We start from the raw sequence: 57,485 nt of genomic DNA on the forward strand, positions 1-57,485 counted from the left end.
GCTATCTCTTAATTCTTTTTCGAGTTCCGCTATTTTAAGCTCCAGCTCATGCGCCTGCTGCTTGTACTCGACTAACTGCGCCTGTTTGGCTTGGTTATCATTTCCGGCATTTCCGGCTGAACAGGAAGCCAAAACGACCACCGCCAACACAGCGGCAAGCTGATGAATTAATTTTCTGTTTCTAACTATTCGGTTCATCGTGTTCATTGTTTAAAGTTTTCCAATCGCTTTGTCCAGGGTAATTTTTGAATTCAACAGCTGAATGACCGAGGCCACCCACGCCCCTTGTGCCTGAATGTATTGCGTTTCGGTTTGCGAAAGCTCCACGCTGCTGCTGATTCCATTGTTGTATTTGATGGTCGTTTTGTTGTAAATCTTTCGTGCCAGTTGCTTGTTGTCCACATCATTTCTGAATTGATCCACCGCACTTTCTACATCGGCCACGGCAGTCAGGTAATCCTTCTGCAGTGTCTGTTCTGCCAGCTTCTGCTCATTCTCCGCCTGTTGGTAGGCAAATTGCATTTGTTTCACCTTGGCCATCTGCTGCCCGGAAGTAAAAATGGGCACCGAGATATTCATGCCAATCATGGATGACCGAAACCAAGGCACGCTGCTTTTAAACAGGTTGCCGCTGTTTCCGTAGGCGATCTTCGACCAGCTATAGAATCCGTTGATCTTGGGCAGATAAGCCGACCGGGCCAGCTTAAATTCCTTCATCGACAGCTGGCGCTGGGTATCCAGCAGCCGGAAATCGATGTGCGATGTGTAATCAAATCCACCAATCTCTTCCTTTTGTCTGAGCAAGGGATTAATGAACCCGTCCAGCGAGTCGGTCAATCCAATGCGCGACTCCACATCAACTCCCATGGTGTATTTCAGCACCATACGCGCCACCCGGATTTCGCGTTCGGCTTTCAGAATTTCGTTTTCCGCTTTCTGAACTAATAAGCGCATCTGATCCACATCCTGTTCTTCCGAAAAACCATTATCATACATGGCACGAGTGTCGCTTTCCAGTTTTTGCGAATTCGCCAGATTCTCCTTCATCACCTGAAGGTTCTCTTCGGCTGCCAGCACCATGAAATACGATTGCGCCACAGCATGCTTAATTTCGATTTCTGTTTTCTCCTTGGTTTGAGTAGCCATCTGGAGGTAAATTTTTGCCGAACCAATTCCAACAATGTACGACCCATCAAAAATTAGCTGGTCAACAGTAAACCCGTAATCTGAATTGAATTTCTGGGCAAAAGAAATTGGGTAAGTCCCATCAGCTGGTGTATCGTCAGGAATTCCCAGTTCATCCCAAAAATCTTTGGGAATAATCGCCACCGGCAAGGGCGATTTTGCCGCGTCGATGTTCTTGGTGTAATTGGCGCTCCCCGAAATCTGTGGCAAACCCATGGCAATGGTCTCCCACACTTTTTTACGGGCAGCCATCACGTCAAGCCCACTGTTTTGAATCACATAAGAGTTCGTCAGCGCATAGTCCTGAGCTTCGGCCAAGGTAAACTTAAGATCATCCTGAGCATCAATCTGACCTCCCCAAAGCATTACCAGAAGCAAGGCCAAAAGCTGTTTCATCTTAGTTTTCATTCTGAACATTGTTTAATTGTTGTTTATAGTATTTCAAGCCTTTTTCGGTACATACACCATGGAAATGATAATCGATCACCTGATCGAACAAGCGAATATCGCGCACCTCTTCTTCCGAAAAAAGATCATGATCGGGGTTAAACACAAGTAGAAATCGCCCCACGGTAATGCGCGCCATAAAATCACTATCCACCTCTTCCCGAAACAAACCTTCTGCCTTTCCCTGCTCCATAATCGATAGATTATCCAGATAAAGGCGTTTCCGTTTATATTCCGTAATCGTTTTATACACCTTTGGGTAACTTTTCCTCAGATCGTATTCCAGATTATTATGAACCAAGTTCAGCATATTATTGATATGCTGCCGAATCCATAGAATTCGGTCAATGGCATTCAGTCCTTTGTTTTCCTCACAATGAAAAGCTTCATCTTTCATCAAGAAATTAGTCACCACTTTTTCTACCAGATCAGCCTTGTCTTTAAAATACTGGTAGACCGTTTTTTTGGACATGCCCAATTCTGCAGCCACATCGTCCATTGTTACGCTTCGGATTCCATGGCGCATATACAACTGCGCAACTTGCTTCAATATGTATTCCTTCTTGTTTTCCATAGCGTTAACAAATATAAAGCACTAGCGACGATGGAAACTAAAATAACAATTAAAGTTTCCATGGTTTACAAAAAAATAACATTGCTCCACGGAGATTGTTTTTAATTCCGACAACAAAACTATTTTATTACTACACGTTTACCAGACACCAATCGGCGAATGAAGATATAAGTCGAGGAATGGAGAAAGCAATGAATTTGCGAGTCCTTTACCGTGAAGTCGTATATGCCTAAACGACCCGCTCCAGAAGAACTTCAGCCATCAAAAGATCAACTGGAGTAGTTATTTTTATATTCTCCGGATTTCCATCTACTAAATGAATGGAGATGCCCGCAGCTTCACACACCGACGCGTCATCGGTGAAAAAATCGTGCTCCGGCTGTTGATAGGCCTTCTTGATGGTACTGGTCTGAAAAGTTTGTGGTGTTTGCACCAGTCGAAACTGGCTGCGGTCGACATGCCGGCTTGAGTCGGTGTCCACTTGCCTCAGCGATTCAACGACAGGCGCCACAGGCAAGGCGTTTCCCTCTTCCAAAGCAACTTGGAAACAACTGAACAAGGTTTCGCGGGAAACCAGGGGGCGCACGCCATCGTGAATAAAAACGATGCCCTCTTCGTTGATGGCATCCAAGCCATTTTTGACCGATTGAAAACGACTTTGTCCTCCTTTAACCAGTTGAATGTTTGGGGTAAACTGATGCTGCAGACACACGTCATGCCATCGTTCAAATTGATTTTCGGGCAACACCAAGGTAAGCGCAATTTCAGGATCAAAATCCTGGAAACGCTGAATCGTCCACAACAGGATAGGCTTACCCGCAAGTAAAATAAACTGTTTGGGAACCTCTGCACCCATTCTTGATCCAACTCCTCCGGCAACGATTAAGGCAAACTTTTTCATACATCAAAATGTTAAAAACAAAAGTAACATTCAATTTCTAATTCCGCTTGCTTTGATTGTACAACATAAATACCTTCAAGCCTGAAAAAAGAAAATGTTTATCTAATCGACTCATCGATGAAAGCACTTGTTAATTTCCTGAACGATCTACGCGAAAACAATAACCGCGAGTGGTTTAACGATAACCGTAAACGGTATGAAGAAGCCAAGGAGCAGATGCTTTTCTTTACGGAATTAATGATTCAGGAAATTCATAAATTTGATGAATCCATTCCCTTGATTGATCCAAAAGATTGCTTATTCCGCATTTTCAGAGACGTCCGCTTTTCGCATGACAAATCGCCCTATAAAACCCACATGGGTAGTTTTATTGCCCGCGGGGGCCGCAAAAGTGAGCTGGCTGGCTATTACATTCATATAGAACCTGGCAACTCCTTTTTAGGAGGAGGAATCTGGCGTCCGGAAGCTTCGGTACTTAAAGCTATTCGTACTGATATTTACAATCACCCAGATAGTTTGAAAGAGGTGATTAACGATGTGGGCTTCAAAAAATACTACCCCTCCATTGAAGGAGAAAAGCTGAAAACGGCCCCCAAAGGGTTTCCAAAAGATTTTGAGGATATTGACCTTCTGCGCTACAAGTCCTATACCTTTGGACTTGGACTTGATGACCAAACCGTTTTGAGCGACAACTTTGTGAATACGGCTATCGATGCTTTTCGGGAACTCTCCAAGGCCAATCGCTATCTAAATCATGCTTTAGACATGTGGAAGTAAATCCTTAAAATGTTCGCTCATGAGTCCGGAAGGCCTGTTTTGAGCAAAAAACGTGCAGTTCATACAATTTTCAAAAAAGTGGGGTTACCTAATTGCTCTTAGGTGAATAAACTTAGACAAATGGTTTCTTCCCAATCAACCCATTTCATAATAAAGAAAGCCGGATTATGTTCCGGCTTTCTTATTTTATTGGGTGTATAAATACCGCTTAATATTTCGTTTGGGTGTTTTTTCAAACTCCTCGCTTACCAATTCAATTTGCGTAAGCTGACTGTACTTTGGAAGTTCGCGGTTGGCCAAGCGCCTGTTTTCCTCCATCAACTTAGCCTGTCCTGCCTCATCGAGCGCTTCAGCCTTTACAAGCTCCGGATCGACATAAACAAGAGCCACCAGTTTGCCTTCGCGTCCAACAACAACCACTTCCAGAATTCCGGGTAAATTGGACAACTTAGCCTCTATTTCTTCGGGATAGATATTTTGACCGGAAGGCCCGAGCAGCATATTTTTACACCGTCCTTTAATGTACACATAGCTCTGCGGATCGATCAGCCCCAGATCACCTGTTCGAAGCCATCCGTCGGGAGTAAATGCCTGCTGCGTGGCTTCCTCATTTTTATAATAGCCTTTCATCACGTTAGGGCCTTTCACCTGAATTTCACCCACTACGCGATACGGATCGATCGAATCAATCCGAACTTTCATCCGGTCAACCAGCTTGCCGGCCGACGAAAGCTGGGTCGTATCCCAGGCATCATACGAAATCAGCGGCCCACACTCGGTCATACCATACCCGATGGTAAACGGAAAATCGATGGCTTTAAAAAATCGCTCTACCTCTTTGCTTAAAGGAGCGCCACCAATCACGATCTCATAAAAACGGCCCCCGAATGTTTCGACCAACTTATCTTTAACTTTTTTCTTCAGAATACCGGAAACAACCGGAACCTTCAGCAACAATTTCATGATCGGTTTCTCCAGCGTAGGCAGAATTCTCTTCTTGTATATTTTTTCAATAACCAGGGGGACCGACAAAACCAGGTGAGGGCGAATTTCTCCGAAAGCTTTGGTTATGACTTGTGGGGTTGGTGTTTTGCTTAAGAAGGTAATGTGGCAGCCCAATGTTGCAGGAAATAAAAATTCGAACAACAAGCCAAACACATGAGCCATTGGCAGAAACGACACTATTTGGTCGCCTGTTTTCAACGGCATATGTTCGCGCGCGTATATAATATTGGAAAGCAAGCTTCGAACCGGAATCATCACCCCTTTAGTAAACCCGGAAGTCCCGCTGGTGTATGACAGCACGCATAGGTCTTCGTCGTCCAGCTCTCCAAGGGCAAAATCCTCACGCTTGATCAGCTCCCGGGAGCGAGCCTTTAAATGCATTTCCCATGCCTGCTGACTGCTTTTATTCGGATCGAAAAGCAGCTCAAAATCCATCAAACTAATCACGGCTTGCATCTGTCCCAGCTCCTTTTCGGCAAGTTTTTCAAACAACACATCACCGGCAAACACCATTTTTGATTCGGAATGGTTAAGAATATGATGAACATCTGCCGGTTTAAAATCGGGCAAAACCGGAACAGCAACAGCTCCATAACTAATAATTGCCAAAAAAGAGACCGCCCAGTTGGCCGAATTACGCCCAAACAACGCAATTTTGTCCCCTTTCTGGATACCGCTCTCCCGGAAGAAAAGATGAATCTGATGGATTTCTTGTGCAACTTCTCCATAGCGGCGGCTTGAGCCTCCATAATCCGTAAACAACGGTAATTCCCAATTCTGCAACAATGATTCTTTGTAGAGTTTAATTAAACCCTGCGGTGGTATGGTCTGGTTCATAAAAGCAATTTATCAATTATTTGATTTCAAGCAAACTCACCGTATTCCCGCTGTTAAGACAGGTACGCCCCCTACAACATGACCTCTTAATTTACCGAAGAAAAGATCGCTGCCTGCACACGTTTACTCTGGCAGGCTAATTTAAGAGATTTTTTTGAAGTTCCTCTTTTATAAGCAGAATGGCCTCACAAGCGTTCTGATTTGTCGTCTAATCGAGCAAAGTCCAAGGGCTATCTAAATCTTTCGAATAGCTTCTAGAGTCTTAGCCGGAGTTATAAAATTGTCAATCCATCTATCAAATTCCTTCCAAGCCCACCTCAGGTAACTCTCTCAACTACAACATGAATCCAATGAGCTGAATACCGAACATCGATTATTGTGTCCACCCTAAAAATAGCACTACGATACACCAGTCGATATAAACACAACCTCAAACTACCCTGAAAAATTCCCAAGTTGATTTTTCTCAACATTCCAATAAAAAGAACAAGTCGACACCGGATCATCTCATTACCAACACAATACTGCAGGCAGGTGCACGATCTAACTTTAACCGTGATCTGGATTGAGTCCAAATTACATCCTGACACTCCTATTTAACAGCTCGGAATAGTTGATTTTTATTATTTTAGCACTTTATTTTTTTTCGAAATCTTAAAAATTAAAACCAAAATGAAGAAAATTTTACTGGCTCTTTTTGTGAGCATTCTGACGATGGGTGCTTTCGCTCAAAACATCCAAACACACTACGATTTGGGCAAAGACCGTAGCTACTTAACCACAACGGTTGAAATGTTCAAACCCGACAGCTGGGGTAGCACATTTTTCTTTATCGACATGGATTATGGTGTTGGTGACGTTGAAGGCATAAGCATGGCCTACTGGGAAATTGCCCGTGCTATTAAGATAGGAGACTCACCCCTTGCCGCTCATGTTGAATACAACGGTGGTTTTGGACAATGGAAAGCTGGCGATGCAGGTGGTGCTTATCAAATCAATGACTGCTGGCTCGGAGGTATAGAATACTCTTGGAATGCCAGTGATTTCTCCAGAGGTTTCACCCTTCAAACACTTTACAAAAACATCCGTGGAAAACACGATGCGTCTTTCCAATTAACTGGTGTTTGGTATGTAAACTTTGCCAACAACAAATTATCATTTACCGGATTTGCTGATTTCTGGCGTGAAGATAACGTATTCAATGGAAAAGAAACTGACTTTGTCTTCTTAGCAGAACCACAATTGTGGTACAATGTATGCAACAACTTCGCATTCGGTAGTGAAGTTGAATTGAGCAACAATTTCGGAGGAATGGAAGGATTTAATATCATGCCTACCGTTGCAGCGAAGTGGACTTTCTAATCCTAAACGACAAAAAAAAATGAATCGTTTTTTCAAACTTGCAGAAAATAACACAACCGTAAAAACTGAAGTTTTAGCGGGAATTACGACGTTCATGACCATGGCTTATATTCTGGCGGTAAACCCCAGTATTTTAAGTGCCACTGGCATGGATAAAAATGCACTATTTACAGCTACAGCTCTTTCGGCTGTGATTGCCACATTGGTAATGGCCTTAGTAGCACGTCTACCTTTCGCTTTGGCTCCGGGAATGGGGCTAAATGCCTTTTTCGCATTCACCGTTGTTCTCGGAATGGGGTACACTTGGCAATTTGCCTTGACGGCCGTTTTCCTGGAAGGTCTGATCTTCCTGGTCCTTACAGCATTCAATATTCGTGAATTAATTGTCAATGCGATCCCGCTTTCGATGAAACACGCAGTATCGGCCGGTATTGGTTTATTTATTGCCTTTATTGGCCTGCAAGGTGCTGGCGTTATCGTGAATAACGATGCCGTATTAGTTGGACTCGGAGACATGAGCTCTCCAAGTGTTTTAATCGCCTTACTTGGAGTATTATTGATTGGTATTTTGCTCGCACTGAAAGTAAAAGGAGCCTTGCTAATCGGAATCTTCGCGGCTACCATCGCTGGAATTCCTTTTGGCGTAACCCATTTACCCGAAGAACACCTGGTTTCGTTACCTCCTTCAGTAAGTCCAATTTTCTTTCAGTTTGACTTCCACCAGATTTTCACAATCGACATGCTGATTGTGCTTTTCACCTTCCTCTTTGTTGATATGTTTGACACCGTAGGAACACTGGTTGGAGTTTCGTCAAAAGCAGATATGCTAACACCTGAAGGAAAAGTACCACGCGCGAAGCAAGCTCTTTTTGCTGACGCTATCGGTACAACTTTCGGAGCCATGCTTGGAACCAGTACCGTTACAACTTACGTTGAAAGTGCATCGGGTGTTGCCGAAGGTGGCCGTACCGGGTTAACTTCTTTAACTGTTGCCGGTTTATTCCTGATTTCACTGTTCTTCGCTCCATTATTTATCATGATTCCAGGTGCAGCCACAGCTCCGGCATTAATTGTTGTCGGTCTGTTTATGCTTTCACCAATCCTGAAAATTGACATGGAGGACTATACCGAGTCCATTCCGGCCTTCTTTACCATTATTATGATGCCATTGGCTTATAGTATTGCTGAAGGTATTGTATTCGGTATGCTGGCCTATGTGGTTCTAAAACTACTGACTGGAAAACACAAAGATGTTTCCATTGTCATGTATGTTTTGGCGGTTTTGTTTGTGATAAAATTCATCATCTAGCGAATTTCATCGACTCATAATATAAAGCTCCGGAGGTATCTTCGGAGCTTTTCTTTTATACGGAATCGGTATTCGATCCAGGTTCAGGTATAAACTTCAGTGTTTCAATTTAGCTGCTCAAATGAAAAGAACTTGAGAACGATGGAATGCTATTGAAAACCGTCAAATACAATTGTTCTCCAGTTCATCCACCTCTTAAACGCTTCTCTCCATACGGAGTGAAAATTCGGTATCACTCAGCTAAGTCCAGCCGCACAGCGACAAAAAAGCCTGTCAGTTTATGACAGGCTTCTTAAGAATTTTTAAAGGCATCTATATCTTACCCATTCAACGCTTCAGCACCATTGGTTACCTCCAGAATTTCGTTGGTAATGGCAGCCTGGCGGGCTTTATTAAAGGTTAAGGTCAAATCTTTTATCAGATCGGTGGCATTATCCGTTGCCTTGTGCATAGCTGTCATACGTGCCCCTTGTTCGGCCGCATTCGAGTCAAGCAATGCCCGGAAGAACTGAATCTTTAAAGAACGTGGAATAAGCTCCTGAACGATTTCTTCCTTACTAGGCTCATAGATGAAATCGAAGCTTGCATTATCGTCCTGATCCTCCTCCGAAATTTCAACCGGCAAAAATTGCTCTACCGTACAAATCTGAACAGCCGCATTTTTAAACTCATTGTACACCAATTCAATCCGGTCATACCTTTTCTCCGCAAAATCAGCCATCAATCGCGAGGCCACTTCCGAGGTTTGCTCGAAAGTAAGCGACTCCAGCAGATCATTAGCCTGACCAGCTATAGGCATTCGCTTTAATTTCAGGAATTTCTCCCCTTGCTTTCCTATAATAAGAAAATCCAGGTTTTCCGACTGTAGCTGCTTTGGGTACTTGGTTATCGCTAAATCATAGGCCATTTTAGCGATGCTTGAATTAAAAGCACCACACAATCCACGGTTTGAACTAACCAAAACAAGTAAAACCTTCTCCGGTTTGCGTTGCTGAGTATATACCGAATCTTCACTGTTTTCCAAGCTGGAACCCAATGAGCTTAATATTTCGTGTAATTTATCGGCATACGGTCTGATCTGAAGAATGGCATCCTGCGCTTTTTTTAACTTCGCTGCCGATACCATTTTCATCGCGCTGGTTACTTGTCGCGTGGTTTTTACCGATGAAATTCGTGTACGTATTTCTTTTAAACTGGCCATTTTTCAAAAATCATTAAATAACAGAAAGCCCTTCAAGCCTTCTAGTCATTCCATTATTTATATCGTTCTGCTACATCTTTGGCTACTTTTTCCAGCACTCCGGTAATTTCATCATTCAGAACACCCTTCCGCAATTCATCTAATATTGGGCGATGTTCTGTTTCCAGCTTGTCGATAAAGTCTTTCTCAAAAGCCTTCACTTTCTCTACTGGAACAGCACGAAGCAGTTCTTTTGTTCCGCAGTAAATAATTGCAATCTGGTGTTCAATTTTAATCGGCGCGTATTGTCCTTGCTTCAGAATTTCAACGTTCTTACGTCCTTTATCCAGTACACGCATGGTAGCAGCATCCAGATCGGAACCAAACTTCGAGAAAGCTTCCAATTCGCGGAATTGAGCTTGATCGAGCTTCAAGGTACCTGAAATCTTTTTCATGGCTTTCACCTGTGCATTTCCACCCACCCGCGATACCGAAATACCGACGTTAATGGCTGGTCGTACACCCGAGTTAAACAAGTTCGATTCGAGGAAAATCTGTCCATCGGTAATGGAAATAACGTTAGTCGGAATATAAGCCGAAACGTCACTCGCCTGTGTTTCAATGATCGGCAGCGCTGTTAATGAACCGCCACCTTTAACCTTATCTTTCAAACATTCGGGAAGGTCATTCATTTTAGCGGCAATCGCATCCGAGTCAATAATTTTTGCAGCCCGTTCCAATAGGCGTGAGTGCAAGTAGAAAACATCACCAGGGTAGGCTTCACGACCCGGTGGACGACGAAGTAACAAAGAAACTTCACGATACGAAACCGCTTGCTTTGAAAGATCATCGTATACAATCAGTGCATCGCGACCGGTGTCACGGAAGTATTCTCCGATCGATGCTCCGGCATATGGTGCGTAATATTGTAGTGCGGCAGGATCAGCTGCAGTAGCTGAAACAATTACCGTATAGTCCATGGCGCCATATTTCTCCAAAGTGGCTGCAATGTTGGCAACGGTTGACCCCTTTTGCCCGATGGCTACATAAATACAATAAACGGGCTTGCCTTCGTCAAAATTCTCACGCTGATTAATGATGGTGTCAATCGCCACAGCCGTTTTCCCTGTTTGACGGTCACCAATAATTAATTCTCGCTGTCCACGACCAATAGGAATCATCGCATCAATCGCTTTAATACCTGTTTGCAATGGCTGGGTTACCGGTTGACGAAAAATTACCCCCGGCGCTTTACGCTCTAGAGGCAACTCAAATTTCTCACCCCCCACGGCACCCTTTCCGTCAATCGGTTCTCCAAGGGTATTAACGACACGTCCCAGCAGGCCTTCGCCAACTTCGATGGACGCAATCCGTTTCAGTCGTTTAACGGTATCTCCCTCTTTAATGTATTCTGAGGGCCCCAAAAGAACGGCTCCGACATTGTCTTCTTCCAGGTTTAAAACAATTCCCTTAACGCCACCCTCAAATTCGAGCATTTCATTTGCTTCAACATTTGAGAGTCCATAAATACGGGCAATGCCGTCACCAACCGTGAGTACTGTTCCAACTTCCTCCAATTCGGCTTCCGATTTAAAGCCTTCCAGTTGCTGTTTCAGTATTGCGGATACTTCAGCGGGTTTTATATCAGCCATTGTTATCTTTTTTACTTGTTGATTTCAGTTTGTAAAAATTGTTCTTTGACCTTCCGTAATTGGGTCGCCAGGCTGGCATCGATTTGACGGTCGTCAACCCGTAATACAAATCCTCCAATCAGGTCACTGTCTACCCGTTCGCTTAACTCAACACGGGTGTTGAATTGGCTTTCGAGTTGTTTGTTTATTTGGGTGATGAGATCCTTTTGTAGTGCAATAGCGGTAGTTATAACAGCAGATTTAACCCCCTGATCATGACGATACAAGGTCAAAAAATGACGACACATGCCGGCAATAAAAATCTCACGCCTATTTTCGGCAATCAGGATTAAGAAATTAATCGTCAGTTCGCTTACTTTCCCCACAAAGATCGTCTTCAACAAGCTAATCTTTTGGGATGTTTTGATCACCGGACTTTCCAAAAGCAAGACAAAGTCGGCGCTTTCTTTCGTCAGTTGCTCAATCAGGCTGGCATCTGCCTTAATTTCCTCCAGCAGGTTTTTCTCCTTGGCCAGGCTAAAGAGCGCTTTCGCATAGCGAACTGTAACTTTACTTTGATCCATGAATTTATTGTAATTTAAGATCCTTCAGGAGATCTTGAACCAAGGTTTCCTGAGTTTGCTTATCCTTTAATTCTTTCTGAATAACTTTTTCGGCAATCAAAACGGACAGATCAGCCACTTGTTTTTTTATCTCATTAATGGCTGCGTCCTTTTCATTTTGAACTTGTTGACGGGCATTGGCAACAATCTTTTGTCCTTCGCTGGATGCCTGCTTTTTTGCCTCAGTGAGCAATTTATCTTTTAAATCGCGGGCTTCCTTCAGAATAATTTCTTTTTCCTTACGAGCCTCTGCAATAATTTTTTCATGGTCAGCTTTTAGATGTTCCACTTCTTCGCGTGCTTTATCGGCAGATGCGAGTGCGTCAGCAATCGAAGTTTCCCGTTCCTTTAAACCATTCAAAATGGGTTTCCATGCAAATTTCTTCATGATAATCAGCAGGATCCCAAAGATGATAGTCATCCAAAACAGGGTTCCATAATCCGGAGTGACAAATCCCATAATTCTAGTTTTTAGTTAATGTCGTCCAGCCTCCCGGCAACCCCGGGAGCGGACGAACAGTAAATGAATTTCCTTTATACAAAAAGGACCAATGCACAGGTAATAACAGCAAAGAACGCAACACCTTCAATCAGAGCGGCCGATACGATCATACTTGACCGGATATCACCACTGGCTTCAGGTTGGCGCGCAATTGCTTCCATGGCTGTAGCACCGATTTTACCGATACCATAACCAGCACCGATAGCTGCAAAACTAGCTCCAAGAGCAGCTCCTAATTTGGCAAACCCTTCAAAGGTAGCTGCTGCCGTAGCTGCATCTACCGCATCAGTAACTTGCAATAAAACTGTCAAAATAGTTGATAACATAAACTTTAATTTATAGTATTAAAACTAGTGATGTTCTGCTTTTGCCATACCAAAATACAAGGCAGACAATAAGGTGAAAACGTATGCTTGAATAAACGAAACAAGAATATCAAGCATCATTATAAATAATGAAAAGGCAATGGAAACCGGACTGATTGACAAGCCGGCCACTGTCCCCATCAATTTTCCAAAAATAAAGATCAGACTCAGGAACACCGTTACAATCATATGCCCGGCCATCATATTAGCAAAAAGACGAACCATCAAAACAAACGGTTTGGTAAACATACCTGACAGTTCGATGATCGGCATCATCGGAATAGGGAACTTGAGCCACCAGGGCACATCGGGGTTGAAAATCTCTTTCCAGTAATACTTGTTCCCGTTGATATTGGTAACAGCAAAGGTAAACAATGCCAGCACCATAGTAACAGCAATATTACCAGTAACATTCGCTCCGAAAGGAAAGATGGGAATTAAGCCCATTAAGTTATTCAGCAAAATAAAGAAGAACAACGTCAGCAGATAAGGCATAAACTTCTCAAACTTGTGCTCTCCAATAGCTGGTTTGGCAATTTCATCGCGCACAAACACAATGATTGGTTCAACGACATTCAACACCCCTCGAGGTGCTTGTCCTGCATTTCGCTTGGCCGATTTTGCTGCAGCGAGAAAAATCCAGACCATCAGAATCACACTAAAGATAGCTCCCGTAATGGATTTTGTAATCGACAGATTGATGGGTAAGCCAACCACTTCGCCCTGTGCATTTAATTCTTCAATTTTACCTGCATTTTCCCCTTCATGAGCCAGCTGAAAGTTATGATAGCTGGCGTGCCCATGTTCAAAGCGTGAAGACATAAAAACATGCCATCCCGTTGTCTTACTATACAGAATGATTGGCAAAGGCACGGTGATATGAGTTTCCCCAATCGTTGCCAGGTGCCATTCAAAAGCATCGGCCACGTGGTGCATAATAAACTCACCGGGAATAAATTCCTTAGCATGCGAGTTATGCTCATCGCTTTTCGCAAAAACAGGTGTTGATGCTAGACTAAAAGTGAAAAGAAAGAATAAAATAAAAGCGCTATATTTTTGGTTCTTCGTTGCTTTCATAAAATATTGATGAGTCTGAATGTCCTTTTTTAAAAAAGTACTCCAAATTACTAAAAAATTCGATTGATTCAAGCTATTTCTTCAACTTTACGACATGACTGATTTCAGCAACTTCCATCGCTGTATAGGCCACATAAGCCACTAAATAGTTAATTAAAAACAATTTTGCCTGATCTCGGCTCGCTAAAAAAAAGCCAAGAGCAACGAACAGGTAAAACAACATTTTCAATGTGCTCAGAACCATGAAATGCGTTGAAAATTTCGCAATATCTTTCTCGGCAATCCTTAACAAATAAAAGTGAACAAGGTTTGTTGTAAGAAAGAAAAAAAGTAGAATAAATGGCCATCCGGGCATATTGTATTGCGGAATAACCTGAGAATAAAGCGCCCATCCCATCAAAAAAAGGACAAGTGTTAAGATGATTGTCCGGTACAAGAACCGTTTCAGGAGTATATTCATTTCAGAAAATTTTTAATGGCATGATAAATTGCAGCAATGACTGAGAGAATCATCAGTGCAAGGGTAAAAGCGGGAAAAGACAAATCCAGCCATTGATCAATCTTGAACCCAAGAAAGACACTTCCACCCATGATGACAATCATCTCGAAGGCAATATTCGAATAGCGGATAAAGTCGTCGAATTTCTGCTTATGCTTTTTGAAGTTTTTTGGCTTCTTCATGCTTGAGTTGATCGCCCATAATGCACGAACCTGAAAAAAGTGCTCCGGGTTCGATGCTTAATTTCCCCGTGCTAACCTCTCCATAAACTTTTGACGAAGATTTTAGACTTAAATGCTGTTCTACCTGAAGTTTTCCTTTCTGGTAGCCCGATACTTCAGAGTTTTTGCAGCTCACCTCACCAGTCACTTTGCCGGTAACACCAATGACAACACGTCCGGAACAGTTCAAGTTCCCATTTAACTCACCATCAATCCGGATGTCGCCATCCGATTCAACATCGCCCGTAATGCGGGTTCCTTTTCCTACCAGATTAATTCCCTGTGAATCAACTTCATTGTTCGTTTTTGCCATGCTGTTTACTTTTTGAGAAGCATCAAATATACTAAGAAACTGGAGTAATTCATTGCCATTTCCCGATCAAGTTATCAAACATATTCGAAAGTTAAAATGCGATTCCCCAGCCTCTCCAACAAACAAATGCTCGCTTTTGAAGGAGAAACGATATCGTTCTCCCTTCAAAAGCGAGCATAAAACCAATTTATTTTGTATAATTTAAAAGAAAGATCGACTAACTATTGAAATGATACAGGAAGGTAGCGTAGCATTCAAAAGCCGGCTTTTTACTGTTTTCAATTTCCATTTGAACCCGCAACTTCACGCGACTAATACCACGAAGATTCGTACATTCCTTCAGCCACACATGAGTCCGAAGTCGGCTATTCACCAATACCGGCGCTCCGAACTTCAGCTGGTCAATACCATAATTGACAAGCATTTTATAGTTCTCCACTTCAATCAGCTGATCCCACATATAAGGCAGCAACGAAAGCGTTAAGTAGCCATGCGCGATGGTACATCCAAACGCACCTTCTTCCTTTGCTCGCTCTGGGTTGGTGTGAATCCACTGATGATCAAGCGTTGCATCAGCAAATTGATTAATCTGCTCCTGTGTTACCGTATGATACTCAGAAACACCCAACTTCTCTCCCAGGTATTTCTCAAATTCCTGATGACTTTGAATTAGCAGTTTGCTCATGAGAGGATATCTTTAGATTTTTTAATGAAATTACTTATTCGAGTCGTAGGCCCATTTCAGATAAATAGATCCCCAGGTAAAGCCGGCACCAAAGGCTGCCAGGATGATATTGTCGCCTTTTTTTAGCTGACTCTCAAAATCGTACAAGCACAACGGAATAGTTGCTGCCGTGGTGTTACCATATTTCTGAATGTTAATCATCACTTGTTTGGGGCTGATTTTCATGCGGCGAGCTACCGCATCAATAATGCGCATATTGGCCTGATGAGGAACCAGCCACGCCAGGTTCTCCGGCGTAATCTGATGCTTATCCATAATTTCAACAGCAACATCAGCCATTCGCGAAACTGCGGATTTAAATACCGTTTGTCCATCCTGATGAACATAGTGCATCCGATTCTCAACCGTCTCAACCGATGCCGGCATTTTAGAGCCTCCGGCTTTCATATGCAGGTAATGACGCCCTTTTCCATCAGTATGGTTAATGTGATCAATGATACCGACATCTTCCGTGGTTGGCTCAAGCAAAACTGCAGCAGCACCATCACCAAAAAGAGGGCAAGTTGATCGATCGGTGTAGTCGGTTATAGCCGACATCATATCGGCACCAATCACAACCACTTTTTTGTATTGGCCACTCTCCACAAATTTGGCACCCGTAGTCAAGGCAAATACAAATCCAGAACAGGCCGCATTAATATCGAAACTCCAGGCGTTTACCAATCTGGCCTTACGGCTGATAACGTTGGCCGTTGCCGGTAATGGACGGTCGGGAGTAATGGTGGCACAGATCACCAAATCAATTTCGTCGGGATGCGTGTTCGTTTTTCTCAGCAGTTCGTTAACTGCTTCGGTTCCCATGTCTGAGGTCGCTTTTCCTTTTTCTTTCAGGATGCGTCTTTCCTTAATACCGATGCGTTGCATAATCCACTCATCAGTCGTATCAACCATGGTGCTTATCTCTTCGTTGGTCAGCCGGTACTCCGGCAAATAAGCACCAATGCCCGTAATAGCGGCACGAATATCTTGCATAGTTTAATCTTTATGTCAATCAAAAAAGCGCTTTCAATCCCTGACTGAAAGGCGGTTAGTAATGGAGTAACAAAACTTTGTTAAAATTGATTGCGAAAGATAGGGTGAAAATTTCGAACAGCAAAGAAAAGCAGTCAAAAGAATAGCCGTAAGTCGTTTTAAAACAACTAATTAAAATGTTCGAAAAGTTTATAAAAGGGCAAAAAAAGATCAGAAGAGTTGCTCTTCTGATCGTGTTATGAAGGTTAAACAGTAACGTCTTTTTCGATTGCAAGCTTACCTCTGTAGTAACCACATTCCGGACAAACGGTATGGTATTTTACAGTCGTGCCACAGTTAGAACACGTAGCCAATGTTGATGGCGTTGCTTTATAGTGTGTTCTTCTCTTATCCCTTCTGGATTTTGATGTTTTGTGTTTTGGATGTGCCATTTTAAAAAGTCTTTATTTGTTATTCTAATAATTTTTTTAATTCATCCCATCGTGTATCTGTTTCAGGCTCTTCATCTTCTTCAACGTCCTTCACAGACAATAGGTTTAATTTCGCCAACATTTCCGGATTACAAAGGCTTTCTCCATTCGCATCATCCGGATGTACATGTTTAATTGGAATTGACAAAACGATAAAGTCATAAATGAGTTTAGCCATATTAATGTGTGAATCATCCGGTGCAACCCAAATCACATCATCGCCTTCCTCAAATTTTTCTTCACCATACTTTACGAAAACCTCATTCTGACTTTCAACCGGCTGGTCGAACAAATCCAAACAACGATCGCAATGTATTTTCACCGTTCCACTAACATGAAACCAAAGAACAATTAGTCCACTTTGCTTCTCCAGCTCCAGCTTAACGTCAACACGTCCGTCTTCGGCGATTCCTCCGTCGAAATACTCAAAGAATTTCCGTCCTATCTGATAGTCAAACTGATGTTTGCCCAATCCAAGTCCTTTGAGTGCAACGTTATATGCTTTCAAATTTGCCATTGCCTAGAAAAAAGTGTTGCAAAAGTATAAAAAATAAACAAACAGAGAAAATTATCTGATTTTTTTAACATCGAATACAAGCTTTTCGACAAAATTCTTTCGCTCAAGGAATTATGCAGCCTCAAAATGTTGAAAAATCAAGCGTTCGGAAGCACAATCCGAAAGGTCGTTCCCTTGCCCATTTCCGAGTGTTTTAGAAAGATTTTACCTTGATGATAATTTTCAATAATCCGCTTGGCCAATGAAAGTCCGAGTCCCCACCCACGCTTTTTGGTCGTATAGCCTGGTTCGAAAATACTTTTGTACTGCGACTTTGGAATCCCCTTGCCATCATCCGAAACATCTAGTGTTATCTGCTTACTATCCTTTGAAAGATGCAAACGGATAATTCCATCTGACTCGATGGCATCAACAGCATTTCGACACAAGTTTTCAATCACCCAACTAAAAAGGGCCGCATTGTAAGGTACATCATAATGAGTCTGCTCATCCAATTCAAGTAAAAAGCGCACCTTCTTCGACGATCGATTTTCAAGATAGCTCACCGTTGTTTGTAAAACATGCTTCAAGTCCCCCATCTGTAACTCGGGAGCAGAACCAATCTTGGAAAAGCGCTCTGTAATTTTCTCCAATCGTGTAACATCCTTTTCAATTTCTGAAATTAAGTCACCATCAACATGCTTCATCTTCAGAAGCTCGACCCAAGCCATTAACGATGAGATTGGAGTCCCCAGCTGATGTGCTGTTTCCTTCGACATGCCAACCCAAACCTGATTCTGCTCCGCCTTTCGCGACGAGCTGAAGGCAAAATACGAAACGGTAATAAACAGCATGATCACCCCAAACTGGGCTAATGGAAAGTATCTTAAGTTCTGAAGCAAGTTCGAGTCGCGGTAATACAAATACTGCGTGACATCCTCGGAAAGAATAATTTCAATCGGGGCCTTCTGCCCTTTCATTTTCTCCAGTTCATGCTGCAAAACAGTCGATTTGCGTTTTTCAGCATAGGCAATATTCCGATCTCCCATAATGCTGCCGTCTTCGGCAATCCAAATAATTGGGATGGTGGTATTATTCTCCATAATATCCTGCAGGAAGGTTAAGTCCTGATTGCTTCCGCTCCCGACATCCACGAGTCGCTTCATGGCTTCGGCCCACAATTCCACACTTTTGCGTTCCTGTTTCGACATTTGACCAATCAGCCAGTTGGTATAAATCAGAGAGCTGGCACCGATAAGCATGGCTGTCAGTAGAAGAAGAATTTTCCAGCGTCGTTTTTTGAAGTAGAGTTCCAAGCTTGTACTATTTTGTTTTGCTTCCTAAACGAATCATCCAGCGTTAAAGTATGGCTGATGTCCTTTTTTCTTCCCTTACATGAATCCTCTCCAGATCAAGTCCTTTCATCCTTCAACGAACGCGAAGAATTACGAACGGTGTTTCACCCTTCACGCGAATCCACCACAGACAATTCCTGCAACAGTATACTGAGTACTTGTTTTTTCATCTTGAAATTACAACTATCGCTGAAGTAAATCAATACAAGACTGATAAATTCCTTTCTGATCGTAACCACAATCCCGCTGCAACTCCTCTGGCGTTCCATGCTCAATAAAGTGATCAGGAACTCCCAAGCGGACCACTTGAGCCTGATAAGCATGGGCAACCATAAATTCGAGCACTGCAGAACCAAAACCACCCAAGATGACACCATCCTCCACCGTAATCACCTTTTTATATTTCTGAAAAATCTGATGCAGCAGTTCTTCGTCAAGCGGCTTCACAAAACGCATATCGTAATGAGCCACCGAGAACTCTTTCTTATGCAAGGATTTAACCGCTCGCGAAGCTGCAATTCCGGCCGTACCAATTGTTAGCACAGCCAAATCGTCGCCTTCGGTCACGATTCGACCTTTGCCAACTTCAATGAGCTCAAATGGTTGCCGCCAATCGACCTTACAACCGCACCCTCTGGGATAACGAATGGAGAAAGGCCCCATATTATCTTGCTGAGCAGTAAACATCAGGTTACGCAACTCAATCTCATCCATCGGAGCCGAAACAACCATATTGGGAACACTTCGCATATAAGCCAAGTCGAACACCCCATGATGCGTTGCACCGTCAGCACCAACCAGTCCTCCACGGTCCAGGCAAAGAACGACATTCAGATTCTGAATGGCCACATCATGAATGATCTGATCATAGGCCCGCTGCATGAAAGAGGAGTAAATATTGCAAAAGGGAACCAATCCCTGGATAGCCATACCAGCCGAAAAAGTAACGGCATGAGGTTCGGCAATACCCACGTCAAAAGCACGGTCGGGCATTTTATCCATCATAATATTGAGCGAGCACCCAGTTGGCATGGCCGGAGTAACACCAACAATTTTCGGATTTTTCTCTGCCAACTCCACCAAGGTGTTTCCAAATACATTCTGAAACTTGGGTGGCTTATTCAATTCGCATTCACATCCAATAATTTTACCGGTGTCCTTATCAAATTTGCCGGGCGCATGGTAAACCGTCTGATTCATTTCAGCCAACTTGAATCCCTTTCCCTTCTTGGTAATTACATGAAGTAATTTAGGTCCCTGAATCTCACGAAGGTCGCGCAAAACATTGCTTAGGTATTCGACATCATGACCATCAACCGGGCCAAAGTAACGTATCCCTAAGCTCTCGAAAAGATTGGATTCTTTTAACAGGTAGGACTTTAAAGCACCTTCCGTCTTTTGTACCAAACGCCGTGCCTTGGGACCAAATCCGTTGAGTTTCCCAAGTCCTTCCCATATTTCATTCTTCAACTTATTATAAGATTTCGACTTGGAAATATTTAGCAAGTAATTACTAACGCCACCCACATTGGGATCGATAGCCATTTGATTATCATTCAACACAATGAGTACATCCGAATTGTTGAATCCGGCATTATTGAGCCCTTCAAAAGCCATTCCGCCAGTCATGGAGCCATCGCCAATGACTGCCACTACTTTCCGGTCTTTCTCATTCTTAACTGAAGCGGCCTGAGCCATTCCGAGTGCTGCCGAAATCGAAGTACTGGCATGCCCAACCCCAAAAGCATCGTATTCGCTTTCAGCGGGTTTTGGAAAACCGCTAATCCCTTTGTATTTGCGATTGGTATGAAACTGCGCCCTGCGCCCCGTTAATATCTTGTGCCCATAGGCTTGGTGTCCCACATCCCAAATCAGCTGATCATAGGGCGTATGATAGGCATAGTGCAGAGCTACGGTAAGCTCTACAACACCAAGGCTTGCGCCCAGATGCCCAGGGTTATGTGACACCTCATCAATAATGAACTGCCTAAGTTCGTCGCAAAGTAAGATCAAGTCTTCCGGATTCAACTGACGAAGGTCAGCGGGGGTATTAATCTTTTCAAGTATGCTTCCCACAGGTTCTTCCATGAAAAAAAATTAGGGCTCAAATATACAACTTCTATTAGTTCCAGCCTGAATGAATAGGAGATTAAAATCAGGCATGTACATAGCTAACGAGTCTTTGAGCTGATTAGTATCATATCCGCATAGCATTACGCCTGCGCCCATCAAAAGTAGTAATCTCTTCAAAACCTACCGCTTTCATCAGGTTTATCGCTGTTTCATAATGACGAGCAATCTGACCAACCTTATGCGCATCGGACGATAAAGTCATTGGAATATGATGATGATAGCAGCGCTCAACAATCTGCGGGCTTGGCGTGAACTCAGCACATGGACGATCCAATCCTCCGGTATTGAGTTCAACAACCAGGTTGTGCTCTTTAATCACACTCAAGGTATCTTCAATCAATTGCGACTGATCCGATTCAGGGTAGATGCGGAATTTTTTAATAATATCCAGGTGCCCGATGGTATCAAACAAACCTGACTTAGCCGCTTGTTGGATTAGATCATAATAAATACGGTACAATTCATCGTTTGACCACTTGCCATACAGCGACTTATCTGTATCGAAATTCCAGTCCCCTATGAAGTGCACCGAGCCAATGACATAATCAAGAGGCAGGCTACTGATGATTTCCTGAATCTCAGTCTCTCTTCCGGGGAAATAATCCATCTCGATCCCGTATCGAACTTTTATTTGAGAATCGTACTTCTCACGAAGATCGAGGATTTGCTCCGTCATCACCGGAATATCAACTTGTGCTACCGCCCAGTCAACGGCCTTCAGACCCACATGGTCACTAAATCCGATCTCCCCCAAGCCAAGCCCAATGGCTTTTTTAATCATCTCCTCATAGGTATGTTTCCCATCAGAGAGGACACTGTGCATATGATAATCAATCAATCCTACCATGATAATTGTTTTATTCGTACTGCCGGAACAGAAGCCTCGAATTTATTTCTTCAGCCTCTATTTCGATTCTAAAATTAATGAAAGGCCGGGAATATAAAAATGTGTTTCGGCGATTGGCTGACCATCTGGCTGACCAACTAAGCAAACAAAGCACTACCGTATTGAAAAAGATTTCAGAAAAACTTTGAAAAGTAACTTGAAGTAAAAAAAAGGCAGCTTAAACAAGCTGCCTCAAAGCCATGAAAACAATTAAACAATGTTCAGAAAACAGAAAACTAGAAACAATTATATCGTTAAAATCTCTTGATTTTTATCTTCAAGCAAGCTATCAACCTTTTTGCCATAGCGATCGGTCATTTCCTGCACGTCTGCCTCCGCATTCTTTTGCAAATCTTCCGACAAGCCATCTTTCAACAGCTTTTTCGCCCCTTCGTTGGCTTCCTTACGTGCACTTCGAATGCTGATTCGGGCTTTCTCGCCTTCCTGACTCACTTGCTTAGTCAGGTTACGGCGCCGCTCTTCAGTCAACGGAGGAACACTAATACGAATAATTTCACCATTATTCTCCGGGTTGAAGCCCAGGTTGGCATTCATGATCGCTTTCTCGATAGGAGCAATCATTGGCTTTTCCCAAGGCTGCACAGCAATGGTGCGGGCGTCCGGGGTACTGACATTCGACACTTGATTCAAAGGAGTCATGCTTCCATAATAATCAACTGAAACTCCATCCAACATCCTCGTAGAAGCTTTGCCTGCCCGAATATGAACTAATTCATCTTCCAAGTGACTAATAGCTGCCTCCATCTTCTCTTTACAAACTTCAAGTATCAATTCTAATTCTTCTTCCATATTCAATAAAATGGTCAATTTTGCTTGTGCTGTGAGCAAATATAGAAAAAATTAAAGAATTTTGAAATTCCTTAACTTTTTTAATGAAAAATCGATAAAAAACCTTTTACCCGTGTACTAGCGTCCCAATGTTGGCGCCAGACAGTACTTTCATCAGGTTTCCCTTTTCGTCCATATTGAAAACAACGATGGGCAAATTGTTCTCCTTGCACATGGTGGTTGCAGTCAGATCCATCACCTTCAAACCCCGGTTATAAATTTCGTCGAATGATATTTTTTCAAACTTGGTAGCCGAAGCATCAGTCTCCGGATCGGCAGTATAGATACCATCAACCCGTGTACCTTTCAGCATGGCATCGGCCTCAATTTCAATTCCACGTAAGGACGAACCCGTATCGGTAGTAAAATAAGGATTTCCGGTTCCGCCCGAAAAGATAGCAACTTCACCTTTCTCCAAGGTTTCGATAGCTTTGTCTTTAGAGTAAAACTCACCTACCGGCTCCATCCGGATTGCCGTCAACACCCTGGATTTGACGCCATGAGCTGTCAGCGCTGAATTTAAAGCCAGACTATTGATCACGGTCGCCAGCATACCCATTTGATCTCCTTTTACCCGATCAAAGCCTTTCGCTGCTCCACTTAATCCTCTGAAAATATTTCCTCCGCCAATAACGATTCCGATTTGGACACCCAGCGCCACAGCCTCTTTAATTTGCATAGCATAATCACTCAGCCGCTCCTGGTCAATGCCATAGGCCTGATCCCCCATCAGCGATTCGCCACTTAATTTTAACAGTACACGTTTGTATGTGGTCATTTTTTCTTTTTTTTGCAAAGGTAGGAATATTCTAAAAACTCCGATAAACCGAATCGGTCTGCTATTTTCAATTATTGGACCGAATCAATTCCCATTTCATAATATAATTGCTAATTTTACGGCCGCTGATTTTCAAGAGATATGGAACAATTAAATGTGATTTTATTTTTGGTTGGTTTTTTCAGAACACTATTTGTATTCGTGGTCATTTATTACCTGATCAAGCTGCTTACAAGGTATGTTCTACCCCTATTTTTCAGTCAGCCAAAACAACATCGGGATTTTCGGGAGCCCCGGAATTCGAAACCAGAAGGAGAAGTAACCATTGAAACAAAACGAAACAATGGAAACCACATCCCCAAGGATGAAGGCGAGTATGTTGATTTTGAAGAAGTCGATTAATTTCAAACGGATATTTTAATAAGGATTATTATGGCTCAGGAAGATATTTTCAAGAAGCTGATTGCGCATTGTAAAGAGTATGGATTTGTATTTCAGTCAAGCGAAATTTACGATGGGCTTGGAGCTGTTTATGATTACGGTCAGAATGGCGTAGAACTTAAAAATAACATCAAAAAATATTGGTGGGACAGCATGGTCATGCTGCACGAAAACGTGGTCGGACTGGACTCGGCCATTTTTATGCACCCAACCATTTGGAAAGCCTCCGGTCACGTGGATGCCTTCAACGATCCGTTGATCGACAATAAGGATTCGAAGAAACGTTACCGCGCTGATGTTTTAATTGAAGACCAACTGGCCAAGTTCGAAGAGAAAATGAACAAGGAAGTGGCCAAAGCACAAAAACGTTTTGGCGAGGCCTTTGATGAAAAACAATTCAGGGAAACCAACCCACGAGTGCTGGCTAACCAACAGAAATGGAATGAATTGCACGCTCGTTTTTCAAAAGCCTTGAACGACAACGACCTAGCCGAGCTGAAGCAGATCATCATTGATCAGGAAATCGTGTGCCCAGTCAGTGGAACACGCGAGTGGACCGATGTACGCCAGTTCAACCTGATGTTTGGCACCGAAATGGGCTCGACAGCAGATGGTGCTTTAAAAGTATACCTGCGCCCCGAAACAGCACAAGGAATTTTTGTCAACTACCTGAATGTGCAAAAAACCGGACGCATGAAAATTCCGTTTGGGATTGCTCAAATCGGGAAAGCCTTCCGTAACGAGATTGTTGCCCGTCAGTTTATCTTCCGCATGCGCGAATTCGAGCAAATGGAGATGCAATTCTTCGTTCGCCCTGGATCGGAGCTTGACTGGTTTGACCAATGGAAAGAAACACGCATGAAATGGCATCGCGCCCTAGGCTTTGGCGACAACAACTACCGTTTTCACGAGCATGAAAAACTGGCTCACTACGCCAACGCCGCTGTTGATGTAGAATATAAATTTCCTTTTGGATTTAAAGAAGTAGAAGGCATTCACTCCCGCACCGACTTTGACCTTTCACAGCATCAGGAATTCTCTGGAAAGAAAATTCAATACTATGACCCTGAATTAGGAAAATCCTATGTCCCCTATGTAGTAGAAACATCTATTGGAGTCGACCGCATGTTCTTACAAATCATGTCCGCTTCGTATTTTGAAGAAGAGCTGGAAGCTGCCAATGGCAAAAAGGATACACGTGTGGTCTTGAAACTTCCCGCACCTCTGGCTCCTGTTAAACTGGCCGTAATGCCCTTGGTAAAGAAAGATGGACTGCCCGAGAAGGCACGTGAAATTATCGATGATCTGAAGTTCGACTTCAACTGCCAGTATGATGAGAAAGACTCAATCGGAAAGCGCTACCGTCGTCAGGATGCTGTAGGAACCCCATTCTGTGTCACGGTAGATCACCAAAGTCTGGAAGATCAAACCGTGACCATCCGCCACCGCGACACGATGAAACAAGAGCGTATAGCTATTACCGACTTGAAAGGAATCATTGCTTCGCAAGTGAACTTCAAAGCACTTTTTGCCAAATTGAAGTAAGAAAAATACATACCACTGTTCAAAGGCCGTTTCGAAAGATTCGGCCTTTATTTTTACGCGAAATCGTGAGTAGAAAGGGCAGTAGAGAGTAGTGAGAGCCACCCTAGCAAAATCCCAGCGGATTAATTTCACAGGGTAAAGGAGTGAGGCGTGAGTCTCTAGAAGAGCGGGAAAGCGTCTACCCTCAAGTCCCCCACTTCGTCGTAGGCGAAAGCAACGCAGGTCGTCAAAGTAGCCCGATCCAGCGTTGGCGGGTATTGAGGGACATGGGTCGGAAAGAAAAAACCATAACACGCGCGGAAGAATCAGTCTGACAAGATTTTCTTCCTTCCCTGCCCGTCCTGCAGGCTGTTTTTTTTCATCAACTGGAAAAAATGAAGTCCCGTCCGGAAGGACAAACAAGTAATCCATGAGAAACGGAGTAGCGAAAAGTGAGTCGCGAACACGATGCCTGCAACCGAGACTTTCAGGAACAAAAAAAAGGGCTAACCAAATAATGGTTAGCCCTTATATCTATCGAGATAGAATATGCTTATTCTGCTAATGCAAAACGAACAAACTCAGTTACTGTCAACCCTTTATCAACTGATTGCAGGTACTCTTTTACCGTTTGCTTGTTGTCTTTTACAAAGGCTTGATTCAACAGCGTGTTTTCTTTGAAGAATTTATTCAAAGAACCTTGAGCGATTTTATCAAGCATTGCTTCTGGTTTTCCTTCTTGACGGAATTTTTCCTTCGCAATTTCTAATTCTTTTGCAACAACCTCTGGAGCAACATTGTCTTTATCAACAGCAACAGGACTCATGGCAGCTACTTGCATAGCCACATCTCTCATCACCTGTGCTTCAACAGTTCCTTGGTTGAAACCAACCAAAGTAGCCAATTTGTTTCCTGGGTGGATGTAAGGCACAACAGCTTCTGCTTCCACTTTAGCGTAGAAAGACAATTCAATCTTCTCACCAATAACACCCGATTGCTCAGTTACGTGTGATTCAATTGTACGTCCATCAACTTCCAACGCTTTCAAAGCTTCAAGATCAGCAGGCTGATTGGCAATAGCAACATCCAAAAACGCTTTTGTCTTGCTCACAAAGTCTTCGTTTTTAGCAACAAAGTCTGTCTCACAATTCAAAACTACAATTGCTCCGAATTTATTATCTTCACTAACACCAGCTAACACAACACCTTCTGACGCTTCGCGATCAGAACGTTTGTTTGCTACCAGTTTACCTTTTTCGCGGATTATCTGAACGGCAGCATCAAAGTCACCGTTTGCATCGGCAAGGGCGTTTTTACAGTCCATCATGCCGGCGCCTGTTGCTTTACGCAACTTCATTACATCTGCAGCAGTAATTGCCATAATTGTTTGTGTTTTATAGTTGTTAAAAGAGCAATTATTCTTCGTCTTTTTTCTCTACTTCAACCGTTTCAGTCTTAGCTTCAGCTTTAGCAGCTGATTTCTTGGCTCTGGCTTTTTTCGGTTTGTCTTCGTCGCCTTCATTCTCACGCTCTACTTTGCGTTCATTCAAGCCTTCGCCGACAGCGTCGCACATCAGGCGAACGATCAAACGAACAGATTGAGAAGCATCGTCATTGGCAGGAATGATGAAATCAAGTCCTTCAGGATTTGAATTGGTATCAACCATCGCGAACACAGGAATGCCCAATTTCTGAGCTTCACGTACGGCGATTTTTTCTTTCAGGACGTCAACCACAAACAAGGCTGCGGGAAGACGGGTTAAGTCAACAATACTTCCAAGGACTTTTTCCAATTTAGCACGCTGACGTGTTATTTGCAACTTTTCGCGTTTTGACAAGTTATCCCAACTGCTGTCTTTCGCCATTTTATCAATAGCGATCATTTTCTTCACCGCTTTGCGGATCGTTGGGAAGTTTGTTAGCATACCACCAGGCCAACGCTCAACTACGTAAGGCATATTTACGCTCCCTACAGCATCAGCAACGATCTCTTTCGCTTGTTTCTTCGTTGCGACAAATAATATTTTGCGTCCCGATTTGGCAATTTGTTTCAAGGCGGCAGCGGCCTCATCGATTTTCACAACTGTTTTTTGTAAATCGATGATGTGGATTCCGTTTTTCTCCATGAAGATGTACGGAGCCATATTTGGATTCCACTTTCTTTTCAGGTGACCAAAGTGTACACCTGCATCCAATAATTCTTGAAAATTTGTTCTTGGCATCTTTTTACTTTTTTAAATAATTTGTTGAAAAGCAACCCCTGAGTAGCCCCTAACCAAAAGCTGGAAGTCTCAGTGATTTCAGATCCACAGTCATATTTAGTTTGATAAACTTTCTTAACGTTTTGAGAATTGGAAACGTTTCCGTGCTTTTGGTTGACCTGGTTTTTTACGTTCCACTTCACGAGGATCGCGGGTCACAAAGCCGGCTTGTTTCAATACTGTTCTTGACTCAGGGTCAATTTCCATCAAGGCTCTTGTAATGGCCAAACGTAACGCTTCAGCCTGTCCTTTAATACCACCACCGTCAAGATTCACTTTAATGTCATATTGATCAGCTACACCAATTAGAGTCAATGGTTGCGTAACAATATACTGCAGTGTTCCATTTGGGAAATATTCTTTCAAATCCCTTTTGTTAATGGTAATGTTTCCTTTGCCCTCGCTTAAATAAATACGAGCAACAGCAGATTTTCTACGTCCTAGGGTATTTACTACTTCCATTGTTATAATTTAATCACGTTTAAATCAATCACTTTGGGGTTTTGAGCTTCTTGCTTGTGCTCAGCACCAATGTACACTTTCATGTTGCCATAAACTTTGCGCCCCAAACGATTTTTGGGTAGCATGCCTCTAACAGCTTTCTCTACCAAACGCTCCGGATATTTAGCTAAAATATCCTCAGGAGTCTGCTTGCGCTGTCCACCCGGGTAACCGGTGTGGCGCAGGTAAATTTTATCACTCATTTTTTTACCTGTCAAACGCACTTTCTCTGCATTGATCACAATTACATTATCCCCACAATCTGCGTGAGGTGTAAAGTTGGGTTTGTGTTTGCCTCTCAGAATCTTGGCTACTGCACTGGCCAAACGACCAAGCACCATATCTGCTGCATCAACAACAACCCATTCCTTATTTGCCGTGGCACTGTTGGCCGAAACGGTCTTGTAAGATAAAGTATCCACTTGCCTTTAATTTTTTTTAAATTAACACTAAAAGTTGCAAAAACTTACAATTCAATTGGTTGAGTGGCTTCCGACTTATCAACACCGGGCATGTTAATAAGCTTTCTACCGACAACATAATCAATTATTTATAAGAACTGCAAGTACGGACAATAATCGGGACTGCAAAAGTATTTCTTTTTTCTTAAAAACCAAACACAAAAGCCCACCTAAAATAAAATTAACCCAAAGATTTACAAGCAGGAAGATGCACAGCACCCTCCCAAGCACAGGGCACAAACAGCCTACAAAAATGTTTAGGGGTCCGATCTCTTTTTTTTAGATCGGGTCCTTATTTCTGCTACTGCGATCCCAATTACGCCAATTTGAATCGCCAGAGCTTACTTACCCAGGGCTCGCCGGCATAGTGAATTCCCACCCGGGGCAATGTGGTCACCTTCGAAACCGGCGCTTCATCTTCCAGCCAAAGCCGCGCCGAACGCTGCAAGTCCTCACCATAGAAAGACCAATCGAGCTGCAACTCACGCCCTACCCGCCCCGGGCCATCAACACCTTCCAATGCACGAATAAGTACCGCTGACCCTTTGTCGGTCTCTTCCGTCACAACATTCAGCAGCCAATAAATGCCGTAAATCAGATACACATACACCAGCCCTCCGGCTTCAAACATTACCTTGGTACGTGGAGTAAGTCCTTTACTGGCATGGCATGCCAAATCATCCCGCCCACAGTAGGCCTCGGTTTCCACAATCCGGTAACGACGAACCTCCTGATCGTCGAAAACACGAACCAACGTTTTGCCAACCAACTCACGCGCAACAGCAAGCGTATCACGTCGAAAAAAATCAGCAGTCAATCGTGTTCGACTAGTCTTCATACTATAAAGATATACTTTTAAAAAAGTGCGTTCATTTAGTCAGTGAGCACTGTCAGTCGTTCTATGTCCAGCTTCACGTCATCACAAATGCAGCGACCTGACCTGCCTGTTCAACGCGCCTAAAACATTGCCCCATCCACACGCATGCGATGAGCGAACATCTAAGACACCCGATTAGCCAGGTCGTGATAGCAAATCCCAACCAGCAGGACTCCAAGGGTACCCCTCCATTCTCAAGTTCTCCCTACGAAAGGCAACATACCGAAATACGGTGACTTTCCTTTGAAAGTTAAATCGGACTCAGTCAATTAAGATTATTTAACTAATTACCTGAAAATGACAACTACTTTTAAACAAAGCTTTATTATTTTTGTCGTCTGCATTAAAAACAGTTCACCATGAAACAAAACAGGAAAACAAAGATAGGACTTTCAGCTGCAGCCATATTACTGGCTGGCTTATTGGTATTCACAGGCTTTAACCGAGATGAAAAACTATTCCTTGTCGACAAGAACCTGGATATCTACTACACGCTGGTGCGCGAGCTCAACCTGTTCTATGTTGATGACATCAACCCCACCGACCTGATCAAAACCAGCATTGACGATATGCTTGAATCGCTCGATCCGTACACGACCTATATTCCCGAATCGGAAATGGAAGACTTCAAATTCATGACCACGGGAGAATATGCCGGCATTGGTGCAGTGATTACCAAACATGGCGAACAGGTAGTTATTGCCGAGCCCTACGAAGGATTCCCGGCACAGAAGTCGGGATTAAAAGCCGGCGACATTTTACTGGAAGTAGCCGGAAAAGAAACGTTGAACTTATCGGTTGAAGATGTGAGCAACCTGCTCAAAGGACCGGCCAACAAAGTCGTCTCCGTTAAAGTCGAACGTCCGGGACAGAAAAGAAGCCTGGAGATTGATATTGTCCGTGAGAACATCCAGATTGACGCCGTTCCATACTATGGCATGCTTGATGACGAGACAGCCTATATCCGCCTTTCGAATTTCACCCAGAACTGTGCCAATGAAGTCAAGAAAGCCTTTATTGAACTCAAAGAACAACACCAGGCCAAATCGCTAATCCTGGACCTGCGCTCCAATCCAGGAGGTCTGCTAATGGAATCCGTGAAAATTGTTAACCTTTTCGTTCCAAAAGGATCCGATGTGGTGAGCACCAAAGGGAAGGTTAAACGGTGGGATAAAGCCTACACAGCAACAGAAAACCCAGTGGATACTGTCATGCCTATGGCTGTGCTGGTAAATCAGGGCTCCGCTTCAGCCTCCGAAATTGTATCTGGTGCCCTTCAGGACCTTGACCGGGCCGTTATTATCGGAACGCGCACCTTTGGGAAAGGCTTGGTACAAACCACCCGCGACCTGAGTTACAATGCCAAACTAAAAGTCACCACCGCCAAATACTACATCCCCAGCGGTCGATGCATCCAGGCACTTGACTATTCACACCGCAATGAAGACGGCAGCGTAGGCACTGTGCCCGACTCATTGATCAGTGAGTTTACCACCAAAAAAGGACGGAAAGTATATGACGGTGGAGGGATCGTCCCCGACGTGAAGATTGACTTGGACCGAATCAGCAGCCTGACCATTAATCTGCTTCGCGAATACTTATTCTTCGACTATGCCACAAAATTTGCCAATGAACATGAACGTATCCCATCTGCTGAAGAGTTTAAGTTGACCGATGAAATCTTCAACGACTTTAAAGCCTTCGTCAAAGATCGCAAATTCTCCTACCAATCTCAGACCGAAGAAGCCTTCAACGAGCTGATGAAAACGGCTAAGAATGAAAAATACTACCAGATAGCGGAAGCTGAATTTGAACAGTTGAAACTAAAAATTGGTCATGAGCTGGACAAAGACTTGGAGGCCTTCAAAGAGGAGATCAAAGAAATGTTGACCGACGAGATTGTCACCCGCTACTACTACCAGAAAGGGGCAATTAAATCAGCTATTCAGGAGGATAAAGGAATTGACAAGGCCAAAGAAACCCTAAAGAACCCGGCAGCTTTCAGCACCATCTTCAGCAAAGGAAAAATTATCTCACTCAATACCAGCCAGCAGCCCAACCTCGTATCCCCCTACTCTCCGCTTATCGGAGAGTACGAGGCCTAGCGCCAAAAATCAGGGTATTATGAACTTCAGCACTAAACGCTGAAGTGATTTCGCATTCTTAAATTGTATACTACGCATCTTTTCAAAATTGTCCTGAGCTGGTTTCAGCATAATGGTATCGCTGAGATTTCCATATAAGTTTTTTACCCCAACACTAGCATTACGCCTAAAAACCAGCCTATCAACTCTACGGTATATATAACTCCAGAAATAGGTTTCAATCCTCCAATCACCTACAGGTGCAATCAATATACAAAGTGTTTGAAAACAAAAAAAGAGCTACAAGTAATTCTTGTAACTCTCTGATTATGAAGTGGGCCCACCTGGGCTTGAACCAGGGACCACCTGATTATGAGTCAGGTGCTCTAACCAACTGAGCTATAGGCCCAATATTTTTCTTAATTAAGTCTGAAATTCGGATTGCAAGTTTACAACATTAGCTTAAAATACACAAGCAAAAACCGATATTTCTATCATCTACGATTCTTGCTGGCTGGCAGTTTCAGCCTCCTCTTTAGCTTCCAGATCGTTTGGATCAAGCTTGCTAAACAATTGTCTATAAAACAGTAGAATACTAAAGATACCAATAGTTATCGATGAATCGGCAATATTGAATACCGGTCTGAAAAATAGAAAGTCATTTCCTCCAACAAGGGGAATCCAGCTTGGATAGCGCCCTGAGAAAATCGGAAAGTAGAGCATATCAACCACCTTGCCATGCAAGAATGAGGAATACCCGCCTTCTGCTGGCATAAATTGAGCCACCTGTCCATAACTCTCATTAAAGATCAGCCCATAGATCGCACTATCGATGATGTTACCAATCGCACCCGCAAAAATTAAAGCAATGCAGGCGATAAAGCCCATGGGAACTTCCTCCTTTTTGACAAGCTTAAACAAATACCAGCCAATTCCGGTTACTGCCACAATCCGAAATAAACTCAAAAAGATTTTTCCATACTCTCCGGCAAACTCGATTCCGAAAGCCATTCCATTGTTTTCAACAAAATGAATCAGGAACCAATCACCAATCACGGAAAATTCTTGCCCAAGGTACATGTTGGTTTTAATCAACACTTTGACGAATTGATCGACAAAAAGCACCGAAAAAACCAGAAGTAAGGATTTCGTTAGTCTTGACATGATTTCACTTTCTTCATAAAAAAATGATTGGAAGCGAATTCCTTCCAATCATTTCAATAATTTTTATCTGTAGCGTTCTATTTTTGACTGTTCTTGGCCTCAATACTCAATGTAGCATGAGGAACCGCACGCAACCGCTCTTTGGCAATCAGCTTTCCGGTTTCACGACAAATCCCATAGGTTTTGTTTTCAATCCGTATTAAAGCTGCCTGTAAATGCTGAATAAACTTCAACTGGCGCTGGGCCAATTTACCGGCCTCTTCCTTCGACAACGTGGCAGCTCCTTCTTCCAGCACCTTAAAGGTTGGCGAAGTATCCTGCGTATCGTTACCATCGCTTTGCGTGATTGAATTCTTATAGATTTCGTAATCCGCTTTAGCCTTTTCAAGCTTACCCAGAATCAGCTCTTTGAATTCAGCCAATTCGGCATCTGTATATCTCGTTTTTTCAGTCATAACCTTAAATTTTTAGGATCCCCTACGGAGATCAGGTGATCATCATTTGCGACCCTAAATTATAAAAATATTTTGAATTGTCTCAGGTCATAGAACATACTAAACGATCAGTGGTTCAACTTATTTTATTTAGACAAATCAAAGCATCAACATCCTGATCAATTTCTACACGTGCAGCAGCTGAATCTCCAATATTATCTACTATTTCGAGACTATCTGCCAAAGTTTGAGTACTGATATATTCTTTGAAACGAAGCACCGACTCATTGAAAAAATCATGTTTCTCGATGATAATTTCGATCCGATCCGTCACTTCAAAGTTGCTTTCTTTTCGTAAATTCTGAATTTTGTTAATAAATTCGCGCGCAATTCCCTCTTGTTTCAACTCATCGGTCAGATTAATATCCAACGCGATGGTCAATCCTCCTTCGGTTGAAACCAACCACCCAGGGATATCTTCAGTCATGATTTCAACATCAGCAGGGCTTAACTCAACCATTTCATCACCCACAGACAAGGCATAACTACCTGCTTTTTCCAAGCTTGCTATTTCATCCTGACCAAACTTAGCCAATGCTCCGGCAATTTGCTTCATCATTTTGCCATATTTTGGTCCAAGTGTCTTGAAGTTGGGCTTAATTTTCTTTTTAATGACACCAGAAGTATCCGTCAAATACTCCACTTCTTTCACATTCACTTCCGAAAGAATAATACTTTCAACGGCTTCAAACTGCATTTTGAAATGATCATTCAGAACAGGCACCATAATTTTAGCCAGAGGCTGACGCACTTTAAGCTTCTCTTTCCGGCGCAAGCCCAGAATCATGGAAGACGCTTTTTGTGCAATGGCCATTCTCTCCTCCAAATCCCGGTCGATTAAACTTTCGTTTGCCATTGGAAATTCTGCTAAATGCACGCTTTGATCCGTCTCCAGTCCTGTTAGCTTGTTCAGGTCGGCATAAAGCTGATCGGCATAGAATGGTGCGATTGGAGCAGCCAGTTTTGCCACAGTCACCAAACATGAGTACAAGGTTTGGTAGGCTGAAATTTTATCTTGATCATATTCACCACCCCAGTAACGTTTCCGGCTTAAGCGTACAAACCAGTTACTTAAATTCTCCGTAACGAATTCAGAGATCGCACGTCCGGCACGTGTTGGCTCATAAGACTCGAGGCTTTCTCCTACTTCTTTAACCAACGAGTTTAGCAGTGAGATAATCCAACGATCAATCTCCGGACGTTCACTCACCGGAATTTCCGCTTCTTTAAAACGGAATCCATCCACATTGGCATACAGTGCAAAGAAACCATAGGTATTATAAAGTGTTCCGAAGAATTTGCGGCGCACCTCATCAATTCCACCCACATCAAACTTAAGGTTATCCCAAGGTTGCGCGTTGGTTAACATGTACCAGCGTAATGGATCGGAACCATACTTATCAATGGTTTCGAATGGGTCGACGGCATTGCCCAGGCGTTTCGACATTTTATTGCCAGCCTTGTCGAGAACCAACCCGTTGGAAATAATATTTTTGAAAGCAACCGATTCATCAATCATGGTCGCAATAGCATGCAAGGTAAAGAACCAACCACGGGTTTGATCTACTCCCTCAGCAATGAAATCAGCTGGGAATACATCTTTGAAAATATCGCTGTTTTCGAATGGGAAATGACGTTGCGCATAAGGCATCGCACCCGAGTCGAACCAAACATCAATCAAGTCCGGTTCGCGGAACATTTTCTCGCCGTCGTCGCTCACCAAAAAGATGTCGTCGACATACGGACGGTGCAAATCAATTTTATGGTAGTTTGCTGCGTCAAAATTTCCAGTTTCAAATCCTTCATACGGATTTTTCTCCATCATTCCGGCAGCAACGGCTTTTTCAATTTCCACCATCAGCTCTTCAACCGAACCGATGCATTTGGTTTTCGAGCCATCTTCGGTACGCCAGATTGGAAGTGGCGTTCCCCAGAAACGAGAACGGCTCAGGTTCCAGTCAACCAAATTTTCGAGCCAATTTCCAAAACGTCCGCTACCGGTTGATTTGGGTTTCCAGTTGATGGTATTATTCAGGCCAATCAGCTTATCTTTTACTGCTGTTGTTTTAATAAACCAACTGTCCAGAGGATAGTAAAGGACCGGTTTATCCGTACGCCAGCAGTGTGGGTAGCTGTGCTCATGTTTTTCTATTTTGAAGGCTTTGTTTTCCTTCTTCAACATCACCGAAATGTCGACATCAATAGTTGAGTAAGATTCATCCAGCAACTCATCGTATTCATTTTTGACATAGCGCCCGCTGAACTCCGGATACGATTCCTGATTCACCTGAGTGCTTACAAAGCCCGGCTCCAAATCTTCAATCCGGTAGAAGCGTCCCTTGCGGTCAACCATGGGCTGATTTTTGCCTTCTTTATCTTCTACAAACAAGGGCGCGATTCCGTTTTGCTTGGCCACGCGATCATCGTCGGCACCAAAGGTTGGTGCAATGTGCACAATTCCGGTACCATCTTCCGTGGTTACAAAATCGCCGGTAATTACACGGAAAGCATCTCCTTTGGGCTGAACCCAGTTGATCAGCTGCTCGTAGTTCACTCCCGCCAGTTCTTCGCCGGTAAATTCAGCGACCACTTCAAACGGAATTTTCTTGTCTCCCGGCTTGTACTCAGCCAAAGCAAGTTCAGCATATTTTGGGTTGAAGTGAGCACTCAGCAAATCTTTCGCCAAAATCATTGTTGCCGGATCTCCGGTATACGGGTTGAACGACTTGACTTTAACGTACTTGATTTTAGGACCAACACAAAGCGCGGTATTCGAAGGCAAGGTCCAGGGAGTAGTTGTCCATGCTAAAAAGTACACGGGGGTATCCACTCCTTCAAATAAAAACTCGGATTTCTCGTCACGAATCACTTCAAACTGAGCAACCGCTGTGGTATCTTTCACATCGCGGTAGCATCCTGGCTGGTTCAGCTCGTGCGAGCTTAAACCAGTTCCGGCAGCTGGCGAATAAGGTTGGATGGTGTATCCTTTGTACAACAAATCTTTGTCGAAAAGCTTGCGAAGCAACCACCAAACCGTTTCAATATAGCGATTATCGTAAGTGATGTAGGGATCATCCATGTTCACCCAGTAACCCATTTGGCGGGTCAGTTCTTCCCACTCTTTGGTGTATTTCATCACCTCGCGGCGGCAAGCAGCATTGTACTCTTCAACTGTAATTTTGCCACCAATATCTTCTTTTGTAATTCCCAATGATTTCTCCACGCTCAACTCGACCGGCAAACCGTGTGTATCCCATCCGGCTTTGCGGTGAACCCGAAAACCTTTCATGGTTTTGTAGCGGCAAAAGGTGTCTTTAATGGCCCGTGCCATTACGTGATGAATTCCCGGCATACCATTCGCAGAAGGCGGTCCTTCATAAAAAACAAAGGTTTCGTTTCCCTCGCGGGTGCTTATACTCTTATGAAAGGTATCATCCTCTTCCCATTTTTTCAGAACATCCTTGTTCACCTGAGAAAGATCTAACTGCTTGTATACAGGAAATTTATCGCTCATTGGGGTTCTATTTTGTCATTCTTTTTTAAGAGGTACAAATATAGAAAATTTTTGCGTTCAGGGAGCCTAGTTCTTGTTCTTTAAAGAATTACCCCGTTTCCTGTATTTTGCAGAAAGCAAATCGTGCTTTTTTAAGCTCTAAAACTTCCTATGATCACTTTGCGATTGCTCATCCTTGTGATGCATTTTTAGTATTTTATCTCAGCAGTCCGTTGCACGTTACTCATACCTCAAACTTTCCACCGGATTCCGCGTAGCCGCCCGCCAGCTTTGCCAACTAACCGTCAACAGCGCAATTCCCAATGCCAACAATCCGGCCAGAACAAATATCCACCAGCTTAAGGTAGTTTTGTAAGCAAAGTTTTCGAGCCATCGGCTCATGGCGTAGTAAGCAAGGGGGCAGGCAATCAGAAAGGCGATGGCTACCCATTTCACAAAGTCTTTGTTAAGCAAAGTAAGGATTTCAAAGATTGTGGCGCCGTTAACTTTGCGAATGCCAATTTCTTTGGTACGCTGTTGTGCTATAAATAGCGAAAGTGCACTAATCCCAATTATACTAATCAGCACACCAAGGATGGAAAAGCTAAGCAAGATACGACTCAATATGATTTCAGCTTTGTACTGTTGAGCAATCTGATCATCCATGAAAAAGTAACTGAATTCCTGCTCCGGGTAAAGTTGCTGCCAAACCTGTTTCACTTCATTCATCGCCATTCGAAGGTTGCCGGGGTTTAGCCGAACATGTGTAAACCGTGCACGACTAGCTGATTCATCCAACCAAAAAGCAAAATCGCCAATAGGTTGATGAGCTGAATTGTAATTAAAATCTTTGGCAACACCGATGAAGTTTATCCGTTCCTGGTCGGCCTCCAATGGCTGGGTTTGCTGATAAGCATGCAGCGCATCCAGGCTTCCGTGTTTCTCAATCAGTCGATGGTACAAGTGCTCATTAATTACCATGCCCCGCACCGTATCCGCAGCTGGATTGATCCAGTTTTCAACCAACTGAATATTCATGGTTTTCAGGTAGTCGTAGTTCGCAAATACAAACTCAGCGCTGCCGTCAATACCCAGGCCTTCGAGATTTATACTTTGCGTAGGATACCCAAAATGTTGACTGGTAAATCCGACAGCAGCGACTGAACTTCGCTTTTCCAGTTCGCTGGCAAAAACAGCCGGATCTTTTGAGAAATCGCCAACCTTTAATACCACCACATTCTCCTTGTCAAACCCAAGTGACTGATTGGCAATAAAATTCATTTGCTTGTTCACTAAAACCGTACCGCAGAGCAACAAAATAACAATAGACACCTGCCCAATCAGCAAGGATTTCAAAACAACACTTCCCGAAAAATTCGTTCTCTCCCAAAGAATATCAATGGTTGATGTTTTCTTCAATAAAAAGAAGTAGCTGAAAATTGCTGTTAATCCCAAACAGAGAGCGACAACCAAGCCCATGACAACATAAACCACCGGCTCAGCATAATAGATTTGGAAATCAATTTCGAAAAACCGATTAATGGCTGGCCGAATGCTTTCAGCCAAAATCAAAGCAAGTACCATGGCCAAGCCACAAAAGAAAAAAACCTCAACCAACACCTGCCTGATGAGCTGAGTGACGTTCGCCCCCAAAGATTTTTTTAGGCCCAGCTCTTTAGAACGTTTTATTAGTTTGGCCAAGGTCAGGTTGATAAAGTTCAACAGCGAAGTCAACAAAATCACGATAGCGATAAGCACAAACAAACCGATATTGATCTTGCTTGAACTTTCCTTTAACTCAAACCGGTAATCCGATTTCAGATGAATATCAGCAAGCGGGATCAATCCAAACCGGTAATCTTTTGGGCCTCGTGTTTCCTTCAAACTACTAGCATTGAAATAGTCCAGAAACTTCACAACCACCATCGATGGCGCTGCATGCTCCTTCAGTTTGATGTAATTATAAGTCCAGTGTATTTTTCGCTCGGGCAGCGAGGCATACCGCTCACTAAGTGCACCCTTTTGCGAAAGCAGAATATGATAATTGAAGTGTGTTTTAGGATGCGTATTCCTGACGACTCCCCGTATTTCGTAGGCACCCAAATCACGCATGTATTGCAAGGCATCAACCTTCAGAATCTGTCCTATGGGATTTTCATTAGGAAAATACTTTTGAGCAAAGGCCTCTGAAATAAAAGCGGTGTTCGGCTTATTGATTTCTGCCAGATCTCCTAGCACGCTTTCAACCATGAAAAGATTCATAAAAGCCTGATCAACCGACAAAACATCTTCTTGCTGAATGGCTTGCCCTCCAATGGTTATCGCTCCCACCGGTGTATGCGAAAACTGAGTGGCCGCTTCTATTTCGGGAATAGTTGCTGCCGCTTCATGCACCATTCCCAAGCTTCGTGCCCAATCCTTAAATCCCTGCCCTACAGGCGACGAGCTAACCCGATAAATGTTCTGATAGCCCTCAAAGTGGGTATCAAAGCTTTTTTCATTCATCACATGCAAAAAGAGAACGAAAAAAGACGTAATCCCAACCGTCAGTCCGACAACATTGATGAGCGAGAAGGTTTTGTCATTCAAAACCCTACGGATAAATAATTTGAAGCTGTACCAAATCATAGGCAAAATTATTAAAGCATTTTCAAACCATATCTACATTCAGCATTTTATCCTGCTTCACATCATTCACTCCATAACTCCTCACTCCCAACATTATTTCTTGTAGCCAGTCAAATCTCTTCAGATCTCATTCAAAATAAAACCCGAAGTGGATATTTACTTAGTCATACCGCAAAGCTTCTACCGGGTTACGCGTAGCTGCACGCCAACTTTGCCAGTATATTGTCAGAATCAGGATGCTCATGATTGCCGGATTTTCAGGATTAATGTTTTCGGAATAGTCGCTTAACTTCCAGGCTGCTTGCCCCAAGGTTGACAAGCAAACCTCGCTCTAATTGGAAAGCTGTTAAATAATTTAATGCTTGTGCCAAATGGACATCTTCCAATTTCACCAGTGCCTTTAGTTCAACCATTACTTCTCCTGCTACAATAAAATCAGCCCTACGGGTTCCTACCTGAATATTTTCATAATAGATTGGCATTTCCTGTTCCCGCACATATTCAATTCCTGCTTTATCCAATTCGATAGCCAGGCAACGTTGGTAAATCACCTCCTGAAAACCGTTCCCCAAAGTACTATGAACCTTCATAGCACAGCCAATAATTTTGTAGGTTAGTTCATCCTTTATTTTTGTATCCATTTTTCAATCATTTATCATCCTGTTAATCTTTTCATCCCGTAAATCCTGATTCAGACAATTTACTCGTACTGCAAACTTTCAATCGGATTTCGTGTAGCTGCCTTATAAGATTGAAACGAAACGGTAACTAGCGCAATACTCAGCGCAAAAAATGCGGATAACGCAAAGAACCACCAATTTAATGGCGTTTGGTAAGCAAAGTTTTCGAGCCAGTTTGTCATTACAAAATACGAGATCGGAATTCCTATGAACATGGCTACTCCAATCAGCAATCCAAATTCTTTCGACAGATCGAATATGAGATTGGGAATGGTGGCTCCTAAGGTTTTTTTCAAGCCAAGTTCTTTCATCCTTGAATAGCTTGAAAAGAGCGCCAACACCCACAAGCCTAGGCTGGCTATAAACAATGCAAGTCCTGCGAAAACGCCAAATACCAATCCGAATTGTCGATCCTGACGGTATTGATTCGCATATTCCTGATCGATGAAATGAACATCACAAGTAGAATTCGGGAAGAAACGAGACCACTTTTCTTCAATCAAGCTTAAGCTATTCCCCATTTTGTTACTACTCAATTTTACCGACAAATACTTAAACCCAAGCCAGGGAATGCGCTTAAAGAAAAGCATGACTGTCGGAAACATCTCCCGATTTGCCGCCAGATGGTGATAGTCCTTTACCACTCCAATAATCTCAACCGCTTCGGTCTGCGTTTCCAGCATCACTTTCTGGTTGATCGCAGCCTCATTACTGGTAAATCCGAAGCTCTTCACTGCCGACTCGTTTACAATTATCCGAGAGCTATCATTGGTGAATTTTTTATCGAAATCTCGTCCTGCAACAATTTCCAACCCGTAGGTGTCGGTAAAATCGTAATCCACAGGCATCATCTCATACAGTTTATTTTCTTTCATTGGATCATCAGCCCTGTAATTGGCATAAAAAGTGGCAATTTCAATGCCCGGCACCGACCTCGACAAACTTGTATTTTCTACCTCTGGCAACTCTTTCAGTTCGTTGCTGAAAGTTGTCATCTTCTCCTCCAGATTTTCGGTAAATGCGGGAAAACGAATAGCGACAATCTGCTCAGGATTAAAATTAAGCGGCTGGTTCAATAAGTAGTTAAGCTGTGCGTACACAATAATGGTCCCGCTAATCAAGATCATAGAAGCGGTAAACTGAAACACCACCAATGCCTTCCGGATATTCCCAGCACCCTGACTATGCACAAATTTACCCTTTAAGACCTTCGCTGGTTTTATCGATGACAACACAAAGGCCGGGTAAAAACCAGAAAGAATAAAACCTCCAAGAAAAGTCGCCCCAAGCACCATCCAGAAAACAGGCTCCTGAAGAATGATAAATGAAAGTTGTTTATTCACTAAATGTGAAAAAAGAGGCATACAAAGCACCACCAGCACCAAAGCGACTACAAAGGCAATCAGGTTAACAATCAGCGATTCGAACATAAATTGTGCAATCAGTTGCTTTTTAAAAGCTCCCGACACTTTTCGAATACCAATCTCTTTTGCTCGTTCCAGCGAACGGGCAATGGTCAGGTTAATGTAATTCACCCAAGCTATAATAAGGATTGAAAAAGCAACCAAAATAAGGATGTTGATGGCTTTTCGGTTTCCTTTGGCTTCCTTTTCGTACTGCTTTTGAGGTGTCAGGTGAATATTAGCTAAGGGCTGTAAGCGTATGGCCCATGTTTTATCTTTCAATGCTGCCTCCGTCTTATACTTTTCAGCCATTACAGGAAAAGCATCCTCTATCGTTTTTATCTCTACTCCAGGCTCAAGTAGCAAATAAGTATATGTTTCGTGCATATACCAATAATTATCAAGCCATTGAGGCAAAGTCCCCCACGAAATAAAGAAATCGAAATTAATGTGCGAATTCTCCAGAATATCTTCTAAAATACCAGTAACCTCACAGTTTAATTCATTCTCAGAAGTACTTATTTTTAGTATCTTCCCTATGGGGTTTTCCTCTCCGAAATATTTCGAACCCATTTTGCTGGTAATCACCACCTTATTGGGGCCCGACAAGGCCGATGCAGGATCGCCCTCAATCAGAGGGAACGAAAAAATATTAAACAATGAAGGCTCAGTAGTCACCACGCCATTTTCCCTGAATATACGATCCTTATATCGAACAGTCCGGTTGGTCGCCAACAAATCAACCCGAACGTATTCCTCAATACCCGTCATATTTTCGACCATTGCAGGAGCATATCCAAATGACGCAGTCGGGAAATCATCCGTTAACTCGCCATTTTTGTAGAACAAACTCTCTACTCGATAAGTCCGTTCGTGTTTTTCATGCATCTTGTCGTAACTGAATTCAAAACTTACGTAATTCAAAATCAACAAAGCCACAGCCATACCAATCGCAAGCCCACTGATATTAAAAACTGTAAACCATTTTTTCTTTATTAAATTCCTAATGCTTAGTAATAGATAGTTCCGAATCATTTCGTATATATTTTAATTATCCATTTCAGGTTCTGACCTTTTCACTCATACCGCAGTGCCTCCACCGGGTTGCGAGTAGCTGCCCGCCAACTCTGCCAACTAACCGTTAGTAGCGCAATACCCAAAGCCAACAGGCCGGCCAGGGCAAAAATCCACCAGCTTAAGGTGGTTTTGTAGGCAAAGTTTTCAAGCCATTTACTCATGGCATACCAGGCAATGGGGCAGGCAAGCACAAAAGCAATGGCAACCCACTTCACAAAATCCTTATTCAGCATGGTTAGAATTTCTGAAATTGTGGCGCCATTGACTTTACGGATGCCAATTTCTTTGGTGCGTTGCTGCGAAATAAATAATGCCAATGCACTAATTCCGATTATGCTAATCAATATACCAATGCTTGAAAAAGCAAAAAGAATGCGGCTTAGGATGGATTCTGCTTTGTATTGTTGCGCTATTTTTTCATCCATAAAAAAGTAATCCATTTCCTGGTTGGGATAATACTCGTTCCATACCTTTTTTATGGCATCCATGCCAGCATGCAAACTCCCATTGCCTAATCGGATATGAGCAAAGCGTGCACGGTTTCTTGCTTCATCCAATCTAAAAACAAAATCACCTATGTTTTCGTGAGCTGAGTTGTAATTAAAATCTTCAGCTACTCCAATAAATTTTATAGCCTGATAATTGTTTTCTCCACGTTGCGCAACTTGCGATTGCTGGTAAGCGTTAAGCGCTTCTATACTTCCGTGTTTCTCCATTAAACGTTTGTATAAATGGTTGTTTATCACCATTCCTCTAACAGTATCGGCAGTGGGATTTATCCAATTTTCAATCAACTTAACATCCATAGTTTTAAGGTAATCATAGTTGGCAAAAACTAACTCTGCGGTTCCTTCAATACCTAAATCTTCAAGTGACAATGTTTGTGTCGGATATCCGAAATACTGATATGCCATTCCAACTTCGGTCACCTGACTTTGCTTCCTGAGCTCTTTTGTAAAAACACCTGCATCCTTTTTCAGATCCTTCATGTGCAGAACAACTATATTTTCCTTCTCAAAGCCTAAAGGTTTGTTTAATACAAAGTCAATTTGTTTGTTTACCAAAAAAGTGCCTGATGTTAAAACAATTACAATCGTAACCTGCCCGACCAAAAGGCTTTTTAGCAAATAGCTTCCCAAGAAATTATTCCGTTGGGCAAGGATATCAATGGTGGAATTTCTACTTAGAAAAAATACAGCAATAAAAATGGCTATGATCGTTAGACACAATCCAATAACCGCCAATGTACTCCAGTAAATAACTGGTTCGTGGTAATATACTTTAAAATCAATGTCAAACAATTGGTTAATGAAGGGGTTTGCAACCTGAATAAATAACAATGAAACACCAATAGCCAGTATACAAACAATCAATACTTCGGTTAATACCTGCTTTATAATTTGCCACTGGTTAGCCCCAATCGACTTTTTTAAGCCCAGTTCTTTTGAACGTTTAATAAGTTTGGCAATGGTGAGGTTGGTAAAATTTAGTAAAGAAACCAACAGAATTACAAAGGATATGATTACAAACAATGAAATATTAATTTTACTTGAACTTTCACGCAATTCAAAACGGAAATCCGATTTCAAGTGTATATCGTCCATTGGGAACAATGAAAAATCGAATTCTTTAGGTCCACCTTCTTGTTTTAAAGAACTCTTATCCCAAAAAGCTGCTATCTTTTTGGCAACTAATTCGGGAGATGCACCTTTTTGAAGTTTAAAATAATTGTAAGCCCATTGAACTTTTAGGTTGGGTAATGTTTTTTCAAAAGCTTTTTGCATATTACCTTTTTGCGACACTAGCAATTCGTATTTAAAATGTGTTTTTGGGTAGGTGTTTTTTACTATTCCACGAACTTCATAATCGCCAATATCTTGCATATACTGGGCTGTTTCAAATTTGATGATTTGCCCCACCGGATTTAAGCTACCAAAGTGTTTACGAGCAAAATCTTCTGAAATAAAGACAGTATTTGGCTTCTCCAATTCCAACAAGTCGCCTACTTTGGCTTTAACTTCAAACATTTTAATAAAAGCACTGTCAACCCACATTATATCTTTCTGCTGAAACGAGTTGTCACCGATGTTTATGGTTCCAACAGGGCTATGTATAAACTGGGTCGCCATTTCAACCTCCGGAATTTCAGAAGATGCGGAGTGAACAATGCCCAAACTACGTGCCCATTTGCTGGGATTGCCCTTGGCAGTCGAGCTGATTCGGTAAATGTTTTCGTGTCCCGCAATATGCTTGTCGAAACTTTTTTCATTTGAAACATGGATAAATAAAACGAGAAATGACATAATGCCAATTACTAAACCAAAGATATTAGTGAGCAAAAAAGCCTTATCCTTAAGCAGTCTTCTTATTGATATTCTTAGGTTATACATATCGATCAAGCTTATTTTTAATTACTCATACCTCAACGCCTCTACTGGATTCCGTGTAGCTGCCCGCCAACTCTGCCAACTAACCGTTAGTAGCGCAATACCCAAAGCCAACAGGCCGACCAGGGCAAAAATCCACCAGCTTAAGGTGGTTTTGTAGGCAAAGTTTTCAAGCCATTTACTCATGGCATACCAGGCAATGGGGCAGGCAAGCACAAAAGCAATGGCAACCCACTTCACAAAGTCCTTATTCAGCATGGTCAGAATTTCTGATATTGTGGCGCCGTTCACTTTACGGATGCCAATTTCTTTGGTGCGACGATCAACAGCGTACCAAGTCATCCCAAACAAGCCGAAAGCTGTAAGGAAAAGACTGATAATCGTAAAGAAGCCAATTATCCTTGCTGTTTTCGAGTAGTTACTATGCAATTGTTCAAACTCATCACGAATAAAAGTGTAGTTGAAAATTTTATCGGGGAAATATTCCTCCCACCTTTTCTTTATCTCTGCCATTGTTGGTGCTAACCCGTTCGCATTTAATCGTAACTGAAGGACCTGAATACTGCTTCCCTTTTCAGGATTGAACAGAGAAATAATTGTTGGTTTGACCTGTTTACTGAATGGCTCTGTATAAAAATCAGCAATTACACCTTTTATAACGAGGCTTTTATCAAAAACAGGCAAGGTCTTCCCAACCGGATCATCGATGCCATATTTCCGAATGAATGTCTCATTTACAACGACCTGCTTACTTCCAACCGACTCACTCTTCGAAAATATTTCACCCTCAATTAGCCTGAAGCTGTGCGTTTTTAAGAAATCGCTGTCAAAAGCATAGGTCAGTACCGAAACATTATCGTCGTTCATTGCAATCCATGCATTCAAAAAACCGGTGCTTGACAGCGTTCCGCACTGAACTCCACTTAATGCAGTAATATCATTTTTAAATGCTTTGAGTTTTAATCCGGAAATGTCGCCCCCGTTAATCTGAATAATATATTTATCGATATTGGATGTTTCTGTAATAAAAACCAATTGTTTGGAATACATCATTGCGCCAACAATCAGAATAATGGAAATCGTAAATTGCAGAACCACCATACCATTGACAACCCCTGCCTTATGCTTCGGAGTGTCATTTTTCAGAAATTGAAAAGATTGGTTTCTAGCCATCCTGACGAATAGATACAAGGACGGTATTGCGATAAGCAGAAACAGCAGTATAAGATAACCCGCAATAACCATTCTGTTGGCAAGAAAAGACAAGGAAACATAAGCATTAAACAGTGAATTGAATACCGGAAGAAGCAAGATTACGAGAATAAATGACAGTAAGAATCCCAAAAAAACAGCTAAAAATGTTTCACTAACCAGCTGAATTCCGAGTTGCTTTTTGTCCGCCCCCAATATTTCTTGAATCCCGGTGTTCTTTCCATTTTGAAACATGCGGACTAAGTACATATTCATATAGTTGAAGCAGGAGATAAACAGAATCGCAATTGTTGCGAGTATGCTTATGTACAAAAAAGAACGATCCCGATGCATCAGAAACTCCCAGCTGCTTTGTGTTTCACTCGTATCGAAATACACATCCGTAAGCGGTTGGAGGTAATATTGGCATTCCTGTGTTAGCTTAGGAAGCACACTGCCATCTTTCTTCATTTGTGCCAAAACAGAGGCTGACGAAGCTTTTTTATCGAGCTTTACAAAAGTTACTCCACCATAATAAGAACCTAAATCGATAGGCAGTAGCACATCGAATTTCAGAAAAGAAGCAGCCTCCGAATCATCAACTACGGTTGTGATTGTATAGAGAGCTGTATTGTTATTTTCATGGAGTGAAAAAGTCTTTCCGACAACATTGGTGTCACCAAAAATGAGCTTTGCTTTGCTGGCACTCACTGCAGCCTCTCCAGGTCTTGAAAGAGTTTTTGCCACATCGCCATAAAGCGTAGGGATGGTGAAAAAACGATCAAGGTCTTTGTCTGTATAAACAAGCAAGAGTTTATCCGACCTAAACTTATCAGCCTCAAAAATGGCACTTTCATCCACACGTTTAAACCGACAAAAAGTTTCAACTTCGTGATACCGATCTTTCATCATGGAGGGCAATGCAGGCAAAATGAAGGAGGTTTTTTCTTTGCTCTGCACATCCATCGGATTGTCACTTTTCAGTAAAAATATCCGGTCTTTAGCTGGACTACCCTCAGAAATTTGCCACTCATTGGCTACAAATGCAATTAAGAGGTTACAGCAAGTAAGTCCAATAATCAAACTAAGAATAGAGATAATCGTAAAGACTTTATTCCGCCTCCAGTTGCGGATGATCAGGTTTAAATTTGTTTTTGAAAACATCTGTATTTCTATGTATTGTTATTGATATCAATCGTTTTTTCTTTCTCAAACCAGTAAGAATGGAAACCTCACTCATACCGCAACGCTTCCACCGGATTCCGCGTGGCTGCCCGCCAGCTTTGCCAGCTAACGGTTAGCAGCGCAATTCCTAACGCAAGTATGCCGGCCAAGGCAAAAATCCACCAACTCAAGGTGGTTTTGTAGGCGAAGTTCTCCAGCCATCTACTCATGGCATACCAGGCAATCGGGCAAGCAAGTACAAAAGCAATGGTCACCCATTTGACAAAGTCTTTATTCAGCATCGCCATCACGTCGATAATCGTGGCGCCGTTTACTCTGCGGATACCGATTTCTTTTATTCTGCTGCGTGTATCGTAAAGAGAAATGGCAAATAAGCCGACCGACGAAATCAGGTAAGCAATAAACGTGAAAAGTATATAGATCTCACTAAGTCGTTTTTCTTTCTGGTACATGGCTGCAATGTCGTCGGATAAAAAAGAGTATTCGAACGTTTCTCCGGGGTTAAGCTCACGAAACAGTTCCTGCACAAACTGAACTCCTTGCTGCGCAGCTCCATCCTCAAATCGGATCATAAAATTGGCTTCAATATCTTCGAAATACATCATAACCAAGGGACGCGGCTTTACCGACAAGTGTTCGGAGTTAAAATCTCTTACAACACCAAGTATTTCAAAACCGGAATTCTTATCATCAGAACGGGACCAATACTTATTTAAAATTCTTGCAGAAGAGATATCTTCTATTCCCCAATGCTTCTTTGCTGCCTCGTTAATCACTATTTTTTTCTCCCGCTGCTTATCTTTCTCTTTTTCAAAAAAGCGACCTTCCACTAGCTGTAAATCCAGCGTTGTAGCATAATCGGGAGTTACTGCCAAAAAATTAGCTGAAGCATAATCTCGGTCATCCCCCTGCAGCTTCCAAGGCATGGAATTGGTATTGATGGGCGACTTACCTTGCGTGAAAGACTTTATAAGACTACTGGCTGATAATTCATTTATTACATACTGAAAATTTCTCTTCGATTCTTCTCGCTGTGCAGCACGATCTTCCTGATTATCTAGGAAAGGCTGCTCATAAAAAAGTTTAGTCGTAATAATATTTGCAGAATGAAATCCAAGATCTTTATCCAACATTAAATGAAGTTGCTTTACCACAACAATAGAAGCTATCAGCAAAATCAGAGAAAGTGTAAACTGAATCGTGGCCACCACATTCCTTCCCGCCAATTTATTCCCTGATAAAATTTGATTTTTCAGGATTTTAACAACTGATATTCGCAGGTAAAACACCGAAGGATAAATCATTGCACCCAAAACAAGGCCCAACAAAATAACCAGGTTTAGCAAAAATACCTGCCAGGCTTCCGGGTTCAGTTCAACTCCTGTTATCCGGTTAAAATGTGGCAGCACAAAAATAAAAGCTCCGGAAATCAGTATTGCTGACAAACAAATAAGCACACCCAACTCTGTCAGCTTTTGATAAAAAACATGCTCTTGGCTTGCTCCTGAAATTTTATTGATCCCAATGTTTTTAACAGATGAATTAATGCTGATGATCTGCAAATTTGAAAAGTTAAGCAGTGTGATAACGAAAATAACCACTACGATAGCAAATAAAATATAGATGTTTTTAGGATTGCCATGTTTTGGGAAAAGCCCGTTAAATGAAGCCCCCGAGTCGTTGTTGTATATTTCATCGAGAGCCATCACATCCATGCGGCTGCTTTTAAACTGCGGATGTTGATGCCCCAGGTTCTTTATTTTCTCCACAAAACCGGTTTTATCGAAACCGCCATCAACCAAAATAAAATTAACACCCGAACGACTAAATGAAGCGGAATGCTCCGGCAGAATAAAGTCGAAAGTAATGGAACTGTTGGAAGGAGGAACTTCGATAATTCCTTTTACCGTATAATTTCGTTGCACTTTGCCCGACATTTTAACCATCTTCCCCATCGGATTCTCGGCACCAAACAACCGTTTGGCAAACCGGTCGGTAAACAGCACTGCATCCGGTTCTTTCAACACAGCTCCTCGATCTCCTGTTTTTAGCTTGAAATCAAAAATATCCAGGAAAGTACTGTCGACCACAATTCCTTCGGGAGAAACAGACCTATCTTCGTATTTGAAAAGGAACTCACCCTTGGTAAATTTCTTTACACCTGTAAAATTCTCAATTCCGGGATAATCCTTATAATTAAACCCAAAAAACAAATTGGCCTCAATTGCCTCCAACTGACTTTCGGCCGATTGCTGAACCGTTAACAGATAAATATCCTTTTCTCGTTTGTGAAAATCATCCATCGACAATTCGTTGTGGATGTAAGTAAACAACAACGAAATACAAAGCGCACAAAGCGAAACGGTAAATATACTGCCTGCAAAAACCAAACGATTCGCCTTAAAGGTTCTGAAAGCGTGTTTTAGATAGTGTCTAATCATAGTTCCATTTTTTTATTCACCCCTCAGGGCTTCCACCGGGTTTCGAGTGGCAGCATACCAGCTCACGAAGCCCTAACTCCTTGCTACAGCAGCACCTCTCCCAGTTGCATTTTCACCTCTTCGGTAATGACTTGTCCATCGAACAAATTCACCACCCGGTGGGCAAATTCTGAGTCATGCAACGAGTGAGTTACCATCACAATGGTTGTCCCTTCCCGGTTCAATTCGGTAAGCAGGTTCATCACTTCCAGTCCGTTTTTCGAATCAAGGTTACCCGTAGGCTCATCGGCCAGAATTAGTTTTGGATTAGCCACTACGGCACGGGCAATGGCTACACGCTGCTGCTGACCGCCAGACAACTGTTGTGGAAAATGCTTGCGCCGGTGACTGATTTTCATGCGCTCCAGCACCCGCTCAACCATTGCCTTGCGCTCACTCGCTTTCAGCTTCAAGTAAATAAGTGGCAACTCAACATTTTCGTAGACATTCAACTCATCAATCAGGTTAAAACTTTGAAACACGAAACCGATGTTTCCTTTGCGAAGCTGGGTGCGGTTACGCTCTTTCAGCTGGCCCACTTCCTGACCATCGAAATAATACTGACCGTCCGAAGGGTTGTCCAGCAGCCCTACAATGTTTAGCAAGGTGGACTTGCCACATCCCGAAGGCCCCATAATGGCAACAAATTCCCCTTTTTTTACATGCAGGTTGACTTGATTTAACGCACTAGTTTCAATCTCTTCCGTACGAAATACTTTGGTTAGATCTACTGTTTTTATCATAGTTGTAATAGTATAGAGCAAAGGGCATGGGGCAGAGAGTAAAACATCAGCACCCAAAACATTTGCTCAGTTTCTTAAAATTGATTTTCTAAAATTCGTTATTTTTCTACTTAAAGAGTCTAAATCAGTTAAGACTTGATTCAATTGCTCTTCATCCATAAATTGACGCCTGAAAGCTACAGATGAAATATTGGCTGCCTCAAAAACTAAGCGTCGTGCCATATTCAAAAAGTTAGCAAAATCCTTTGAGGAAAAAGAGCCCGAACCTTCTGCAATATTATTAGAAATACTCAATGATGCAGCTCTTAGTTGTTCTGCTACTCTATAACTTTTTGCATTTCCCATCTCCTCTGCCAAATCAAAAAGCTGATCATTCAATGTAATTGCCTCCTTCCAAATATCTAAATCCATAAATCTAAAATGTGCCATAATTAAAAATTTAAGTGTTTTATTCAATTTATGAATTTTCGTCTGATTATCACTTATTTAGTCAACACACCCCACTGCTCCATGCTCTCTGCCCCATGCCCTTTGCCCTTTGCTACTTGAAGACAATCTTCTCATTATCGCCAAACAGCTCGTAGCTGGAAGTGATTACTTTTTCGCTAGGCTCAAGGCCTTCCAGCACTTCGTAATACTGCGGGTTTTGCTTGCCAATACGGATCGGACGTTTCAAGGCTTCGGTACCGTTTTCATTCAACACAAATACCCACTGCCCACCGGTGCTTTGAAAGAAGCCTCCGCGAGGCAACAACAGGGCTTTTTCCGACTGCCCCAGCTCCAGTTTGATGTGATAAGTTTGTCCGGTGCGAATATTATCCGGCTTTTCACCTTCAAATACCAGATCAATTTCAAACTGCCCTTCCCGAACTTCGGGATACACCTTTCGCACATTCAATTGGTAATCATCGCCATTCCGATCAAAAGCGGCCGCCAAATCACGCCGGACCCGGTCAATGTAATGCTCGTCAATCCTGGCCTTAATCTTAAAGTCGGTTAAAATATGAACCAAGCCCAGTCGCTGCCCACGAGAAATGGCTTGACCGATCTCGGCATCCAGCAAACCAAGCTGGCCATCAACCGGGGCCTTTACATTCAGGTTTGCCAAGCGCTCTTTGGCCATTTTCAAACTCAATCGCGTATTTTCGAGACTCTCATCCATACTGATGCGCTGGTTGGCCCGAAAGATCGAATCCTGAACCATCTTCTGATAAGTCAATTCCTGTTCTTTTTGGGCTAACTCATACTCTTCTTTGGCCTGCAGAAACATTTCTCTGGCAACCAATTCTTCTTTAAACAGACGTTCGTATTGCGCAAACTTTCGCTTGGCCTGAATAACTTTCAGGTCAATCTGAAGCTTTTGCTGTTTGTTTTGTATCTGTTGCTGCTCAATCTGAATCTGGGTATTTCTCAGTTCGTTGGCATGGTAAGCCAACTGCGACTCACTACTCATAATGGTGGTGTTCAGGTCCGTGTTTCTGAGCTTCAAAATAACATCCCCTTTTTGCACCATCTCTCCTTCTTCAATATAAATTTCTTCCACTTTTCCGCCTTCTTCCACATCGAGATAAATGGTGCTGATCGGTTCAACCTGCCCAATAATGGTGATATAATCGTTAAACTGACCATCTTCAACGGTGCTCACGGTCAGCTTGTCCTGCTCGGCCCGAAATACCGACTTATGCTCTGTAAAAGCCAACTGGTACAGCATAAACAAAAAAACAATTACTCCGCCTGCCATATAAAAGTGCTTCTTTTTAAGCCCTTTCTTCTTTTCTATTACCCGATCCATTGTCATTGCTAAAAAATTTTAATTCAAATTCTACCGTTAACTCCCTTTCCTCCTTTCTCCCTTCTCCTTCCGATCATTTCTCCCAAAAGCGGACCCCTTTGTAAAAGTCCACAACCTTAAGCTTAATCTCCCATTGCAATTGGACCAGCAAGCGTTGACCTTCTGTTTTGGCCAAGCGGTTTTTTACCGCCTGCAACTCAATCACATCAATCAAGCCTTCATCATACTTGCGCTGTGCCACCCGATAGGCCAGTTGATCAGCTTCAACCTGCTTGCCGGTTTGAATGTATTCGCGAAAGAAAGCCTGCAAATCCCGACTATTATTCAACAATTCGTAATACACCGTTTGCCTGTAATTTTCGAGTCGTGTGCGCGCCTGTTCCTCGGCCAGCTTGGCTTTCCGAAACTGACTCCGCACCTGGTTCCGTGCAAAAATCGGAATGGCAATGGAAGCCCCAACATACTGGCTTCGATTATTATCCAGCTGATCGCGAAACGAAATCGTTCGGCCATCGGCATCCCGATAGGTTTCGTAATAGCCCGTATTAATGGAAGCATTGAGATAAACGGAAGGAAAAAACTGCCCACGACTGATCGCTACCTCTTTAGCTGAAGCCTGCCATTCGGCTTCCGCAATTTTTACATAGGGAGAAAGTGCTACAAACGAGGAATAAAGAGAGTCGGCAACCACCGACATATCGGCTGCAACAGGCGGTTCTCCGCCCTCAATCTGCACTTGCTGTAATCGTTCAGCAGGTAAATTCATTTCCTTGCCAAGCCTTAACGTCACCTCTTCCAACTTATTTTCCGACTGCAGAAGGTTCAGTTTTTCCTTTTCGTAGGTAGCTTGCATCTCAGCCAGATCCATTTTGGCTTTCAAACCTGTTTCTATTAGTATTTCTGCTTTCTTCAAATTGATCTCCGACAAACGAAGTTGTTCGCGGGCAATAGCCACCATTCCCTGATAATAAATCACATCGTAATACGTCATCAAGATTGAAAAAGCCAAATCATCCTGATGATTCACCTTCTCCCACTTGGCCGCTTCGAGTCTGAATTTTGAATACGCAATCCGGTTTTGCTGAACAAACCCCTGAAATACCGCCAGACTGGAACTCAAACTGTTCGAATTATTAAAAAATTCGGTATTGACAATATCATTGGTATTCGGATCAACCGATCGTCCGATGCTTAGTCCGGCCGACGAAGAAGCTGACAAGGATGGCAATAAATTCAACTTCGACTGGGCGGCATCGATGGTTGCCGCTTGCTGGCTTAACTCGTAAGTATGCTGCGTCAGATTGTGCTCCAAGGCATAGTCGATACATTTATTTAGGCTCCAGCTCTCCTGCCCTTGAGTGAACCCCACCAGTAAAAAAAGAAAGATTATCCCTACTATTTTTCTAATCGCCGTCATATTTTTATTTTTCAACACCATTAACCTAACCATTACAATGCCAAACACACATAAGCCTCATTACCAGCAATAACAAAAAACAAACTTTCTACAGCTGTAAAATATATTGACATGTTTCTGTAAAAATATTTGACAAATCATTGCACCTCCTTCTTTCATACTCTAATTTTGATAAAAAAAATGCCCAAAGGAAATATCCTCCTAGTTGATGATAACAAAAGCGTGCTAAGTGCGCTTGAGATCTTACTTTCTTCGGAATATGACAACGTGAAATGTTTGTCGAACCCCAACCTCATTACCAGCGAACTGCGCAAAACCCAGTACCACTTGGTTCTACTGGACATGAACTTTAAGGCCGGGGTAAACACAGGCAATGAGGGCATCTTCTGGTTGCAACAAATCAAGGAAAACCATCCCGATTTATCGGTTGTCCTCATCACGGCTTATGGTGATGTGGAGCTGGCGGTGAAAGCATTAAAGTCAGGTGCTACCGACTTCATTTTAAAACCCTGGGACAATACCAAACTATTGGCTACCATTCGCTCTTCCATCCAGCTAAGCCTGTCGCGCGAAGAGGTAAAGCACCTGAAGTTGAAAGAAAAAGAGCTGAAAAGAGTGATCAATCGCGAGGAGAAATTTATTATTGGCTCCTCACCCGAATTGATGCAGGTGCTGAAAGTTGTGCGCAAAGTAGCCAAAACAGACACCAACATTTTAATTACCGGAGAAAATGGAACGGGAAAAGAATTGATTGCCCGGGAAATTCATCGCTTATCGAACCGAAAAGACGAAATGCTGGTAAGCGTTGACATGGGCGCTCTAAGCGAATCGTTGTTTGAAAGCGAGTTGTTTGGGCATGTGAAAGGCGCATTTACCGATGCCCGCGAAAACCGGGCTGGCAAGTTTGAAGTAGCCAACAAGGGCTCGCTATTCCTCGATGAAATTGGCAACCTTTCGTTTCACCTGCAGGCCAAACTGCTGGCGGCCATCCAAAACCGCGAAATCACCCGAATCGGCTCAAACCAGTCCATCCCTGTTGACATCCGGCTGATTTGTGCCACCAATAAAAACCTGCCCGAGCTGGTTGAAAAAGGCTTGTTTCGCGAAGATTTACTTTACCGGATTAACACCATTCAAATTGAAATTCCCCCTTTGCGCAATCGGGGAAATGACATCCTGGTGCTGGCTGAATTCTTCCTGAAGAAATACACCTACAAGTACGACAAACCTGCCTTAAAACTGAACAACCAGGCACAAGACAAACTACTCAAGTATCACTGGCCGGGCAACATTCGCGAGCTGGAACACAGCATTGAGAAAGCGGTAATTCTGAGTGAAAACAACATTCTGAAAGCCGATGATTTTTTTCTGAATCCCTTAACAGGATGTCGAAATAAAACCGACTCACTCAGACTCGAAGAAATGGAAAAACGACTGATCCTCCTTGCGCTGGAGAAAAACCCGGGCAATGTTACAGCAGCTGCCGAACAACTGGGAATTACGCGACAAACGCTCTACAATAAAATGAAAAAATTCAAAATCGGATGAACCAGTCATTTTTAGTCAACCTATTAAGCCGGATACTTTTGATTATCCTGATAGCCATTGGCATTGGCTGGACGGCATTTGCCTTACAGCATTGGTTCCTAAGCGCTTTTTTAACCCTTCTCCTGACTGGCTTAGTCTTCAATCTTATTCGTTACCAGAACCGTGTAAATGAACGAATCAACTATTTCTTTGAAGCCATTAAGAATGAAGACTTTAGCCTGGCCCTCCCGGCTCATAAGAATGACAAAATCATTCAGGAACTGAACCGACATCTGACCGAAGTAAACCAGCAAATTCAACGGATCCAAATACAGAATCAACAGCAGGAGCAATACTTTCGGGCACTCATTGAGCATGTTGGAACCGGCATATTGACTTATGATGAACGGGGATTTGTGATTCATGCCAACAGTGCTGTGAAAATGCTATTGGGACTGGAACAATTTACTCACTTGAAACAACTGGCTAAAGTGGATCAACAGCTGGCTAAGACGCTACCTCAGGTTCAGCAACAAGGTCAAAAACTGGTCACCTTCAATGGCAAGCAGGGAAAAGTGACGATTTCCATCAAAGCCAACTCGTTTAAAAATAACGAGCAAACGCTGACCTTGCTTTCAGTTCAAGATATTAACAACGAACTGGATGAAAAAGAACTGGACTCGTGGATGCGCCTGATTCGGGTGCTGACCCACGAAATCATGAATTCCATTGCCCCGGTCACCTCACTTTCTGAGAGTTTGAGCAATTTTTTCCAGAAAGACGGGCAAGCCATCTCGCCCCAAAAAGTCAATGAGAAGATGATTAATACGACCATCCGTGGACTGGATGTGATCAAGGAGCAAGGGCGGGGTTTGATTACCTTTGTGGAATCGTACCGTAAGCTGACGCGCCTGCCAAAACCAGAGAAAAAGCCCGTTCATGTTCACGATCTGCTGGAGAAAATGCTGTTGCTAAACAAGGCCCAGCATCCGGATTCGTCCATTCAACTCAAGATAAGCCTGGAGTCACCCGAATTGATGATTCATGCGGATGAGAAAATGATTTCGCAAGTCTTGCTCAACCTGATTAAAAATTCGCGCGAAGCACTTGTTGAAACAGACAATGCCCAAATTGATTTACTGGCCGGCCGGAACAAAAACGGACAGGTGGAAGTGTGTGTCAAAGACAATGGCCCGGGAATACCCAAAGAGCTGCTCGACGAAATTTTCGTTCCGTTTTTTACCACCCGCGAAAACGGCAATGGTATTGGGCTGAGCCTTTCGCGCCAAATACTAAGGCTGCACAATGGCAGCCTACGGGTTCGGTCGGCTCCCCATAAGGAAACCCTGTTTTGTATGCTTTTTAATGAATAATATTAGTTTACTATTCCCGGGTCCGGGAGTACAATAGCCAGCACCAGGTAAGCAATCAGCATCAGGGGATTAAAGATGCAAAGCCCCACAAAGCCAATGCGCACAATGATCGGATCCAGCTCCGGATTAAAATACTCGGATATTCCGGCGCAAACACCGGCTAATTTTTTGTCGTATGATTTAGTTAATCGTTTCATAGCGTTCATTTTTTAATTGTCATTAGATAAATTTAAACCGATTTTGCGGACACCCTCAACATCTTCCAAATCAAATTTTCCGAAGAAGGAAATTAAAAATTGCCTGTCATCGTCCGATTCATTCCGAATGAAAATATGAAATTCAGATGCCTTGCGCTTGTTTCCAAGCATCCAGATTTCGGCATCGTTTTCATCGTCCACCTCCACAATACGGTCGTAAGCCCGTGGCAACAAGCCCGTAGCTTTGCGTATAAATTCTTTTCCTGTCAACTGCCCTTTTTCAGGATTGTAAGACAGAAAGCGAATTTCATTCAGATCACCTTTGATGGTTTTGCCTTCTTCATCCAAATCAATATTGAAGGCATCAGTCATGCTCTTAGTGAAAGCAAAATAAGTCACTCCTGGTTTATTTTGAAATGTATCGAATAACTTATCACACTTGCTTTGCGCCATTAAACTTGTGCTCGCCAAAAGCAGGCAAACAACGTAAAGAATTTGAATTGATCGAATATTCATGGCTTTAATTTTTTCGGTGCCCTTACCGGGGCCGGCCCGGAAGCCAGCCGCCGGAAAGTTTAAAACACAAGGACACAAACTGTTTTTAATGCTGTTC

At 42.7% G+C, this 57,485-nt stretch carries 51 protein-coding genes and 1 tRNA gene (1 of these 52 cut by a window edge); 8 read left to right on the forward strand and 44 right to left on the reverse strand.

The window, feature by feature from the left end; all coding sequences use genetic code 11:
- The 4 genes from ACUNWA_RS06555 to ACUNWA_RS06570 all read right to left on the reverse strand — a co-directional run.
- Positions 1 to 198, reverse strand: the 5' end (the start) of a protein-coding gene (locus ACUNWA_RS06555; protein ID WP_445591091.1) for an efflux RND transporter periplasmic adaptor subunit. It extends 954 nt beyond the left edge of the window; the window shows 198 of its 1,152 coding nt (coding positions 1-198); the start codon lies at positions 196 to 198; its stop codon lies off the left edge, out of view.
- Positions 199 to 210: 12 nt separating this feature from the next.
- Positions 211 to 1,593: a TolC family protein gene (locus ACUNWA_RS06560; RefSeq protein WP_445591092.1), complete on the reverse strand. Its 1,383-nt coding sequence runs from the start codon at positions 1,591 to 1,593 to the stop codon at positions 211 to 213.
- The gene (locus ACUNWA_RS06565; protein WP_445591093.1) at positions 1,583 to 2,206 is read right to left on the reverse strand and encodes a TetR/AcrR family transcriptional regulator; all 624 of its coding nucleotides are present in this window, start codon (positions 2,204 to 2,206) and stop codon (positions 1,583 to 1,585) included. The genes ACUNWA_RS06560 and ACUNWA_RS06565 overlap by 11 nt, the downstream gene beginning before the upstream one ends.
- A 229-nt stretch (positions 2,207 to 2,435) precedes the next feature.
- Positions 2,436 to 3,107 (reverse strand): 2-C-methyl-D-erythritol 4-phosphate cytidylyltransferase, encoded by a 672-nt coding sequence (locus tag ACUNWA_RS06570; RefSeq protein WP_445591094.1) that lies wholly within the window; start codon positions 3,105 to 3,107, stop codon positions 2,436 to 2,438.
- A 117-nt stretch (positions 3,108 to 3,224) separates the two neighbouring features.
- Here ACUNWA_RS06570 and ACUNWA_RS06575 point away from each other — a divergent pair, with 117 nt between their 5' ends.
- Positions 3,225 to 3,884 (forward strand): DUF2461 domain-containing protein, encoded by a 660-nt coding sequence (locus ACUNWA_RS06575; protein WP_445591095.1) that lies wholly within the window; start codon positions 3,225 to 3,227, stop codon positions 3,882 to 3,884.
- Positions 3,885 to 4,070: 186 nt separating this feature from the next.
- On the opposite strand, the gene ACUNWA_RS06580 is transcribed toward ACUNWA_RS06575, so the two are convergent.
- Positions 4,071 to 5,726 carry an AMP-binding protein gene (locus ACUNWA_RS06580; RefSeq protein WP_445591096.1) on the reverse strand — a complete coding sequence of 552 codons (1,656 nt, stop codon included), beginning with the start codon at positions 5,724 to 5,726 and terminating at the stop codon, positions 4,071 to 4,073.
- 672 nt (positions 5,727 to 6,398) lie between these two features.
- Here ACUNWA_RS06580 and ACUNWA_RS06585 point away from each other — a divergent pair.
- Together ACUNWA_RS06585 and ACUNWA_RS06590 are read left to right on the forward strand one after the other, a co-directional pair.
- Positions 6,399 to 7,088: a DUF5020 family protein gene (locus ACUNWA_RS06585; protein ID WP_445591097.1), complete on the forward strand. Its 690-nt coding sequence runs from the start codon at positions 6,399 to 6,401 to the stop codon at positions 7,086 to 7,088.
- Positions 7,089 to 7,107: 19 nt separating this feature from the next.
- A complete protein-coding gene (locus ACUNWA_RS06590) occupies positions 7,108 to 8,397 on the forward strand; it encodes an NCS2 family permease (RefSeq protein WP_445591098.1) in 1,290 nt (429 codons plus the stop codon).
- 319 nt (positions 8,398 to 8,716) lie between these two features.
- On the opposite strand, the gene atpG is transcribed toward ACUNWA_RS06590, so the two are convergent.
- The 18 genes from atpG to pyrH all read right to left on the reverse strand — a co-directional run bounded on the left by atpG (position 8,717) and on the right by pyrH (position 23,492).
- A complete protein-coding gene (atpG, locus tag ACUNWA_RS06595; RefSeq protein WP_445591099.1) occupies positions 8,717 to 9,598 on the reverse strand; it encodes an ATP synthase F1 subunit gamma in 882 nt (293 codons plus the stop codon).
- Positions 9,599 to 9,651: 53 nt separating this feature from the next.
- Positions 9,652 to 11,229, reverse strand: a complete 1,578-nt coding sequence (gene atpA / locus ACUNWA_RS06600; RefSeq protein WP_445591100.1) for a F0F1 ATP synthase subunit alpha — start codon at positions 11,227 to 11,229, stop codon at positions 9,652 to 9,654.
- Positions 11,230 to 11,240: 11 nt separating this feature from the next.
- A complete protein-coding gene (gene atpH, locus ACUNWA_RS06605) occupies positions 11,241 to 11,792 on the reverse strand; it encodes an ATP synthase F1 subunit delta (protein ID WP_445591101.1) in 552 nt (183 codons plus the stop codon).
- A gap of 4 nt (positions 11,793 to 11,796) precedes the next feature.
- Positions 11,797 to 12,291 carry a F0F1 ATP synthase subunit B gene (locus ACUNWA_RS06610; RefSeq protein WP_445591102.1) on the reverse strand — a complete coding sequence of 165 codons (495 nt, stop codon included), beginning with the start codon at positions 12,289 to 12,291 and terminating at the stop codon, positions 11,797 to 11,799.
- A 74-nt stretch (positions 12,292 to 12,365) separates the two neighbouring features.
- Positions 12,366 to 12,659, reverse strand: a complete 294-nt coding sequence (gene atpE, locus ACUNWA_RS06615; protein ID WP_299581884.1) for an ATP synthase F0 subunit C — start codon at positions 12,657 to 12,659, stop codon at positions 12,366 to 12,368.
- A gap of 24 nt (positions 12,660 to 12,683) precedes the next feature.
- Positions 12,684 to 13,775: a F0F1 ATP synthase subunit A gene (gene atpB / locus ACUNWA_RS06620; protein ID WP_445591103.1), complete on the reverse strand. Its 1,092-nt coding sequence runs from the start codon at positions 13,773 to 13,775 to the stop codon at positions 12,684 to 12,686.
- Positions 13,776 to 13,848: 73 nt separating this feature from the next.
- Entirely contained in the window at positions 13,849 to 14,235 is a 387-nt protein-coding gene (locus ACUNWA_RS06625) for a hypothetical protein (RefSeq protein WP_445591104.1), read from the reverse strand.
- Positions 14,232 to 14,456, reverse strand: a complete 225-nt coding sequence (locus ACUNWA_RS06630) for an AtpZ/AtpI family protein (protein WP_445591105.1) — start codon at positions 14,454 to 14,456, stop codon at positions 14,232 to 14,234. Before ACUNWA_RS06630 ends, ACUNWA_RS06625 begins: the two co-directional genes overlap by 4 nt.
- Positions 14,425 to 14,808: a bactofilin family protein gene (locus ACUNWA_RS06635; RefSeq protein WP_445591106.1), complete on the reverse strand. Its 384-nt coding sequence runs from the start codon at positions 14,806 to 14,808 to the stop codon at positions 14,425 to 14,427. The genes ACUNWA_RS06630 and ACUNWA_RS06635 overlap by 32 nt, the downstream gene beginning before the upstream one ends.
- A gap of 217 nt (positions 14,809 to 15,025) precedes the next feature.
- Positions 15,026 to 15,493 (reverse strand): MaoC family dehydratase, encoded by a 468-nt coding sequence (locus ACUNWA_RS06640; protein WP_445591107.1) that lies wholly within the window; start codon positions 15,491 to 15,493, stop codon positions 15,026 to 15,028.
- A gap of 30 nt (positions 15,494 to 15,523) precedes the next feature.
- Positions 15,524 to 16,525 (reverse strand): beta-ketoacyl-ACP synthase III, encoded by a 1,002-nt coding sequence (locus ACUNWA_RS06645; RefSeq protein ID WP_445591108.1) that lies wholly within the window; start codon positions 16,523 to 16,525, stop codon positions 15,524 to 15,526.
- 245 nt (positions 16,526 to 16,770) lie between these two features.
- Positions 16,771 to 16,956, reverse strand: coding sequence for a 50S ribosomal protein L32 (rpmF, locus tag ACUNWA_RS06650; protein ID WP_082326499.1), 186 nt, complete (start codon positions 16,954 to 16,956; stop codon positions 16,771 to 16,773).
- A gap of 19 nt (positions 16,957 to 16,975) precedes the next feature.
- A complete protein-coding gene (locus ACUNWA_RS06655; protein ID WP_445591109.1) occupies positions 16,976 to 17,512 on the reverse strand; it encodes a YceD family protein in 537 nt (178 codons plus the stop codon).
- A gap of 137 nt (positions 17,513 to 17,649) precedes the next feature.
- On the reverse strand, positions 17,650 to 18,807 hold the full coding sequence (locus ACUNWA_RS06660) for a sensor histidine kinase (protein WP_445591110.1): 1,158 nt from the start codon (positions 18,805 to 18,807) through the stop codon (positions 17,650 to 17,652).
- Between the two features lie 222 nt (positions 18,808 to 19,029).
- A complete protein-coding gene (gene dxs / locus ACUNWA_RS06665) occupies positions 19,030 to 20,934 on the reverse strand; it encodes a 1-deoxy-D-xylulose-5-phosphate synthase (RefSeq protein WP_445591111.1) in 1,905 nt (634 codons plus the stop codon).
- A gap of 109 nt (positions 20,935 to 21,043) precedes the next feature.
- On the reverse strand, positions 21,044 to 21,826 hold the full coding sequence (locus ACUNWA_RS06670; protein WP_445591112.1) for a histidinol-phosphatase HisJ family protein: 783 nt from the start codon (positions 21,824 to 21,826) through the stop codon (positions 21,044 to 21,046).
- Between the two features lie 285 nt (positions 21,827 to 22,111).
- Entirely contained in the window at positions 22,112 to 22,675 is a 564-nt protein-coding gene (gene frr / locus ACUNWA_RS06675; RefSeq protein ID WP_445591113.1) for a ribosome recycling factor, read from the reverse strand.
- Positions 22,676 to 22,781: 106 nt separating this feature from the next.
- Positions 22,782 to 23,492 carry a UMP kinase gene (gene pyrH, locus ACUNWA_RS06680; protein ID WP_445591114.1) on the reverse strand — a complete coding sequence of 237 codons (711 nt, stop codon included), beginning with the start codon at positions 23,490 to 23,492 and terminating at the stop codon, positions 22,782 to 22,784.
- 141 nt (positions 23,493 to 23,633) lie between these two features.
- Here pyrH and ACUNWA_RS06685 point away from each other — a divergent pair, with 141 nt between their 5' ends.
- Both ACUNWA_RS06685 and ACUNWA_RS06690 read left to right on the forward strand, forming a co-directional pair.
- On the forward strand, positions 23,634 to 23,894 hold the full coding sequence (locus ACUNWA_RS06685; protein ID WP_445591115.1) for a hypothetical protein: 261 nt from the start codon (positions 23,634 to 23,636) through the stop codon (positions 23,892 to 23,894).
- A 30-nt stretch (positions 23,895 to 23,924) separates the two neighbouring features.
- Positions 23,925 to 25,478 (forward strand): glycine--tRNA ligase, encoded by a 1,554-nt coding sequence (locus ACUNWA_RS06690; RefSeq protein WP_445591116.1) that lies wholly within the window; start codon positions 23,925 to 23,927, stop codon positions 25,476 to 25,478.
- Positions 25,479 to 26,010: 532 nt separating this feature from the next.
- On the opposite strand, the gene tsf is transcribed toward ACUNWA_RS06690, so the two are convergent.
- The 5 genes from tsf to ACUNWA_RS06715 form a co-directional block, all read right to left on the reverse strand.
- Entirely contained in the window at positions 26,011 to 26,838 is an 828-nt protein-coding gene (gene tsf, locus ACUNWA_RS06695; RefSeq protein ID WP_445591117.1) for a translation elongation factor Ts, read from the reverse strand.
- Between the two features lie 34 nt (positions 26,839 to 26,872).
- Complete coding sequence (rpsB, locus tag ACUNWA_RS06700) at positions 26,873 to 27,679, reverse strand: 30S ribosomal protein S2 (RefSeq protein ID WP_445591118.1); 807 nt, start codon at positions 27,677 to 27,679, stop codon at positions 26,873 to 26,875.
- Between the two features lie 114 nt (positions 27,680 to 27,793).
- Positions 27,794 to 28,180 carry a 30S ribosomal protein S9 gene (rpsI, locus tag ACUNWA_RS06705; RefSeq protein WP_445591119.1) on the reverse strand — a complete coding sequence of 129 codons (387 nt, stop codon included), beginning with the start codon at positions 28,178 to 28,180 and terminating at the stop codon, positions 27,794 to 27,796.
- Between the two features lie 2 nt (positions 28,181 to 28,182).
- On the reverse strand, positions 28,183 to 28,641 hold the full coding sequence (rplM, locus tag ACUNWA_RS06710) for a 50S ribosomal protein L13 (RefSeq protein ID WP_445591120.1): 459 nt from the start codon (positions 28,639 to 28,641) through the stop codon (positions 28,183 to 28,185).
- Between the two features lie 355 nt (positions 28,642 to 28,996).
- The gene (locus ACUNWA_RS06715; RefSeq protein ID WP_445591121.1) at positions 28,997 to 29,518 is read right to left on the reverse strand and encodes a DNA-3-methyladenine glycosylase; all 522 of its coding nucleotides are present in this window, start codon (positions 29,516 to 29,518) and stop codon (positions 28,997 to 28,999) included.
- 398 nt (positions 29,519 to 29,916) lie between these two features.
- Between ACUNWA_RS06715 and ACUNWA_RS06720 the strand changes: the two genes are divergently transcribed.
- Complete coding sequence (locus tag ACUNWA_RS06720) at positions 29,917 to 31,662, forward strand: S41 family peptidase (RefSeq protein ID WP_445591122.1); 1,746 nt, start codon at positions 29,917 to 29,919, stop codon at positions 31,660 to 31,662.
- Positions 31,663 to 31,976: 314 nt separating this feature from the next.
- Here ACUNWA_RS06720 and ACUNWA_RS06725 read toward each other — a convergent pair.
- The 14 genes from ACUNWA_RS06725 to ACUNWA_RS06790 all read right to left on the reverse strand — a co-directional run bounded on the left by ACUNWA_RS06725 (position 31,977) and on the right by ACUNWA_RS06790 (position 53,775).
- Positions 31,977 to 32,050, reverse strand: a tRNA-Ile gene (locus tag ACUNWA_RS06725).
- 89 nt (positions 32,051 to 32,139) lie between these two features.
- The gene (locus ACUNWA_RS06730; protein WP_445591123.1) at positions 32,140 to 32,805 is read right to left on the reverse strand and encodes a lipoprotein signal peptidase; all 666 of its coding nucleotides are present in this window, start codon (positions 32,803 to 32,805) and stop codon (positions 32,140 to 32,142) included.
- A gap of 77 nt (positions 32,806 to 32,882) precedes the next feature.
- Positions 32,883 to 33,260 (reverse strand): TraR/DksA family transcriptional regulator, encoded by a 378-nt coding sequence (locus ACUNWA_RS06735; RefSeq protein ID WP_299583650.1) that lies wholly within the window; start codon positions 33,258 to 33,260, stop codon positions 32,883 to 32,885.
- 115 nt (positions 33,261 to 33,375) lie between these two features.
- Complete coding sequence (gene ileS, locus ACUNWA_RS06740) at positions 33,376 to 36,813, reverse strand: isoleucine--tRNA ligase (RefSeq protein WP_445591124.1); 3,438 nt, start codon at positions 36,811 to 36,813, stop codon at positions 33,376 to 33,378.
- A 219-nt stretch (positions 36,814 to 37,032) separates the two neighbouring features.
- A complete protein-coding gene (locus tag ACUNWA_RS06745) occupies positions 37,033 to 39,420 on the reverse strand; it encodes an ABC transporter permease (protein WP_445591125.1) in 2,388 nt (795 codons plus the stop codon).
- Positions 39,421 to 39,683: 263 nt separating this feature from the next.
- The gene (locus ACUNWA_RS06750) at positions 39,684 to 40,061 is read right to left on the reverse strand and encodes a GxxExxY protein (protein ID WP_445591126.1); all 378 of its coding nucleotides are present in this window, start codon (positions 40,059 to 40,061) and stop codon (positions 39,684 to 39,686) included.
- A 59-nt stretch (positions 40,062 to 40,120) separates the two neighbouring features.
- On the reverse strand, positions 40,121 to 42,538 hold the full coding sequence (locus tag ACUNWA_RS06755; RefSeq protein WP_445591127.1) for an ABC transporter permease: 2,418 nt from the start codon (positions 42,536 to 42,538) through the stop codon (positions 40,121 to 40,123).
- 41 nt (positions 42,539 to 42,579) lie between these two features.
- On the reverse strand, positions 42,580 to 44,970 hold the full coding sequence (locus tag ACUNWA_RS06760) for an ABC transporter permease (RefSeq protein ID WP_445591128.1): 2,391 nt from the start codon (positions 44,968 to 44,970) through the stop codon (positions 42,580 to 42,582).
- Positions 44,971 to 44,991: 21 nt separating this feature from the next.
- Positions 44,992 to 47,322, reverse strand: a complete 2,331-nt coding sequence (locus ACUNWA_RS06765; RefSeq protein WP_445591129.1) for an ABC transporter permease — start codon at positions 47,320 to 47,322, stop codon at positions 44,992 to 44,994.
- Positions 47,323 to 47,390: 68 nt separating this feature from the next.
- Entirely contained in the window at positions 47,391 to 49,784 is a 2,394-nt protein-coding gene (locus tag ACUNWA_RS06770; protein WP_445591130.1) for an ABC transporter permease, read from the reverse strand.
- An 83-nt stretch (positions 49,785 to 49,867) separates the two neighbouring features.
- The gene (locus tag ACUNWA_RS06775) at positions 49,868 to 50,566 is read right to left on the reverse strand and encodes an ABC transporter ATP-binding protein (RefSeq protein ID WP_445591131.1); all 699 of its coding nucleotides are present in this window, start codon (positions 50,564 to 50,566) and stop codon (positions 49,868 to 49,870) included.
- A 66-nt stretch (positions 50,567 to 50,632) separates the two neighbouring features.
- Entirely contained in the window at positions 50,633 to 50,995 is a 363-nt protein-coding gene (locus ACUNWA_RS06780; protein WP_445591132.1) for a four helix bundle protein, read from the reverse strand.
- Between the two features lie 112 nt (positions 50,996 to 51,107).
- Positions 51,108 to 52,364: an efflux RND transporter periplasmic adaptor subunit gene (locus tag ACUNWA_RS06785; RefSeq protein ID WP_445591133.1), complete on the reverse strand. Its 1,257-nt coding sequence runs from the start codon at positions 52,362 to 52,364 to the stop codon at positions 51,108 to 51,110.
- 67 nt (positions 52,365 to 52,431) lie between these two features.
- Positions 52,432 to 53,775 (reverse strand): TolC family protein, encoded by a 1,344-nt coding sequence (locus ACUNWA_RS06790; protein WP_445591134.1) that lies wholly within the window; start codon positions 53,773 to 53,775, stop codon positions 52,432 to 52,434.
- Positions 53,776 to 53,955: 180 nt separating this feature from the next.
- Here ACUNWA_RS06790 and ACUNWA_RS06795 point away from each other — a divergent pair, with 180 nt between their 5' ends.
- Together ACUNWA_RS06795 and ACUNWA_RS06800 are read left to right on the forward strand one after the other, a co-directional pair.
- Entirely contained in the window at positions 53,956 to 55,323 is a 1,368-nt protein-coding gene (locus tag ACUNWA_RS06795; protein WP_445591135.1) for a sigma-54-dependent transcriptional regulator, read from the forward strand.
- Positions 55,320 to 56,675 carry a sensor histidine kinase gene (locus ACUNWA_RS06800; protein WP_445591136.1) on the forward strand — a complete coding sequence of 452 codons (1,356 nt, stop codon included), beginning with the start codon at positions 55,320 to 55,322 and terminating at the stop codon, positions 56,673 to 56,675. The genes ACUNWA_RS06795 and ACUNWA_RS06800 overlap by 4 nt, the downstream gene beginning before the upstream one ends.
- 2 nt (positions 56,676 to 56,677) lie before the next feature.
- Here the strand turns inward: ACUNWA_RS06800 and ACUNWA_RS06805 are convergent, their stop codons facing one another.
- A complete protein-coding gene (locus tag ACUNWA_RS06805; protein ID WP_445591137.1) occupies positions 56,678 to 56,872 on the reverse strand; it encodes a PspC domain-containing protein in 195 nt (64 codons plus the stop codon).
- A gap of 12 nt (positions 56,873 to 56,884) precedes the next feature.
- Positions 56,885 to 57,388, reverse strand: coding sequence for a DUF4252 domain-containing protein (locus ACUNWA_RS06810; RefSeq protein ID WP_445591138.1), 504 nt, complete (start codon positions 57,386 to 57,388; stop codon positions 56,885 to 56,887).
- Between the last annotated feature and the right edge of the window lie 97 nt (positions 57,389 to 57,485).

Source organism: Sunxiuqinia sp. sy24, from assembly GCF_052677165.1.

What these genes read in the sequence shown, in the direction of transcription:
- ACUNWA_RS06560 (WP_445591092.1), bottom strand. Translation starts at nt 1,593, where the DNA reads ATGAAAACTAAGATGAAACAGCTTTTGGCCTTGCTTCTGGTAATGCTT.
- ACUNWA_RS06565 (WP_445591093.1), bottom strand. Translation starts at nt 2,206, where the DNA reads ATGGAAAACAAGAAGGAATACATATTGAAGCAAGTTGCGCAGTTGTAT.
- ACUNWA_RS06570 (WP_445591094.1), bottom strand. Translation starts at nt 3,107, where the DNA reads ATGAAAAAGTTTGCCTTAATCGTTGCCGGAGGAGTTGGATCAAGAATG.
- ACUNWA_RS06575 (WP_445591095.1), top strand. Translation starts at nt 3,225, where the DNA reads ATGAAAGCACTTGTTAATTTCCTGAACGATCTACGCGAAAACAATAAC.
- ACUNWA_RS06580 (WP_445591096.1), bottom strand. Translation starts at nt 5,726, where the DNA reads ATGAACCAGACCATACCACCGCAGGGTTTAATTAAACTCTACAAAGAA.
- ACUNWA_RS06585 (WP_445591097.1), top strand. Translation starts at nt 6,399, where the DNA reads ATGAAGAAAATTTTACTGGCTCTTTTTGTGAGCATTCTGACGATGGGT.
- ACUNWA_RS06590 (WP_445591098.1), top strand. Translation starts at nt 7,108, where the DNA reads ATGAATCGTTTTTTCAAACTTGCAGAAAATAACACAACCGTAAAAACT.
- atpG (WP_445591099.1), bottom strand. Translation starts at nt 9,598, where the DNA reads ATGGCCAGTTTAAAAGAAATACGTACACGAATTTCATCGGTAAAAACC.
- atpA (WP_445591100.1), bottom strand. Translation starts at nt 11,229, where the DNA reads ATGGCTGATATAAAACCCGCTGAAGTATCCGCAATACTGAAACAGCAA.
- atpH (WP_445591101.1), bottom strand. Translation starts at nt 11,792, where the DNA reads ATGGATCAAAGTAAAGTTACAGTTCGCTATGCGAAAGCGCTCTTTAGC.
- ACUNWA_RS06610 (WP_445591102.1), bottom strand. Translation starts at nt 12,291, where the DNA reads ATGGGATTTGTCACTCCGGATTATGGAACCCTGTTTTGGATGACTATC.
- atpE (WP_299581884.1), bottom strand. Translation starts at nt 12,659, where the DNA reads ATGTTATCAACTATTTTGACAGTTTTATTGCAAGTTACTGATGCGGTA.
- atpB (WP_445591103.1), bottom strand. Translation starts at nt 13,775, where the DNA reads ATGAAAGCAACGAAGAACCAAAAATATAGCGCTTTTATTTTATTCTTT.
- ACUNWA_RS06625 (WP_445591104.1), bottom strand. Translation starts at nt 14,235, where the DNA reads ATGAATATACTCCTGAAACGGTTCTTGTACCGGACAATCATCTTAACA.
- ACUNWA_RS06630 (WP_445591105.1), bottom strand. Translation starts at nt 14,456, where the DNA reads ATGAAGAAGCCAAAAAACTTCAAAAAGCATAAGCAGAAATTCGACGAC.
- ACUNWA_RS06635 (WP_445591106.1), bottom strand. Translation starts at nt 14,808, where the DNA reads ATGGCAAAAACGAACAATGAAGTTGATTCACAGGGAATTAATCTGGTA.
- ACUNWA_RS06640 (WP_445591107.1), bottom strand. Translation starts at nt 15,493, where the DNA reads ATGAGCAAACTGCTAATTCAAAGTCATCAGGAATTTGAGAAATACCTG.
- ACUNWA_RS06645 (WP_445591108.1), bottom strand. Translation starts at nt 16,525, where the DNA reads ATGCAAGATATTCGTGCCGCTATTACGGGCATTGGTGCTTATTTGCCG.
- rpmF (WP_082326499.1), bottom strand. Translation starts at nt 16,956, where the DNA reads ATGGCACATCCAAAACACAAAACATCAAAATCCAGAAGGGATAAGAGA.
- ACUNWA_RS06655 (WP_445591109.1), bottom strand. Translation starts at nt 17,512, where the DNA reads ATGGCAAATTTGAAAGCATATAACGTTGCACTCAAAGGACTTGGATTG.
- dxs (WP_445591111.1), bottom strand. Translation starts at nt 20,934, where the DNA reads ATGGAAGAACCTGTGGGAAGCATACTTGAAAAGATTAATACCCCCGCT.
- ACUNWA_RS06670 (WP_445591112.1), bottom strand. Translation starts at nt 21,826, where the DNA reads ATGGTAGGATTGATTGATTATCATATGCACAGTGTCCTCTCTGATGGG.
- frr (WP_445591113.1), bottom strand. Translation starts at nt 22,675, where the DNA reads ATGGAAGAAGAATTAGAATTGATACTTGAAGTTTGTAAAGAGAAGATG.
- pyrH (WP_445591114.1), bottom strand. Translation starts at nt 23,492, where the DNA reads ATGACCACATACAAACGTGTACTGTTAAAATTAAGTGGCGAATCGCTG.
- ACUNWA_RS06685 (WP_445591115.1), top strand. Translation starts at nt 23,634, where the DNA reads ATGGAACAATTAAATGTGATTTTATTTTTGGTTGGTTTTTTCAGAACA.
- ACUNWA_RS06690 (WP_445591116.1), top strand. Translation starts at nt 23,925, where the DNA reads ATGGCTCAGGAAGATATTTTCAAGAAGCTGATTGCGCATTGTAAAGAG.
- tsf (WP_445591117.1), bottom strand. Translation starts at nt 26,838, where the DNA reads ATGGCAATTACTGCTGCAGATGTAATGAAGTTGCGTAAAGCAACAGGC.
- rpsB (WP_445591118.1), bottom strand. Translation starts at nt 27,679, where the DNA reads ATGCCAAGAACAAATTTTCAAGAATTATTGGATGCAGGTGTACACTTT.
- rpsI (WP_445591119.1), bottom strand. Translation starts at nt 28,180, where the DNA reads ATGGAAGTAGTAAATACCCTAGGACGTAGAAAATCTGCTGTTGCTCGT.
- ACUNWA_RS06715 (WP_445591121.1), bottom strand. Translation starts at nt 29,518, where the DNA reads ATGAAGACTAGTCGAACACGATTGACTGCTGATTTTTTTCGACGTGAT.
- ACUNWA_RS06720 (WP_445591122.1), top strand. Translation starts at nt 29,917, where the DNA reads ATGAAACAAAACAGGAAAACAAAGATAGGACTTTCAGCTGCAGCCATA.
- ACUNWA_RS06730 (WP_445591123.1), bottom strand. Translation starts at nt 32,805, where the DNA reads ATGTCAAGACTAACGAAATCCTTACTTCTGGTTTTTTCGGTGCTTTTT.
- ACUNWA_RS06735 (WP_299583650.1), bottom strand. Translation starts at nt 33,260, where the DNA reads ATGACTGAAAAAACGAGATATACAGATGCCGAATTGGCTGAATTCAAA.
- ileS (WP_445591124.1), bottom strand. Translation starts at nt 36,813, where the DNA reads ATGAGCGATAAATTTCCTGTATACAAGCAGTTAGATCTTTCTCAGGTG.
- ACUNWA_RS06745 (WP_445591125.1), bottom strand. Translation starts at nt 39,420, where the DNA reads ATGATTTGGTACAGCTTCAAATTATTTATCCGTAGGGTTTTGAATGAC.
- ACUNWA_RS06750 (WP_445591126.1), bottom strand. Translation starts at nt 40,061, where the DNA reads ATGGATACAAAAATAAAGGATGAACTAACCTACAAAATTATTGGCTGT.
- ACUNWA_RS06755 (WP_445591127.1), bottom strand. Translation starts at nt 42,538, where the DNA reads ATGATTCGGAACTATCTATTACTAAGCATTAGGAATTTAATAAAGAAA.
- ACUNWA_RS06760 (WP_445591128.1), bottom strand. Translation starts at nt 44,970, where the DNA reads ATGTATAACCTAAGAATATCAATAAGAAGACTGCTTAAGGATAAGGCT.
- ACUNWA_RS06765 (WP_445591129.1), bottom strand. Translation starts at nt 47,322, where the DNA reads ATGTTTTCAAAAACAAATTTAAACCTGATCATCCGCAACTGGAGGCGG.
- ACUNWA_RS06770 (WP_445591130.1), bottom strand. Translation starts at nt 49,784, where the DNA reads ATGATTAGACACTATCTAAAACACGCTTTCAGAACCTTTAAGGCGAAT.
- ACUNWA_RS06775 (WP_445591131.1), bottom strand. Translation starts at nt 50,566, where the DNA reads ATGATAAAAACAGTAGATCTAACCAAAGTATTTCGTACGGAAGAGATT.
- ACUNWA_RS06780 (WP_445591132.1), bottom strand. Translation starts at nt 50,995, where the DNA reads ATGGCACATTTTAGATTTATGGATTTAGATATTTGGAAGGAGGCAATT.
- ACUNWA_RS06785 (WP_445591133.1), bottom strand. Translation starts at nt 52,364, where the DNA reads ATGACAATGGATCGGGTAATAGAAAAGAAGAAAGGGCTTAAAAAGAAG.
- ACUNWA_RS06790 (WP_445591134.1), bottom strand. Translation starts at nt 53,775, where the DNA reads ATGACGGCGATTAGAAAAATAGTAGGGATAATCTTTCTTTTTTTACTG.
- ACUNWA_RS06795 (WP_445591135.1), top strand. Translation starts at nt 53,956, where the DNA reads ATGCCCAAAGGAAATATCCTCCTAGTTGATGATAACAAAAGCGTGCTA.
- ACUNWA_RS06800 (WP_445591136.1), top strand. Translation starts at nt 55,320, where the DNA reads ATGAACCAGTCATTTTTAGTCAACCTATTAAGCCGGATACTTTTGATT.
- ACUNWA_RS06805 (WP_445591137.1), bottom strand. Translation starts at nt 56,872, where the DNA reads ATGAAACGATTAACTAAATCATACGACAAAAAATTAGCCGGTGTTTGC.
- ACUNWA_RS06810 (WP_445591138.1), bottom strand. Translation starts at nt 57,388, where the DNA reads ATGAATATTCGATCAATTCAAATTCTTTACGTTGTTTGCCTGCTTTTG.